The 41,703-nt window shown below is 40.7% G+C and carries 35 protein-coding genes and 1 riboswitch; of the genes, 20 read left to right on the top strand and 15 right to left on the bottom strand.

Annotated features, from left to right (window positions below; genetic code table 11):
• On the bottom strand, positions 1-474 hold a 474-nt coding region (locus RI557_RS06125; protein ID WP_409079682.1), incomplete at its 3' end, for an integrase core domain-containing protein.
• Positions 475-593: 119 nt separating this feature from the next.
• Between RI557_RS06125 and RI557_RS06130 the strand changes: the two genes are divergently transcribed.
• From RI557_RS06130 to RI557_RS06175, 10 genes are all read left to right on the top strand, one after another.
• On the top strand, positions 594-899 hold the full coding sequence (locus tag RI557_RS06130; protein WP_310668792.1) for a phosphoribosylpyrophosphate synthetase: 306 nt from the start codon (positions 594-596) through the stop codon (positions 897-899).
• Between the two features lie 263 nt (positions 900-1,162).
• On the top strand, positions 1,163-3,103 hold the full coding sequence (locus RI557_RS06135) for a peptide-N-glycosidase F-related protein (protein ID WP_310682737.1): 1,941 nt from the start codon (positions 1,163-1,165) through the stop codon (positions 3,101-3,103).
• Between the two features lie 103 nt (positions 3,104-3,206).
• Positions 3,207-3,400, top strand: a riboswitch (cobalamin riboswitch).
• Between the two features lie 120 nt (positions 3,401-3,520).
• A complete protein-coding gene (locus RI557_RS06140; protein WP_310682739.1) occupies positions 3,521-4,999 on the top strand; it encodes a T9SS type A sorting domain-containing protein in 1,479 nt (492 codons plus the stop codon).
• A complete protein-coding gene (locus tag RI557_RS06145) occupies positions 4,984-5,967 on the top strand; it encodes a T9SS type A sorting domain-containing protein (protein ID WP_310682741.1) in 984 nt (327 codons plus the stop codon). Before RI557_RS06140 ends, RI557_RS06145 begins: the two co-directional genes overlap by 16 nt.
• 43 nt (positions 5,968-6,010) lie before the next feature.
• On the top strand, positions 6,011-6,232 hold the full coding sequence (locus RI557_RS06150) for a hypothetical protein (protein WP_310667926.1): 222 nt from the start codon (positions 6,011-6,013) through the stop codon (positions 6,230-6,232).
• Entirely contained in the window at positions 6,213-6,653 is a 441-nt protein-coding gene (locus tag RI557_RS06155) for a PIN domain-containing protein (protein WP_310667927.1), read from the top strand. The genes RI557_RS06150 and RI557_RS06155 overlap by 20 nt, the downstream gene beginning before the upstream one ends.
• A gap of 34 nt (positions 6,654-6,687) precedes the next feature.
• Positions 6,688-8,583 carry a TonB-dependent receptor domain-containing protein gene (locus RI557_RS06160; protein WP_310682744.1) on the top strand — a complete coding sequence of 632 codons (1,896 nt, stop codon included), beginning with the start codon at positions 6,688-6,690 and terminating at the stop codon, positions 8,581-8,583.
• Between the two features lie 25 nt (positions 8,584-8,608).
• The gene (locus tag RI557_RS06165; RefSeq protein WP_310682746.1) at positions 8,609-9,589 is read left to right on the top strand and encodes a hypothetical protein; all 981 of its coding nucleotides are present in this window, start codon (positions 8,609-8,611) and stop codon (positions 9,587-9,589) included.
• Positions 9,582-10,262, top strand: coding sequence for a diphthine--ammonia ligase (locus RI557_RS06170; RefSeq protein WP_310667930.1), 681 nt, complete (start codon positions 9,582-9,584; stop codon positions 10,260-10,262). The genes RI557_RS06165 and RI557_RS06170 overlap by 8 nt, the downstream gene beginning before the upstream one ends.
• Before the next feature lie 75 nt (positions 10,263-10,337).
• On the top strand, positions 10,338-13,412 hold the full coding sequence (locus RI557_RS06175) for a hypothetical protein (RefSeq protein WP_310682748.1): 3,075 nt from the start codon (positions 10,338-10,340) through the stop codon (positions 13,410-13,412).
• 132 nt (positions 13,413-13,544) lie between these two features.
• Here the strand turns inward: RI557_RS06175 and RI557_RS06180 are convergent, their stop codons facing one another.
• The 9 genes from RI557_RS06180 to RI557_RS06220 form a co-directional block, all read right to left on the bottom strand.
• Positions 13,545-15,620, bottom strand: coding sequence for a pitrilysin family protein (locus RI557_RS06180; RefSeq protein ID WP_310667932.1), 2,076 nt, complete (start codon positions 15,618-15,620; stop codon positions 13,545-13,547).
• 20 nt (positions 15,621-15,640) lie between these two features.
• Positions 15,641-16,969 (bottom strand): pitrilysin family protein, encoded by a 1,329-nt coding sequence (locus RI557_RS06185; protein WP_310667933.1) that lies wholly within the window; start codon positions 16,967-16,969, stop codon positions 15,641-15,643.
• Between the two features lie 95 nt (positions 16,970-17,064).
• Positions 17,065-17,388, bottom strand: coding sequence for a hypothetical protein (locus tag RI557_RS06190; RefSeq protein WP_310667934.1), 324 nt, complete (start codon positions 17,386-17,388; stop codon positions 17,065-17,067).
• A gap of 250 nt (positions 17,389-17,638) precedes the next feature.
• On the bottom strand, positions 17,639-18,229 hold the full coding sequence (locus tag RI557_RS06195; protein ID WP_310667935.1) for a hypothetical protein: 591 nt from the start codon (positions 18,227-18,229) through the stop codon (positions 17,639-17,641).
• Between the two features lie 67 nt (positions 18,230-18,296).
• Positions 18,297-19,979, bottom strand: a complete 1,683-nt coding sequence (gene lepB / locus RI557_RS06200) for a signal peptidase I (RefSeq protein WP_310682750.1) — start codon at positions 19,977-19,979, stop codon at positions 18,297-18,299.
• Positions 19,980-20,037: 58 nt separating this feature from the next.
• Positions 20,038-20,763 (bottom strand): 4-hydroxy-tetrahydrodipicolinate reductase, encoded by a 726-nt coding sequence (gene dapB, locus RI557_RS06205; protein ID WP_310682752.1) that lies wholly within the window; start codon positions 20,761-20,763, stop codon positions 20,038-20,040.
• Between the two features lie 4 nt (positions 20,764-20,767).
• Entirely contained in the window at positions 20,768-21,331 is a 564-nt protein-coding gene (locus RI557_RS06210; RefSeq protein WP_310667938.1) for a DUF5683 domain-containing protein, read from the bottom strand.
• A 5-nt stretch (positions 21,332-21,336) separates the two neighbouring features.
• A complete protein-coding gene (locus RI557_RS06215) occupies positions 21,337-22,236 on the bottom strand; it encodes a ParB/RepB/Spo0J family partition protein (protein ID WP_310682754.1) in 900 nt (299 codons plus the stop codon).
• Positions 22,226-23,041: an AAA family ATPase gene (locus RI557_RS06220; RefSeq protein ID WP_310667940.1), complete on the bottom strand. Its 816-nt coding sequence runs from the start codon at positions 23,039-23,041 to the stop codon at positions 22,226-22,228. Before RI557_RS06220 ends, RI557_RS06215 begins: the two co-directional genes overlap by 11 nt.
• A 213-nt stretch (positions 23,042-23,254) precedes the next feature.
• Between RI557_RS06220 and RI557_RS06225 the strand changes: the two genes are divergently transcribed.
• Entirely contained in the window at positions 23,255-23,776 is a 522-nt protein-coding gene (locus RI557_RS06225) for an NAD(P)H-dependent oxidoreductase (protein WP_310682756.1), read from the top strand.
• On the opposite strand, the gene RI557_RS06230 is transcribed toward RI557_RS06225, so the two are convergent.
• The gene (locus RI557_RS06230; RefSeq protein ID WP_310667942.1) at positions 23,765-24,244 is read right to left on the bottom strand and encodes a helix-turn-helix transcriptional regulator; all 480 of its coding nucleotides are present in this window, start codon (positions 24,242-24,244) and stop codon (positions 23,765-23,767) included. The genes RI557_RS06225 and RI557_RS06230 overlap by 12 nt on opposite strands.
• 297 nt (positions 24,245-24,541) lie before the next feature.
• Between RI557_RS06230 and RI557_RS06235 the strand changes: the two genes are divergently transcribed.
• The 4 genes from RI557_RS06235 (at position 24,542) to RI557_RS06250 (ending at position 28,466) form a co-directional block, all read left to right on the top strand.
• On the top strand, positions 24,542-25,939 hold the full coding sequence (locus RI557_RS06235) for a hypothetical protein (protein ID WP_310682758.1): 1,398 nt from the start codon (positions 24,542-24,544) through the stop codon (positions 25,937-25,939).
• Positions 25,936-27,342 carry an LPP20 family lipoprotein gene (locus RI557_RS06240; protein WP_310682760.1) on the top strand — a complete coding sequence of 469 codons (1,407 nt, stop codon included), beginning with the start codon at positions 25,936-25,938 and terminating at the stop codon, positions 27,340-27,342. Before RI557_RS06235 ends, RI557_RS06240 begins: the two co-directional genes overlap by 4 nt.
• 84 nt (positions 27,343-27,426) lie before the next feature.
• Positions 27,427-28,104 (top strand): DUF547 domain-containing protein, encoded by a 678-nt coding sequence (locus RI557_RS06245; RefSeq protein ID WP_310667945.1) that lies wholly within the window; start codon positions 27,427-27,429, stop codon positions 28,102-28,104.
• The gene (locus tag RI557_RS06250) at positions 28,101-28,466 is read left to right on the top strand and encodes a CoA-binding protein (RefSeq protein ID WP_310667946.1); all 366 of its coding nucleotides are present in this window, start codon (positions 28,101-28,103) and stop codon (positions 28,464-28,466) included. The genes RI557_RS06245 and RI557_RS06250 overlap by 4 nt, the downstream gene beginning before the upstream one ends.
• Here the strand turns inward: RI557_RS06250 and RI557_RS06255 are convergent, their stop codons facing one another.
• Together RI557_RS06255 and RI557_RS06260 are read right to left on the bottom strand one after the other, a co-directional pair.
• The gene (locus RI557_RS06255) at positions 28,467-29,648 is read right to left on the bottom strand and encodes an aspartate aminotransferase family protein (protein ID WP_310667947.1); all 1,182 of its coding nucleotides are present in this window, start codon (positions 29,646-29,648) and stop codon (positions 28,467-28,469) included.
• Positions 29,649-29,684: 36 nt separating this feature from the next.
• Positions 29,685-30,245 (bottom strand): DUF6580 family putative transport protein, encoded by a 561-nt coding sequence (locus RI557_RS06260; protein ID WP_310667948.1) that lies wholly within the window; start codon positions 30,243-30,245, stop codon positions 29,685-29,687.
• A gap of 244 nt (positions 30,246-30,489) precedes the next feature.
• Between RI557_RS06260 and RI557_RS06265 the strand changes: the two genes are divergently transcribed.
• Both RI557_RS06265 and RI557_RS06270 read left to right on the top strand, forming a co-directional pair.
• Positions 30,490-32,685: an ATP-dependent DNA helicase RecQ gene (locus RI557_RS06265; RefSeq protein WP_310667949.1), complete on the top strand. Its 2,196-nt coding sequence runs from the start codon at positions 30,490-30,492 to the stop codon at positions 32,683-32,685.
• Positions 32,686-32,774: 89 nt separating this feature from the next.
• Positions 32,775-33,974 (top strand): 1-acyl-sn-glycerol-3-phosphate acyltransferase, encoded by a 1,200-nt coding sequence (locus tag RI557_RS06270; protein ID WP_310667950.1) that lies wholly within the window; start codon positions 32,775-32,777, stop codon positions 33,972-33,974.
• A 166-nt stretch (positions 33,975-34,140) separates the two neighbouring features.
• Here RI557_RS06270 and RI557_RS06275 read toward each other — a convergent pair whose 3' ends face one another.
• A complete protein-coding gene (locus RI557_RS06275; RefSeq protein ID WP_310667951.1) occupies positions 34,141-36,744 on the bottom strand; it encodes an ATP-dependent Clp protease ATP-binding subunit in 2,604 nt (867 codons plus the stop codon).
• A 283-nt stretch (positions 36,745-37,027) separates the two neighbouring features.
• Between RI557_RS06275 and gyrA the strand changes: the two genes are divergently transcribed.
• The 3 genes from gyrA (at position 37,028) to RI557_RS06290 (ending at position 41,440) form a co-directional block, all read left to right on the top strand.
• Complete coding sequence (gene gyrA, locus RI557_RS06280; protein WP_310667952.1) at positions 37,028-39,544, top strand: DNA gyrase subunit A; 2,517 nt, start codon at positions 37,028-37,030, stop codon at positions 39,542-39,544.
• Between the two features lie 33 nt (positions 39,545-39,577).
• Positions 39,578-40,732, top strand: a complete 1,155-nt coding sequence (locus RI557_RS06285; protein ID WP_310667953.1) for a tetratricopeptide repeat protein — start codon at positions 39,578-39,580, stop codon at positions 40,730-40,732.
• A 201-nt stretch (positions 40,733-40,933) separates the two neighbouring features.
• The gene (locus tag RI557_RS06290) at positions 40,934-41,440 is read left to right on the top strand and encodes a hypothetical protein (protein ID WP_310682763.1); all 507 of its coding nucleotides are present in this window, start codon (positions 40,934-40,936) and stop codon (positions 41,438-41,440) included.
• An 81-nt stretch (positions 41,441-41,521) separates the two neighbouring features.
• Here the strand turns inward: RI557_RS06290 and RI557_RS06295 are convergent.
• Positions 41,522-41,703 (bottom strand): hypothetical protein (locus RI557_RS06295; RefSeq protein WP_310682765.1); only part of this gene is annotated, 182 nt, incomplete at its 5' end.

Genomic DNA, 41,703 nt, shown 5'->3' on the forward strand with positions numbered 1-41,703 from the left:
GTTTTCTTTAATCCTTTTTGTTCTTGCTGTATTGGTGTTTTGATATTCTTTTGGCCTTTTTTGTATTGGATTTGTGTAGGCTTCATAAGGGGTGAGGCCATCGAGTGAATTATGAGGTCTGTTATAATTGTAATCTTCAATTGCTTTCATGAGATGTTTTTCTAGAGACTCTTTAGTGGTTGAATGAATTGCTGTAATGCGTAAGTATCGTTTCATGATTTTAATAACTGCTTCTACAGGTGAATTAGAAAAGCGAATATGTTTACGGGCTATAAGTTTATGAATTGTTATTGAATTTGTTTCTGTGATTAACGTTTCAATTTCGCTGTTATGGTTTTCCATACCGCCATCTGCTAAAAGTTTTATCAATTCACAGTTTGGGTAATAGTAGTTGATTTTGGTAATAGCTCTTAAAAGTGCATTCTTCACGTTTGATAACCAAATAACTATGTAAGATCTTATTGTTGTTTTCACAAATAGAGCTTGCTATCTCACTATCTCAACAATGCTAGTACATTGGCTTCTCTTCAATGGTTCAAACAGCTTTTTGTATCTTTCGAGAAGAAAAAGACAACCAAAACATTAGATAAATTATGCCAAACAGGAGTTTTGATACACTAAGTGAAGCAGTCGATACATTGACAAAAGAAGGGTTCAACGATGATTTTAAATCTGAAGACGAATCGATCAGAGCCATTTATTCTAAAAAGAGTTTCCGTCCTGATGAATTAAAAATTGTAGAGGTGTGTAGGTTTGAAGGTGAATCAAATCCGGCAGATTCAACAGAAGTATTCGCCATTGAAGCCAATGACGGAACAAAAGGAACACTGGTGATGTCTTACAGTGCAGCCCATTCCCAGGATGTTGATTTGATTACGCAGTTGAAGAAGGTGCAGTAATGAGTCTGTAACTCTTATATTTCCTACACAACGTCAAAATCATTCTAACCATCTACTTTCGGTTATCTGGAAATACGGTGCATTATTTTTCTGACAGATAATGAGCTAGTAAAACTTACTCTAAATTTAAAATTAATTGTATAATCCTTGTTAAATTACTCAGAATCACATCTGTTTTAATTCTTTTAGCATATTTGTAAGGCAAACAATATTTGTTCTCAGCTCTTATACTATTATGAATTTTAATATTTAATCCTCTTTTTATGAAAGTTTTAAAAATAATACTGCTGTTGTTTATAGCAAGCAATACGATAGGTGCACCAGGAGATACTCTCCGCGTTGATTCTCACGATGAAACTCACTGGAGTTGGAATGGTCAGTATCAGGACACTGTTCAGTTCCCTACATCTGGGGAGTATCAAAAAATCAGAATGCATTACGTAATGGGCTGTCCAACCGGAGGCTGTAGCGAGTGGGATTACAAGACGAATATTGAAATTTGGCAACCAGATGGTAACAATAACATGGACAAATACGAAATTGCCCGTGTTATTACACCTTATGCCGGTAACAGAGATAGTAGCTGGAAACATGAATACATTATTGATGTTACTGATTATGCTCCATTGTTAAAAGGTGAGCAAATTGTGAACGCCTACTATGGCGGATACCAGGATGGTTTTACTATTACAGTATGGTTTGAGTTTATTGAAGGAACTCCTCCAAGAGAGGTCTTGAGCGTAGATAAAGTTTACAGATCAGGGGCCGGTGGTTTTGTTTACGGTATCTCTTCAGATCCAATTGAAAATCACCTCAATAAAAAGACAATGAACCTGAACAGCAATACTGAGAGTGCGAAGTTCAGATTAGTTGCCACTGGTCACGGTTTTGGAAATGATGGCGGAAATCCCGAAAACTGTGCAGAGTTTTGTGCAAAAGAATTCACTTTAGAAGTAAACAATCAACCGCAGTTTACCAACCTCGTTTGGAAAGACGACTGCGGATCTGAACCTTATTACGGTCAAACAGGTACCTGGGTTTACAATAGGGCAGGCTGGTGTCCGGGTAGTCAGGCGCAGATTTTCGATCATGAACTCAAACCATTTCTCAGCGGTAATACAGTCGCTCTCGATGTTGACTGGGAAAATTACACTTATACAAGTGGATCGAGTTTTGACCCACATTATTGGATCGAAGCGCAGTTATTTCAATACGGACCTTCAGCTTACGAAGTAGACGCAGATCTCGATATGATCTTAACTCCTTCTACATACGACAGAGCAAGTCGTTACAACCCTTCATGCGGTAATGCGATGATTCGAGTTAAAAATCAGGGAAGTACAGATATTAACTCGATGAAAATCGAGTACAATTATTCTCCCGGTGGAATGAAAGAATACGATTGGACAGGTAACTTAAAGCCATATGAAACGGTTGATATCGAGTTGCCAATTCAGGACGAATATATCTACAGCAAAAGCAATCAAAACATTTTCACAGCTGAGATTACGCAGGTAAATGGTCAGGCTGATGAAAACAGTACGAACAATAGTAACCACTCTTATTTTGAAGATGTAAATGTGATGCCATCAACATTTATCTCAAAGCTAAAAACGAACAACAATGGGCAAGACACGAGAATGTCACTCGTTCGTATCAGTACTGGCGATACAATCCTTGATTACAATAACTTGTCGAGCAACACTGAGTATTTTGACACACTAAATCTGGATGGCGGTTGCTATAAATTGCACGTTTCTGATGCTGCCGGTGACGGACTCCAGTGGTGGGCAAATCAAAATCAGGGTTCAGGTTATCTTCAGTTGACTAATCTAGGGCTTCCTGATCAGGATACCGTTTTCATAGAACCGTTACCAACTGACTTTGGTAATTTCTACACATATTTCTTTTCTGTAGATTACCCGGTAGGTGGAATAGGAAGTGTTCCCGATAATGTTGATGATGTTGTCGTTTATCCAAATCCAACAACAGATAACCTAAGCGTAGAAGTATCAACTGTCAAAAAGGGAGAATACGTTCTGGAAATATTCTCAACTACCGGAGCTAAAGTCTTAGAAGATAAATTTTCAGTGAGTTCCATAACAAAGAAAAATTACTCTTTGAATGGTCTTGACTCTGGAGTATATCTCATGAAAATCAAAGGACCTGAATCAAATCACACGAAGAGAATCATCAAGAATTAATCGTTTTTTCAGAGTTCACATACTCGATTAGTTAAACAGAAAGGGCTTTTTGGCCCTTTTTTTATTCAGGATCACTTCAACAATTCAACTCTCAAATAAATACCTACATTTGCCGCGATTTGGTTTTTCAGTCTGTACAGATTGAAAATTAAAAGGGAATTGGGTGTGAGTCCCAAACTGTTCCCGCAGCTGTAAGCTTCATAAAGCTTTTATCTGTAGCCACTTTCTCCAGTTGGAGATGGGAAGGCGGTAAAAGTGAAGCGAGTCAGAAGACCTGCCAGGTCAACATAGAAATCTGCTTTCGGGATAAAAGCGAGGTTTTCATAACTAGCAAGTTGATGGCGCGCAATCAGTTTGTGTGATGAATCCTTTCTGTATCCCTAAGAGCTAATTAATAACTATTAAAATGCTTTTAGGATGAAAAAAATTACATCTTTAATCAGTTCAATTCTTTTAATATCGAGCATATCGTTTGCTCAGGACTATTGTAACAGGGCCGTATTCACTACAGGTGGAACTTTTCAGGCTCCCGGTAATCACGTTAAACTCTATTCTGTTGGTCAGAACCTACAGGACACAACAGCTATCGATTCGTTTTTAGGCGATTTCGCTAATGATCTCGTTATCGATGGAATGCTTGCTTATGTACACGTGGGCAAAGCATCTGGCAAGGATCTGATCGTGAAATACAACATCGCACAAAAGGCAGTTGTCGATACTGTTTCATACGGAGGTGTTCAAAAGTTTGCCCAAACCGACAACTATCTCTTTATGACGCTCGGCTTTGGTGCATCTTCGAGCAAACGATTAGTTGCCCTCGATAAGTCTAACTTCTCAGAGGTTTACGCTGATACAACTTTATCCAGTCCTTCGGGCATGGCTCTGATCGATGAAACGCTTTACGTAGCCTCAGAAGGCTTAAGTACAGGGCTTTTCTCTGCATACGATGTGAGCGGATCAATTCAAAAGCTCCATAAATTTAATCCGGCTGATACACTCACAATAGGTATGAGTAATGTGGCTCGCTTCGGAGATAAAGTTTTTGCGTTCAATTCTCGCTACGACAATAACTTTAACCTGTTGTACACCGGAACCGTAGTCCTCAATACAACCGATAGTTCAATAACAGCCGACACAACAGTTTCGGGAAGTGGTTTTGCAGGAGTAGTGAATGACTCCCTGTTTTTCTTCAATGATTCTGGAATTCAGGCTTTTTACAACAATTCGTTGAGTCACACTTCAATTGCTCCTGGCTCAGGAATTACAGCAGCAGCTTTTGACACGGTTTCAAACAGCAGTTTCAGTTACTCGACAGATTACTTCTCTTATGGAAGTCTTACTGAGAGAGGTGAAAACTGGAGTGCCGGTGAGTCTGTTCAAACAGATATCTCCGGAGCAGCTCTAAAAATTCTCTACAACAAAGCTCCGTGGAATGTTCAGGTTTCAGATATCAGCAATGGTTATGAGGTATCATTTGACACAGAACAAGGTGATACAGCTCAAATAACATCAGCGAGTTTTGTAAATGGAGTTCATACAGCTTCGGTTAATGGAGACGAAATTACAGTAACCAAAAACTCAACTGAGACTGATACTTTAATAATTGAAGTTTGTGATGCTTTTGGCTGCTGTACAACTTTCAACAAGGAGGTTTTAGGTTTAGTTGGAGTTGAGGAGAAGCGTTCAAATAATGAAATAGCTGTTTATCCAAACCCGGCTGAAAATAGATTGAGAGTTGAAAACCTAACTCAGGGATCAACTTACGAGATCTACGATGCACGTGGGTTACTCGTGAAAGAAGGTCGCTACGAAGGCCGTATCTTTGTAGAATCTCTAAAATCTGGTTTTTACATTCTCAAATCGAATGAAACAACGATCAAATGGTTGAAAAAATAATTACTCTTGGTTTTGTTTTGGCTCTGACTGTTATTCACGGTCAGAGCCAGGACGGACCTTACGAACCGGCTGAAGGTACTGGCTCAATAGGCGTACACCGCGATTCAGTCATTGTTGAACAATGGCTCAGCGATGTTGATGTAGTTCGCGGCTACCTGAATATTGCTGATAAAAGTGCGGGATTTGCGAGTGCCGGATCTGACCAAAACGCTACAGGCAAAGCTGATGCATTTACAGTGAGTTTGGGAGATAGTGGTTACGCGACTTATACTTTGCCACAGCCTCTATCAAACAGAGCCGGATACGACTTTGCCGTGTTTGAAAACGGGTTTTATTCTCCCATGGACGGTGTATACTACCTGGAGCTGGCCTTTGTTGAAGTGAGCAGCGATGGAGAAAATTTCGTTCGCTTTCCGGCTCATTCATTAACCCAGGCCGACTCACAAAAATGGACTTATGGAGTGCTTGATCCAACTCAGTTAAACAACCTGGCTGGTAAAAACACAACCCATAACGGAACTCCATTTGATTTGAGTGATCTACAAAGTGATTCTGCACTGGACATCGACAATATAACACACATAAGAGTTTTGGATGTAGTTGGAAGCATCGATCAGGCATACGGCTCAACTGATACAGCCGGAAATATTATCAATGATCCTTATCCCACCGAGTTTGCTGCAGGAGGATTCGATCTGGATGCGGTTGCCATTTTAAACGAATCGCTTGTTGGGAGGGAGTCTGTTCCGGCAAAACCCAAAACATTTATTTATCCTAATCCGGCTGCTGAGTTTATTTCTGTTAAAGGTTTAACAGGTAAGTTCAAAGTTTTCAATACCCACGGACAAGCTGTTTTAAAGGGCAATTATAACGGAGGAAAAATCAACTTGAACGAACTAGCTCCAGGCGTTTACTTTATTGAGTTTTACCAGGGAAAAAAGCAAACATTCAGGTTTGTGAAGGAATGATTTTGTAAATTTAAAGACTGATAACAATTAATTATTCATTTCTATGATAGTTGAAAGAAAAGATAATGAGGTACTTGTAAGAATATCTGGATCAACTGATCCATCTAAAATTCAATCAATCCTTGATTACATACGCTTTATTGAACTAACATCAGACCCTTCAGCAACTCAGGAAGATGTAGATCAAATGCTTGCTGAATCAAAAAGTAAAAGATGGGGTAAGGTAAAAAAAGAAATAGGTTTTGATGACAAGGATAATAGTTGATTCTAACATAGTTTTTAGTTCTATAATCAATGTTGAAAGTAACATTAGTCAAATTATCCTTACTGGTCAAAAAGACTTTGAGTTTTATGCTCCCCATTACTTGAAAACAGAACTTTTAGATCACAAGGAGAAAATAAAGCAGCTTAAAGGATTCAATGATCAAAACTTTCTCGAGTTTTACACTAAAATCCTTAAACATATTACATTAATTGATCATTCTATAATACCTATTAGTGATTATAAAGAAGCCATCGAGTTGTGTGAAAGTATAGACATAAATGATACGCCATTTGTAGCGTTATCTATCTTTTTAAATGGAACAATTTGGACTGGTGACAAAAAACTAAAAACAGGATTAAGTAGAAAAGGCTTTTCTGAGTTTATTACTACACAAGAGTTATTAATTTCTCTTTACAAATAATAACCTTCTAACAGAATCACATCATCCCCAATTAATGATTGAGATTTTTAAACTAACTGTTTTGAGCTTGATAATTCAGGCTATATCTGTATCAAGTTATTTCGCTCAAGACTCTACAACACATCAACTAAAAGAATTCCAGTTTGTCGATTCGGTAACGGTTTTTGATGGCGGATACATTCACGACCTCCCTCAAACAAGTCTCAAAAAAGAACAGAACAGCAGCTTGAGTGATCTGCTTAAAACGAGCGGACCCGCATTCATCAAGGATTACGGTCCATCGGGGATTTCGAGTTTGAGTATTCGCGGATCCAGTGCCTCTCAAACACGTGTTTACTTTGATGATGTGGAACTCAACAATCCGTCCCTCGGTCAGTTCGACTTAAAAAACATTCCCGTTTGGTTTTTAGACAATGCCCGTATAGAGCAGGGTGTAGCTTCACAAAACTCGCCTTTTGGCGGAATTGGCGGAAATATTCAGCTCAATAGTAAAAGTCTGCCCACAGAGAAGCTGGGGATTTCAGTCATGGGAAATGCAGGTTCATTTGATCGCTACACGGGCGCTGCTGATGTCAGCTTTCGCAAAGGAAAGTACTACCAGTCGTCACGATACATTTACAGAGAACAACAAAACGATTTTGAATTTTTGAATATCGGTCAGAGCCCCCCAAAAAAGCGAGATCTGTACCACGCAGCTTTCTTTCAGCAAGGATTCATGCACGAGAGTGGAATTGTCTCAAACAACTTTCGCGGAGCTGTAAAAGTGGTTCACACAAATACAAACCGCGAAATACCACCGATAATGCCTTCATTTGGATCTGAAGTGAAACAAAATCAAAAAGACGATTTGACAATTGTTCAGCTTCCTCTCGCTTACCAACTCGAAAAGTGGAAGTTAGAGCTAAAGCCGGCTTACACGCAGCAGTCGATCATTTATCAGGATCCACTGGCAAACATCGATTCCAGGGCGGTCAGTAAAAGTGCTCAAAACGTAGCAAGGGCAGAGGGCAATCTTGCTAAAAACCTATCATTGACTATTCAGTATGCGCAACAGCTAAATTGGGTTGAAAACAACCAATTAGAGTCTGATAAACAGCAAAATAAGTTTTCATTTTTACATGAATTAAAATATCACCCAGGCGATTGGAACTTCACATTTCGTTACAAACCTGTAATGATGGATGATAATGTTGATTTAGGTGTTTTTACAGCAGGTGTATCGCGCAAAGTGAATCGGGTAAAGATCTTTGGAGTAGCTGCCCGAAACGTGCGTTTTCCAACTCTCAACGATCTGTACTGGGCGGTTGCAGGTAATCCAGATCTCGAAACCGAAGAGGCACTTAACTACGAACTCGGCTCTGACTGGAATATCTACCAAAATAAAACTGTATCGATCAATTTAGTCAACACCGTTTTTTACAATGATGTCGATAATTGGATTCAATGGATACCACAAGAGAACGGGCAATGGTCTCCTGAAAATTACAGACAAGTTGAGCAGTACGGACTGGAAACTAAAGTTGAGTTTGGTGCTCAATTCTCAAAAGAGTTCCAGTATTCTCTCACAGCAGATTACGCTTATACAGTTGCTCGAAATAACTCAGGTGAGTTATCTGGAAACCAATTGATTTACGTTCCGCAACATCAGTTTAAAACCGTGCAGGATTTAAACTACAAAAAGTGGCAACTATCTGCCTTTACTCAATTTACAGGCGAACGATATACACAGGCAGACAACGGAGTTTATTTACCATCGTACTGGTTAACGGATATGCAACTATCAAAACAGTTTGACTTTGAAAAGCACGCAATTTCTGCTTCATTCTCAATCAATAATGTTTTGGATGAAAACTATATGAATGTAATTTGGCGCCCCATGCCTGGTCGCTGGTATGAATTTACTTTGCGTTATGATTTTAAGCAGAAATAACTGGCTCTTAATAACTTTTATTCTGTTGCTTGTTGCTTGCGACAAGGACGAAGACTTTGGTCCGCGGGGGAATGACAATGATCAGAACCAAAACCAGGCCGAGAACCGTGCGGTTTTCGTGCTAAACGAGGGAAACTTCCAGGCAGCCAATACATCTATTGACGAGTATGATCCGGAGAAACAAGTAATCGATAACGAAATATTTAAGGATGTAAACGAAGAGAATTTAGGTGATGTTGGTCAGAGCCTTTTCATCACGCACGATACGCTGGGCATCATCATGAATAACAGTTCTAAAATTGTTTTGATGAACATCAACTCGCGTGAAAAACTCAGCGAGATCAAAATCGACCAGAGCTATCCGCGTTATGCCGAGCACTTGTCTGGATCTGAATGGCTTGTAAGCGATATTTATCGCGATAAACTTTATGTAGTCAATATTAAAACCGGAGATTATAGTTCTGTAGATTGCAGCGGTTGGACTGAAACACTCTTAAAATCATCTAATGATCAGTACATCTTCATCCACAACAAAACAAGCAATAATGTAGATCGCTATGAAATAGAAACAAAAACAGTTTCGCAATCTGTAACGCCAGCAAAAAATGTATCATCCATTGTAAAAGCTGATAATCGAATTTGTGCTATTACTAAAAATGGAATAGAGGAGATCTATCCGCAACAACAAACCATCACTACATTCCCCGATACTTTTACAACGCTCAGATCACGATACAGCCCATCTACCAACCAAATCATCATGTTGTCAAACCATGTGTTCAGTTACAATATAGCCAGCAATCAATTTGATACGCTCATAACATCGAGCAGGAATTTTTACGGGCTCCAAACCGATTCGGTAAACGGAGACATCTACCTCACTGATGCAAAAGATTACAGCCAGCGTGGCGAACTTCTCCGCTATTCAAAAAACGGTGATTTGCTCGATATTACCATAACAGGCGTTATACCGCAACACATTGAAATTGCCGATCTAAATGACTAAACCCAAAGCTGCTATATTTTGGAGTGGAGGTAAAGATGCGGCTTATGCACTTCAGCTCGCTTTAGAGGAATTTGATGTTGTAGAATTGATCACAACCGTTGATTCCAACAACAGCGTAACAATGCACGAAGTTCCGTTTGAGCTGATTGAAGAACAGAGTAAGTCTTTGCACCCCCCCCTTTGCAAGCTCGATGTTACAGAATACAAAAATGCGATGCGCAATCTGGCTAAAAACCTTATCGATAGAGGAGTGGAACACCTCATATTTGGTGATATCAACCTGGAAGACGTACGCCAGTTTCGCGATGATATTTTTAGCGAATACTCGATAACAACACATTATCCACTCTGGAAAAAAGACACAAAAGAACTTTTCATTTCAATGGTCAGATCCGGTTGGCGTTCCATCCCAATCTGCGTGGAAACCCAAAAAGTTGGCGAGGACCTGCTCGGTTCGGTTCTGACCGAAAAGACTTTAACCAAACTACCAAAAGACGTTGATCCGTGCGGAGAAAATGGAGAGTTTCACACATTTGTCATCGATGGCCCGCTTTTTGAAAGTACTGTGGAAATCACAACTGGAGAAAAGTATCGCAAAACGTTTGAATACAAGACTGATAAAGGTCAACAGATGAAAACCGGGTTCACATTTCTCAATATTTCAAAGAGATAGTCGTTACGGAACTATATCGTGCCGAAATTCATTTAAATTTGCGCGCTCATGCACCAGTTTTATTTGAAACACACTATGCTGACTAAAGTCGTAAAAAATCTATCCTTCAACCTCTTGATCGTTCTTATTTCAATTCCTGCTTTGAACTTTGCACAGGAGGAATACCCCAAATTAGAAATTAACGGTAAGGTAATCGATGGCGGTGATCGCCTCGATCAGGCTTATATTCGAGTTGAAAAGGACGGTGAAATTGATCGTGAAGTAAGAACAGATAACCGCGGTAGGTTTGACCTGGAGCTGGAACTCTATCACGAGTTCATGCTATATTTTGGAAAAGAGGGCTACATCACAAAGAAAATTTACGTTGATACACGCACCATTCCAGAGGATGCTATTCAAAGTACATACTTACGTTACGGAGGTTGGGAAGTAGAGATTTTTGAAAATGATTTGAATGTCAATACCCTCATTCTCGACAAACCGATTGGGAAGGTTAAGTACGACCCCAATTACGGTCAGTTTGCTAATGACAAAAGTTACACAAAATCGATTCAGCGCGAACTCGATCAACTTGTAAAAGATCTCGAGAAAGCTCGTGAAGAAGAATTGATGCGTAAAGAACAACTGGAAGAGGACTACGAAATTGCCATTGAAGACGGAGACCGTTTCATGGAAGAAGGCGATTATGAAAACGCTATGTTCCAGTATGAAGGTGCTCTCCAGATAAAACCTGACGAACGCTATCCTCAAAAACAAATTGAAAAAGCAAAGGAAAAACTCAGCGAGCTCAAAGATGAACAACAGCGATACAGTTCCATGCTCACGCAGGGTGATGACGCTTTTTACGAAGAGAAATGGGAAGAGGCAATCGGTTATTACAAACAGGCTCTCTCGATTAAGCCCGAAGAGGAGTATCCTCAAAGTCAGATCGAAAAGGCACAGAAAAAAATCCAGGAAGCTAAAAACCGCGAGGAACTAAAAGAAGAATTCGATAAAGTAGTAGCTCAGGCTGATGAAGCGTTTGGCAATCAGCAACTCAAAGAATCTAAAAGCTTGTATCAAAAAGCACTGGATATTTTAGATGACGAGCAATATCCAAAAGATCAGATCGCAAAGATCGATGAACAATTAGAAGCTCAAAAGCTGAAAGAACAGGCTTACACCAACGCAATGGAGGAAGGCGACCGACAAATGAGTCAGCGCAATTACCGCGAGGCTATTTCATTTTATCAATCTGCATTGAGTGAAAAACCGAATGAAACTGAACCGAAAAAGAAAATAGAAGAAGCTCAAAAGATCTTAGCCAATATTGCCGAAAAGGAACAAGCCGAAAAAGACAGATTGGCAAAGCTCGAAGAAGAGTACAACAAGTTAATCGCTCAGGCTGATGAAGCTTTCAATAATGAAAATTGGAGCAGTGCTAAAGACTTCTACCAACAGGCTCTGACCAAAAAGAAAGGAGACCAGTATCCAACTTCTCAATTGAAAATTGTGAATCAAAAACTGGGCGCTATAGCTGAGCGGGATGAAGAGTACAGAACTGCTATGAAACGTGCTAAAACTGCTTTCAAAAAGCTGGAGTACACAGAAGCTCAATCTATTTATCAGGAAGCACTTTCTATCAAACCTGAAGCTGAGAAGCCAAAAGAAATGATCGCTAAAATTGATGAGCTTTTGGCTGAAATGGCAGCTCGCAAAAAACGCGAAAAAGAAGCTGCTGAAAAAGCTGAAAGGATGAAGCAGGCGAAGTACGACAGCCTTGTGAACCTGGCAGATGCTGCATTTGATAACGAAGAGTACAAAGAGGCTCGGCCTATTTACAGCCTTGCAAATCAAGTAAAGCCTGATGAGCAGTATCCTACGATCAGACTGAAAGAAATCAGTGAAATCATTGACGATAGAGAAGCGCTTGAAGCAGAGTATAAGCGCTACGTGACTCAAGGAGATCAATTATTCGGAACCGGAAAACTGGAAGCTGCTCGTGGAAAATATGAAGCTGCACTGGAATTGATTGATCAGCAGTATCCTAAAGATCAGATCGCGAAGATCGAGGAGAGGTTTGCTGAGAAAAAAGAGAAAAGACTTGCAGCAGAGAGAAGGGAAGAAGCACGCAATCAAAAATACGACTCGCTGATTGCTGTAGCGGATAATCAGTTTACTGATAGCCTCTACAACGATGCCATTTCGAATTACGAAAAGGCTCTGACCGTGAAGGCAAATGAAGAATATCCTGTCAGCCAGATTGAAGCTGCAAAAGGAATTCAGGAAGAGCTGCTCGCTAAGAAGAGAGCTAAGAAAGAGTTGGAACGCAAGAAAGAGGAGTACATCGCACTCATCGATCAGGGTGATGCTCAAATAGAGGAAGAAGCTTACGAAGCGGCTATTGAGCGCTACGAAAGTGCAATCGCCCTGTTCCCCGATCGCGAAAAAGCAAAAGAGAAGAAACGTAAAGCTGAAGAATTACTCGCCCAAAAGCAGGCTGAGGAAGAAGCAGCTCGCCAGGCTAAACTCGAAAAAGAGCGCAAAGAGAAAGAATACTCTGATGCTGTAGCAGCTGGTGACAAGGCTTTTGAAAGCGAAAACTACGAAGAAGCTATTGCTAGTTATGAAAAGGCTAAAAGTATATTCCCAGATCGAAATTATCCTCAGAACCAAATAGAAGAAAGCAACGACAAAATTGCAGAACTCGAGCGTTTAGCAGAACAAAAAAGACAAGAGGAGGAGCGCCAACGCAGACTCAATGCTGAGTACGATTCACTGATAGTTGTAGCCGATAACTTGTTTAAAGAGGAGCAATTCAGCGAAGCCAGATCGAATTACGAAAAGGCTCAAAAGATCAAACCAAACGAGTCTTATCCAAAATCTCAAATCAATACGATCGTTCAGATCATGGAAGAAAAACGCAAAGAAGCGACTCGCTTTGCTGAAGGAGCAACAGACTTCAACTACGAGTTAGCCGAAGACTACCCCGAAGGCAGAACAGAGGAGGAGTTTGAAGAAGGAAACAAGAAAGTGACCCGTATCGTGATTGTGAAAGGTGATGTTGGCCACGAATACCTCAAGGAAGAATACAGCTGGGGACAAACGTTCTACCTCAAAGACAAAAAACGCTACAGTAAAAGCAACTGGTTAAAGGAGACGAAAAAATGATGACATTGTAAGGCCGTAAGATCTTACGGCCATCTATCTTGATCAGAAAAATCATTATTAACATGATATAGCCATAAAAAAAGGCCGTTTCGCACTGAAACGGCCTTTCTCTTTTCGAATCGTTAACTCAGCTTAGTTTACTTCAAACATCGACTTATCCATCTCGATGTTTGCTTCGATAACTTTCGTTTTAGCCTCTGCTGATGCAGGACCCAAAGGAATTGTAACTGTTACCGGGAATTTCACGCCTTTAACCTCTTTATATTCGAGGTATTCTGTTGATTGCGCTACAGATTCGCCATCCTGTCCTTTCTGGTAGCCTGTCTCTTTAACTTTTAAGCCAGTTTCACTGTCGAAAAAGTAGAAACGTTCTTTGCCACTCGGCATAATTACTTTCACCTGGTAAGCCATTTTACCATCGATATCCTGTGGCTTTAACAGCTCGAGTTTTACTTCATTGTTTTTGATGTAAGCAATTTCAGGAACGAGGTTGTTATTGATTTCAGCATCCTGTAAATCGTCTTCGCTAACCGGTTGCTTTTGCCCTTGTAGCTTACGGCTCATGTTTTCACCGTCAAATGTTTCATCCATGAGGTTCATGCCCATCATTGAAACAGTTGTCTTGCTCTTGTTAGGAGCAGCGTAGTAATTCGCGATTTCAATCGTTCTGCCATTCATCGAAGCCGTTTGAACCCACTTGAGATTGTCGATTTGCTTGATGTTTTCCTTTCCACCAATCGACTTGATGTAATCGGTCAGAACCTTCTTAGCTGTCAGACCCTCAGGGTTTTCGTAAAGCGTTGGCGCCTCAACTTCGTTACCGTCAGTATCGAAGTATTTGATTTCACCAAATTTTTCGAGTTTGCCCGCTACATCAGCAGCTTTACCAACAACCAAAATAGTTGGTTGATCTTTGTTGATGTACGTTTTAGCCACGCGCTGAATATCATCAGGAGTTGAAGCATTCAAACGCTTGAGGTAAGTTGAATAGTAATCATCAGATAAGTTGTAACGAGCAGTGTTGATCGCAAAGCGAGCTACAGTTTGCGGGCGTTCTAGTGAACGCGCAAAAGAACCACTGATGTATTTCTTGGCATTGCCTAACTCTTCACTGTTAACAGGCTTTTCAATGATGCGATCAAATTCTTTCATGAATTCTGTGATAGCACTGTCAGTAACTTCGTTACGCACGTTTGCTGATGCGTTGAAATAGCCGATCAACTCGTCCTGGCTGAAGTTTGAGTAAGCTCCGTAAGTGTAAGCTTTGTCTTCACGCAGGTTTTTGAAAAGACGGCCGGTTGAACCACCACCTAAAATCTTGTTCATGAGTTTGAGCGGAAGCACATCTTCATTACCGGGCTCCAATTCAATCACATTTCCAATGTTCAATTGAGATTGAACTGCAGATTCTCTGTTTACAATAGCAACTACCGGCTTTTCCGGTGGAGTAGGCGTTTCATACTCGTGAGTAGGAACTTCACCTTTTGACCAGTCTTTCAGGTGCTTCTTAACGAGTCTTTTTGCTTTCCACTTCCCGATGTCTCCAACTATCGCTAAATAAGAAACATTCGGCTTGAAGTACGTATTGTAGTAGTTTTTACAATCGTCAAGCGTAATATTTTCGAGAGATTCTTCCGTTTCAACTTCACCGTAAGGATGATCTTTTCCGTAGAGTAGTGCTTTTCTCACTCTGCGCGAAATAGCACCCGGATCATTCTTGTTCGCTTTGAGTCCGGAGATGCTCTGCTTTTTCAACTTGTTGAATGCATCCTCAGGAAACGATGGGTTTTTCACAACATCAGCCATCAACTCCATGAGTTTGTCGCTGTGATCTGACAGTCCAGATACATAAACCGAGTTAGATGAAGTATTCAATCTACCACCGATGAACTCGATTTCAGAATAAAGGCTGTCTTTGTCGCGGTTTGTCGTTCCTTCACCGATCAATTCACCGGCAATAGAGACATAACCAGCTTTATCGCCTTCCAGAACCGGGTCGTTTTCAACGATTAAGTTGAAAGATACGCGCGGAACTTTATCATTTTGAATAATAAAAACTTTGAGTCCGTTTTTGAGCTCAAAAGATTTGTAGTCGGCAATTTCTACGTCAGGAGCCGGACCCGGCTCAGGCATTTTTGATCTGTCTACCTGGGCAAACAGGGCACTACTCAACATGAGTAGAGATGCCAGTATATTTAATTTTTTCATCACTTAACTTCTTTTATAGATTATTGGTTTTGTTGATCAGCTGGTAGGTAATACAGCTTAATTTCGTTCTCTTTTGTCAGGTACTCTTTTGCAACACGCTGAATATCTTCACGTGTAACTTCCATGTACTTGTCAATCTCGTTATTGATCAGGTTTACATCATCGTAAAGTACATCGTAACGAGCGAGCGAATTAGCAACGCCTGATGTTGTACTGTTACTTGAAACGAAATCTGCTTTCTCCTGATTTTTAATCTTTTGGTATTCCTTTTCAGAAACCAGATTCTTTTTCACTTTCTCGATTTCTGCATAAATTCCATCTTCAAGATCGGTCAGATCCACACCCGTGTTCGGTAGCGAGATAAAGATGAATAAGCCGGCATCTTCGAGTCCGTAAGGGAAACTTCCTACCTGTAGAGCGAGTTGTTTCTCATCTACGAGTGTGCGTTGAAGGCGAGCACTTTCACCACCAGCCAAAACAGAATTGAGCATGCTCAACGCGTAAAAGTCAGGGTGAGTAGCTTTAGGAATTCTATATCCTGTAAACACAGCAGGCAGTTGGATTTCATCGTAAACTGTATCCACGATTGGACCTTTAACTTTAGCTGGTTCAACTTTAGGGAATGGAATTTCCTTTTCACCCTTTGGAATGTCTTTGAAATAATCTGCGATAAGCTCTTTAGCTTCATCAGATTCAAAATCACCAGAGATTACCATTGTGGCATTGTTAGGAACGTAAAACGTTTTGTAGAAATCTCTGAACTCATCAATTGAAGCTGCATTCAGGTGGTCCATCGACCCGATTGGTGTCCATTTGTACGGATGCTGAGTAAAAGCTCTGCTGAACATCTGCTCGATGAAATCACCATAAGGCTGATTGTCATAACGTTGTCTTCTCTCTTCTTTGACAACTTCTCTCTGTGTTTCAACACCTTCCTGATCAACTTTGGCGTGTAGCATTCTTTCAGATTCCAGCCACAAACCAAGCTTGAGTTGATTTGACGGAAGTGTTTGGTAATAGTAAGTGCGGTCCTGGGTAGTATTTGCGTTGAGTGTACCACCTGAGTTTTGTACAATATTCATGTACTCTCCGCGCTCAATATTTTCAGATCCTTCAAACATCAGGTGCTCAAAAAAGTGAGCGAATCCTGTTCTTGTTGGATTCTCGTTTTTCGAGCCAACATGGTACATGACTGAAACAGTGACAATTGGAGTGGAGTGATCTTCGTGCAGAATCACTTCCAGGCCGTTGTCCAGTTCGTATTTTTCAAAGTCAATTTTCCTTGACTGTGCTCCGGCCATGAGCGATAATCCCACGGCAATGGATGTTAGTTTGTGATGTAACTTCATTTTTCTCAAATTTTATGAACTTCGAAATTACAAATACTAGCTGAAATCAATAAGAGGAATTCGATTAGTGATATTTAAAGGGGATGAGTGGTCGATTAATTTGATGGACTGGTTTCTTCAATACAAATAATCTCAACCGTACTGCCAACCATGCAGATTGATCCGGTGAGAACTTTCCTGTATTTCACTCTCACTTTTGATTTGTCTTTTGGATCCAACAAGAACTTTTTCAAATTTACCGGCTCGTACTTATTGCCTTCACCGTCAACAAGAAGGAATTTGCAACCATCTAACCCTGTAAAATCTTTTAGGGTATAAATGTCGCCATTGCAGGAAGGCTCTTTTTGAATTGTTTCTTTTGTATTGCTACAACCGGCAAAGAGGAGTAAACTCAGAATTACGATATATAACTGATTCAAATTCATTTTCTTATACTCATCGGTTTCTTTGACTTATTCTTGCTAATCAAAAATAACTATACGAGTTGAATTGTTTTTGAAACAGTAATAATAATCAACTCCAGTAAATACTTTTCACTACTTTTACGTCCATGACAAGCGGAAAGGTTGGCCAACGCATATTAAGAACGATTTTTGTTATTTTGATTCTCTTCGGTATCCTGGCACTTTGGGATAAAATCATGCATTGGGGAATGTTTGATATTTGGTATTAGTGAGTAAGTATTTTACCAAACTTTCTCGTAAACTTGAATGCACCTGTATAAGTGTATTGAAGATCAGTAATATCCATTGTTAGTTCAGGAGATACGTACCAGTCATTGGCAATATGAAAATGGTACTCAATTCCAAATCTCGCCACTGCAAGATTTTGAGAACTTTCAAATTCTACTCCGGCACCGGCAAAAATTTCCAAATGTTGAGTGGGCTCATAAGATCCTGCTAATACAACCAACAATACATTTTCTCTAAAGTACAGTTCTTCATTACTTCTCAGCATGTAGCTTTCCATTTCAAGGTCAGTTATGACCATTGCAGCAAATTTTGGATCAAACTGGTACTGGTAACTGACTCCAATCGTGTTGATAAAGTTCAACTGTTTTCCTTCGTGTGATTCTGTAATGGCATCGGGAAGTAGTGTTAAGCCGTTTAAGTAATGTATGGCATGTTTCCTTTGAGTGATGTGATTTTCGGTACCAAAATCGTGCGCATGATCACTCGTTTTATCATAGTTGTGGCTCTGACCTAATACTGCTACAATTGAAAAATAGAAGAGGAAGAAAAAAGTAAGCCTGACTTTCATTGCGAATAATTTGAGTGCAATGTTAGCCAGGCTCAGTTTAGTTATCAGTTACTTTTGTTACATAAGGCTATTCTACGCCATTAAAGATCCTGTTCCATCTGATTTTATCCTCTGAAAGTGATAACTCCGGATCTGCTGAGAACCAGATGAATGCTGCTTTTCCCACAACGTGATCTTCAGGCACAAATCCCCAGTAACGAGAATCGGCAGAGTTGTGGCGATTATCGCCCATCAGCCAATAGTAATCCATTTTAAAAGTGTAAGAATCTGATTGCTCGCCATTGATAAAGATTTCACCTTCTTTTACTGCAAGTTCGTTTCCTTCATAAATAGTTATAACTCGCTTGTAAAGAGGCAGGTTACTTACGGTCAGATCTACAGACGTTCCTTTTGCCGGAATCGTAACCGGACCAAAGTTATCTACCGTCCAGTTATAGTCTGGATGGTTTGGAAATATTTTTTGCTCGGGGAAATATCGACCTTCATTGTTGAGTTTTTTAACGAATTTGGGTCCGTATTTTGATTTCAAGATCATTTTGGTGAGGTAAGGCATTTCATCCTTTTTCTCCTCAACACGTTGAATCTTTTCTACATTTCCCCACGATTTCATTCTTTCGTAAGCGGCATTTGTCAATGGGAACATAAAAAAGCGATTTGTTGCACTTAGTGAAATCATGTCCTGGTAATTGATACCGTAATCTTTCTTTAGTTTCCTTCGGTTGTGCGGAGTGAGAGGGAAGGAGCCTTTCATTTGTACAAAATAATTGTACTGCATATCCTCAGGCACTTCGGCTTGTTCATCATTGATATAAAGTGTACCTGATTTAATTTCGAGTTTATCCCCCGGTACAGCCACACAGCGTTTGATATAATTTTCGCGCTTGTCAACGGGTCTGACCACAAAATCGCGTTCGTTTTTCAAAATCCTGCGAGCTCTTCTCAGGTAATAATCTCTCGACTTCGTTTCTCTGTCAGATGCAAAATCACTGTATTCAAGAGCTAAAGCACGCTCGCGGATCATTGCATTGTAAGATTTTTGCGATTGATTGATGATATCAACAGTGTCTCCTTCAGGATAATTGAAAACCATGACATCATTCCGCTCAACTTTATTGATTGCCGGCAACCTCATGTAATCTAGTTTCAACCATTCGAGGTATGAAGGGATTTTATTTCCGGTGAGGGGCAAACTGTGGTGAACGAGCGGAAAGGAGAGAGGTGTTTCAGGTAACCGCGGACCATAACTCACCTTGTCAACAAAGAGGTAATCTCCAATCAACATGGTTTTCTCCATGGAGGAAGTTGGGATTGTGAATGCTTCAAGGGTGTAAGTACGAATGATCATTGCAGCGATAACCGCAAACAAAATTGCATCGCGCCATTCCTGAGTAGATGATTTTGGTTTTAGCTCTCTATCAATTGGCCCCTCGTAGCGAACATCAGAACTGAATGCCAGGTAGGGTAGATAGATGAAAGGAACTATTGCTGAAAGGAATACATCTTTAGCCGTTCTGTGACCTAAAACGGTTGACGTGTTCACACACATAATGAGGAGTAGGAGAACATTTGGTCCAGGAAATATTAAAATAAAAAGCCACCACCAGGGCTTTTCAATAACTCTCAGCCAAACGTAAAAGTTGTATCCTGGAATAAGCGCTTTCCAGCTAGCGTAACCTGCTTTTTCAAAAACCTTGTACAGGCTAACGAATATGATGATCAGGAAAAGTATCCAGAGAATTGCGGTTATCATAGTTCTATTTTATTGTCGAAATTATTAGAAAACAGCTTAACGGGCGTGTTTAATTTTGTTAATCAAATTTGAGTAAGTCTTTCATGGTTAAAATCCCGGTGTGATTTGCAGCATATTCTGCTGCCAGAACGGCTCCAAGCGCAAACCCAGATCTGCTCTTTGCTTCGTGTTTGAGCGATATTTTGTCGATTTCACTATCGTATTCTATAATGTGTGTTCCGGGAACTTCATCAATCCTAAAAGCTTCAACCGGAATTTCATTATTAGAAAGCTCAACATTTCCTTCTTTTAACTTCCAATTATCGTATCGCTCGCAATTGTTGAGAATACCTTCAGCTAAACTGATTGCCGTTCCGCTGGGAGCATCTTTCTTGTGGATGTGATGCGTTTCCTCAATGCTGGCTGAATACTGGCTCTGACCATTCATCAACTTTGCCAGTATCTCATTCATTTTAAAAGTGAGGTTTACGCCAACGCTGAAGTTAGTGGCGTAGAACAGCGTTCCGTTTTTGTGGTTACAGGCAGTTTCAATTTCGCTGAAATCATCATACCAGCCGGTAGTTCCCACAACTATTGGACAAGAATGATCAAATGCTTTGAGAATGTTTTCTTTTGCTGCCTCAGGAATGCTGAATTCAATAGCTACATCGGCATTAGTCAAAGCACTTTCAATTTCATCTACATTGCTGGATGTAATTTTAGAAGATATCGAGTGGCCGCGTTCAACTGCCTTTTCCTCAATTATCTTTCCCATTCTTCCGTATCCGAGAATTGCTATTTTCATACGATTATCTAATTGTCAATGTCACTTTGAAACCAGTAGCCGTTATGTTGAACCCGGCCGGTTGCATATTAGGTTGTAAATTGAGCGAGAGATCATCACTCACATCAAAGTCGTAAAGGTGAGCATCCACATTAGCATCAACAATTTGGAAAATGTAAATAATTCCAATCGAGATGTAAGAGAGCTCCATCCATTGCCTGTAAGTATTGCGAGTATCTTTAATCGCAGCGGGTGTTACATTTGGAAAAGGGGAGGTGCCATTAGGATCTGAAGCTTCACGATAAGCATCGCGATACAGGTTGTATTGATTCGTGTACCTGTTGGCTAAATAGGCTGCTACTCCAAATCCTCCGTAAATGATGGGAACCTTCCAGTATTTACCGTTGTAAACCTGTCCGGCACCGGGTAAAATGGCCGACATGATAGCCGCTTTTTTGGGTGATTTTGAAGGAACGTATGCATTACTGTCACGATCAGATCCCTGCGAAACGCTGGCCGAATCCTGCCCCGCTGAAAGGAGAGGAACCAGCATAATTATCGCGACAATAGATGCTTTGAAAATCTTCATATCGGTTAGGGGTTCAATATATCCAGAATACGTGAGAGATCCTCATCATCTTTAAAGTCGATCGATAATTTTCCTTTTCCATTCTGATCTTTTTTCACTAATACTTTATGATCTAAAATGCGTTCCAGATCAACAACGTGCTTTTGCTGTTCAAATGACAGTTCAGCTTTTTTGAGCGAACCCTTTTGTTTTTTAGCCGTGTTTTTGGCTCCCTTAGCCAATTGCTCAACTTGCCTAACGCTGATTCCGTCTTTGAGTATTTTCTCCAGGATTTGGTTCTGAAGATCTTTATCATTCACTCCAAGCAGTGCACGAGCGTGGCCCATTGAAATTTGCTTGTTCTTGATAGCGAGCTGTACTTCAGCCGGTAGCTTGAGCAATCTCAGGTAATTAGTAACAGTCGCTCTTCCTTTACTCACACGGTTAGCAACCTCTTCCTGGGTAATATTGCACTCATCGATGAGTCGCTTGTAACTAACAGATACTTCAATGGCATTCAAATCTTCACGCTGAATATTTTCAACGAGTGCCATCTCGAGCATCGTTTGATCATCAGCTACACGAACATAAGCCGGAACTGTTTGCAGTCCGGCAATTTGAGAGGCTCTGAACCTGCGTTCACCTGAGATCAACTGGAATTGATCGTTCTTGACCATGCGAACTGTCACGGGCTGAATGATGCCGTGCGTTTCAATTGAACCGGCCAGTTCTTTTAGTGCATCTTCTTCAAACTCAGAACGCGGCTGAAAAGGGTTAGCCTCAATTTGATCGATCGGGATTTCAGCTACAGTCCCCACAACCGATTCAGGGTTAGAGGAGAGCTCTTTCGCTTCAACTCTGTCGCTGTCATCGTTTTCAAGCAGAGCACTGAGGCCCCTGCCAAGTGCTTTTTTCTTACTCGCCATTGGTTAAGTCAATAATTTTGTCTTCATCACTGATGCGCGTCATGTCATTTTTCTGCAAAATCTCCCGCGCAAGATTCAAATAGTTAACAGCTCCTTTGCTGCTGGCATCATGCATAATGATACTCTCCCCGTGACTGGGAGCTTCGCCTAATTTGGTATTACGGTGAATAATAGTTTCAAACACCATTCCCTGGAAGTGCATTTTCACTTCTTCCACAACCTGATTGGCCAGTCTCAACCGCTGATCGTACATAGTGAGGAGCATGCCTTCAATCTCGAGGTCAGAGTTGAGTCTCGACTGAACTATTTTTATTGTATTGAGTAGTTTACCCAGCCCTTCCAGCGCAAAGTACTCACATTGAACAGGAATAATAACTGAGTCGGCTGCTGTTAAAGCATTAACTGTGATCAGCCCCAAACTCGGGGAACAGTCAATAATTATAAAGTCGTAATCGTCCTTGATTTTATTCAGAGCCAAACGCATCATCTTTTCGCGGTTGGGCAAATTGATCATTTCAATCTCAGCACCAACAAGGTCAATGTGAGCTGGTAGAATATCCAGGTTTGGATTTTCAGTATTGAGAAGGATATCACTCGGCTCTACTTCGTTGATAATCGTTTCGTAAATGCTGGTTTTGATGTTTTTCGGTTCAAAACCAACTCCTGATGTAGCATTTGCCTGGGGATCGGCATCAACTAAAAGCGTTTTGTATTCGAGCACACCTAAGCTTGAAGCCAGGTTGATAGCTGATGTCGTTTTTCCAACACCTCCTTTTTGATTGGCTATAGCAATGATTTTTCCCATGCGTTTCTTCCTTTATTTACAGTTTGAACGCTCCCAATTGAGCAGCTTGCAAAGATACATCTCAATTTTGAGCGGTTAAAATGAACGCGCGGCTCATTCGCAAAATTGTTTTAATCTGCTTTCTTTGCAAAGAAATATAAAAGTACCGTTTTCTTACGAGAGAGAAGGTCTCGTGTGAAATCCTATTTTTAAACAAAAATATGTTTATTGAAGATGATCACAATCATTTGCGGCACCAATCGCCCTCAAAATAATACAAGTATCATTGTGCATGCTTATGCAGACATGTTGAAAAGTAAAGGAAAAGACTACCAAATACTATCAATGGAAGATCTTCCTACAGACTTCATCTTCAAGAATGAGGTATTGGGCGGAGCCAGTGATAAAATAAAAAAGATAGCTGAAGAGTACATCCAAAAGCCCGAAAAGCTGGTTATCATCTCTCCAGAGTACAACGGTGGCTTTCCGGGAGTTTTGAAATCATTTATCGACTCAGTACTTCCTCAGCTTTTTGAAAATAAGAAGATCGCACTCGTGGGAGTGGCATCGGGTAGGGCAGGTAATCTGCGCGGAATGGATCAACTCACGAATATCTTCCACTACTTAAAAGCGCATGTGTTACCGCTTAAAGTACCTGTTAGCAGCATCAACAAGCTAATCGATGAACGCGAGCTTACTGATGACCCCACAAAAGAGGTGTTGACCAAACAAATCGATCAGTTTTTAGCTTTTTAAAGCCGATGGTGTAAACTCTTCAAAAGTGTTATCACTGTAAAATACAACCACTTTTTCAATAGTCCGAACAGATTCCTGTTCGGACTTTTTTATTTGGTTATCAGTTTTTTGAGAGCTTTTTTGATCTTGGCTCCCGTCTTCTTTGTCTTGTGTTACATCTGTATCAGTCCGAGACTGCTGATTGGTTACACTTGTAACTGTGTTGGATGTTACAATTGTATTCTCTTCTTCTTTCTGCCGCTTCTCAGACTCTGAAAGATCACCTTTTCCAGAAATAAGCCAGTCGTAGCTAACATCAGGAAAAGCCTGCACGATCTTCATGACGAAGTCGAGGCTCGGTTTGTTTCTTCCGCTTAATACATGGGAGATTCCAGATCTTTGCACATCCAGTATCTCTGCCAGTTGTGTAGCGGTGAGTTTTTTGAAATGTAACAGTATTCTGATCCTGTCATTGATTGTTGATGCCATGTTACAAATATAACAATCACTTTTACAACTCAAATCCGCAAACGTTACATTTGTAATATTTGGAGTGTTGAACAATTTCCCTTTTACGAACTAAATGAAATAAATCATGCTAAATTTAGCTTCAGATAACATTATTTAAATACCTGGTTATACACAACTTAACACCTGAGCTATTTGTTGTGTTACATCTGTATCACTCCCGGTGTAGTCTTTGTTTTGTTTATTTTCACACTGTTGCGAACAAAGAATGGTATGGGATTTGGTTATTGTATATTTGTTCGCATAACCTAATACAGAATGAATAGGAAATATCTCTTTTTGGCTCTGACCGTGATTAGTGTTTTGACCTGGCAATGTACAGGTTCAAAATCGTTGTCCCGAAAGGCTGATAAGTTACAGGAAGCCGGACTCAACGAGGAAGCGGCTGATTTCTATTACAAATCCCTGCAACGCAATCCGCGAAATGTAGATGCTAAAATAGGCCTCAAACAAACAGGTAAAGAAATATTGGAGTCTTTACTCAATGAGTTCTACAAGTCATACTCGGCTGAGGATTACCGCATGGCGGTGTATAAATACCGCGAGGCTAAAGATTTTCAGGATATGTGTTCGCCTTTTGTAGATCTCGAAATTCCACCGTACTATAACGATTATTACGAAGAATCAGAAACGACCTACAAGAACAACCTCTACGAAAAAGCAAACGAACTTATCTATGAGGAAAAGTACAAGGAGGCTGATGAAAAGCTAAAAGAGATCATTGAGCTCGATCCAACTTTTAAAGATGCAAAGGAACTGGCTTCAATGACTACTGCTGAGCCTATGTACCAAAAGGGAGTTAAGCTCTACGAAGCGAAAAAATACCGCGAATCTTATGCGATGATGAAGCGCGTGATTGATCAAAAAGGATCTTACAAGGATGCTATCGATTACCGCGATAATGCTCTTGAAGAAGCTACTATCACGATTGCTGTGAGTCCGTTTGATGTTTCGAGTAGCAGTCAGAGCCAAATTGCAGAAAAAATCAACGGTAGCATTACGCAATCGCTCGTGAACTCTGAAAACCCGTTTATCAAAGTAGTTGATCGCAGTAACACTGAAAAGCTTCTCGAAGAACAGCGATTGAATATGGAGTTGGGTACTGAATCCCGTGTACAGGCCGGTGAAATGCTTGGCGCTAACATGATTATTACCGGTAAAATGATGGATTACTCTGTTCAGAGCCAACCGATTCAAACATCCAGACAACCTGCATTTGAGCAAATAAAAGTACAAAAAGTCAATCCGCGAACTAAGGAAAAATACGTTGCAACTGAATACCGTAAGACTTACTACAAGGAGTATTCAGGCAGCCGCAATATCACGGCTGCTCTTCAGTACCAGGTGATCAATGCTGAAACAGGAGAGGTTGTATCTGGAGGCGTGATCAATGAAACCGAACGCGACAATGTAAATTATGCTTCGCGTAAAGGCGGATTTAAAAACCTGTATCCGGGTGAATTTAGTAGTTCGCTTGGAGGATTGATGAAAGAAGGTAAAGTGATTACATCTTACAAGGCAAAAAGCCAGTTACAAAGCAAATTTACTTCATCAAAACGCGAGTTGCGATCTGAAAATCAAATACGTGCAGATCTCGCACAAAAAATTGCTCAAAATATTGTGAGCAAAGTTCATGAATACAATCCTGAATTATGAGATATAACTCAGTACTAATTTTATTCTTATTATCATTATTGAGCTTTGGCGGATGCTCATCATCAGAAAAAGCCGCAAAAAAAGAAGAACCACAAAACCCACCACCAGCCTGGGTTACGAACAGACCAACGAGTAGTGCTCATTACATCGGTATCGGTATCAGTGATAAAAAGGCCCACCCGCTGGATTATGCCAGAGATGCCAAAAGAAATGCGCTCAACGAATTAGCATCTGAAATTGAAGTGAATATCACCTCAAAGTCGATGTTGTACTCTACTGAAAACAGCAAAGGCGAATTCAAAGATGAGTACAAATCATTCATAAAAGTTTCGACTGATCGCACAATTGAAGACTACGAACAGGTTGATTCATACGAAACTGAAGATAAGTACTTCGTCTATTACCGGCTTTCAAAAGCAAAATACCAGTCTAACCGAAAGGCTGCAATAGAAAAAGCGATTGATGCTTCAAAAGGCTATTACAGCACAGCCGTTCAGGAAAGAGAAGCCAACAACTATTCGGCTTCTTTGGAAAATGCTTTGAGAGCTGTTCATTCTATAGAGCCGTTCATCGGTGAAGATTTGATCACAAATTTCGAGGGAGAGCAGGTTTACTGGGGTAATCACCTCAAAACTTTCCTTAGTAACACATTAAGGGAGATAAAAATTAAAGCGAATACCGAAACCACAAATGCGAGATGGAGCATCCCGCTCAGCGAGGAGGACGTCTCATTTACGGTTCTGACCGATAAAGGGGAAAAACTTCAAAACATACCGCTGGAGATCAAGTATTCTGAAGGGTTTATTCGCCCAAAACTCACGCCAACAAACAGCAATGGAGTGGCAAAGGCGAATTTACTCAGAATTGTTGATCAGGAGCCAAATCAATGGCTCAGTGCTAAGTTAGCTATTGATCAGATCCATCGAAATGCAATCGGTAGCAAGCCTGATGTGGTGTTTGAACAACTCATTAAATCGCTGAATATCCCGTCAGTAAAGAAAAGAATTGAAGTGAATAGTCCACAAGTTTTCCTCGATGTCAAAATCCAAAATGATCAGCAAAGAGAGCTTGATGAAACGATAAAAAAAGCAATTCGCAACCGGTTGTCTTATCGCGACATGCGTGAAGTATCATCAAAACAAAATGCCGATTACATCATCCGCGTAACGGCAGATTACCGCATGCTGGAGAAAAAAATGGATATGTACAGGGCGCAAATATCTGGCAGCTTTGAAGTTGAGCGAATAGGTGACAATTCAATCGTTTTTTCAGAAAACATAACTGGTATTTTGGGCGTACAATTGTCAGAAAAGAATGCGGTTTTTAACGGTTTTGAAAAGCTGAGTTCTGAAGTTGAAGAAAAAGTATTTCCAAAATTTTATCGTCAAATCTCTAAAGATTAATACCAAATGAGAGTGTTCAAAATATTCACTATACTACTGTTTTTAAACCCATTAACAGTATTCAGTAAAACTGACGCTTTAAGTTTGTCGCAGGACTTATTTTTGGCGTATTTCAACGGTGATGAGTACGCTGATTTTAAATCTCAAATAGAATCATACGATTACGAGAAACTCAAAAATGAACTGGATAATCCACAAAAGAAAAAGGCTTTTTGGATCAATATTTACAATGCTTACACGCAAATTGGACTAAACGAATACGAATCACTCTATTTAGAAAGAAAGAATAAGTTTTTCAGAAAAGATTTCATCACAGTTGCCGGTAAAGAATTCGACTTAGACGACATAGAGCACGGTATCTTGCGTTATTCAAGAGCAAAATGGGCGATGGGTTACATCAAAAATCCATTTGCGAGAAAAACAATCAAAGAGTTGCGTGTAGATTCTGTTGATAAACGTATTCATTTCGCTCTCAATTGCGGTGCAGCTTCTTGTCCGCCAGTAACGTATTTTGAAGCTGACAAACTAAACCAGGAGCTCGATGAAGCGATGAACGATTTTTTGACCAAAACCAGTGAGTACGACAAGAACAATGGAGTTCTCAAGGTGAACCGGATTTTCAAATGGTACCGTGGAGACTTTGGATCAAAAGACGGCATCGTGAAATTACACAGAAAACTGGAAATTATTCCAAACGATGCATCGCCTAAGATCGAGTTTAAAGAGTACAACTGGAACCTGCAAAAACAAGCCAACCAATGAGTAAAAAGACTGCTGTTATTGGAGCATCGCCAAATGACGCGCGTTATTCGTTTCGTGCCACAAAAATGCTTTCAGATTACAATCACGAAGTAGTTCCGCTCGGAATCAGGAAAGGCGTCATCGGTAAACACGAAATTATTGTCGATTGGCCAAAAGTGATTGACGACTTGAACACAGTTACGCTCTACATCGGTCCGCAACGTCAACCGCAATACTACGATTACATCATTAACCTCAAACCAAAAAGAGTGATTTTCAATCCCGGAACAGAAAACCCGGAATTTGAATCAAAATTACATGATGCAGGAATAGAAACAGAGAATGCCTGTACGCTCGTAATGCTTTCAACGAGTCAGTATTGATCAGAGCCTTTCCAAAGCTTCCTGTATCACAGCAGCGGCCCTGTCGAGTTGTTCGTAGCTTATCGTTAGAGGAGGAGAGAGCCTGAAAGCATAACTGGTCGATAAGAACCAGAAAGTGAGCAATCCATTTTCAAGGCAGTAATCAAAAACACTTTTCACTTCGTCAAAGTCTGCCAAATCAACAGCAAACATCAATCCTTTACGCCTGATCTCCTTTACTTTATCGTGGTTCAGTTTACTTTCCAAATAAGCACCCTTTTTCTCGACTTCAACTAAATTAATTTCATCTCTAAAAACTTTCAGGTTGGCCAATCCGGCAGCGCAACTAACAGGATGACCGCCAAAAGTCGTGATATGGCCCAGAATTGGGTTATCCGCGAGTTCACTCATCAATTCGCGGTTTGCAACCAATCCGCCCATCGGCATTCCGCCAGCCATCGCTTTACCGATTGTCAAAACATCGGGCACAACACCAAAGTGCTCAAAACCAAACATTTTACCTGTTCGTCCAAATCCCGTTTGAATCTCATCAAAGATCAACAGTGCACCAACTTCAGAACAGCGATTTCGCAGTTTGACTAAGAAATCAACATCCGAAATTCGAACTCCGGCATCACCCTGAATCACTTCAATGATTACTCCGGCAGTTTTATTCGTTATTTCGGTCAGATCCGAAACAGCATTGTGTCGCAAAAAACGCACATCGGGAAGTAGCGGGCGAAAAGGCTGTTTCTTTGTCTCGTTCCCCGAAACGCTCAGCGACCCGTGGGTACTACCGTGATAACTACCACGAAAGCTAATGAGTTCTGACCGACCAGTAGCTCTTTTAACTAATTTGAGAGCGGCTTCATTTGCTTCAGTACCGGAATTAACGAAATAGACATTATCCAAAGTAGGAGGTAAGAGATCTAATAACGTTTTGGCAAACTTGCTTTGCGGAGATTGAATGTACTCACCGTACACCATCACATGCATGTAGTCGCTTGCCTGTTTAGAAATAGCTTCTGTAATCTTAGGGTGAGAATGTCCTATATTATTGACAGCAACACCGGCAATTAAGTCTATGAATTCTCTACCATCAGTCGTGTAAACAACACAATCTTTAGCGCGCTCAATTTCCAAACCGATAGGATACGGAGTAGTTTGCGCTACATGTTTGTCAAAAGATTGCCGATCATTCATAAACCGACATTATTCGTGTGAGAAGAATTCACTCAATTAAGCTTCAGCAAGTTCGGGAGCGCGTTTTGAAGCGTATGCCTTAGCACCGAACAATGCAGCCGAGTAAAAAAGTGTACCTGCGAAAGTATTCACTAAGAAAGGCAGTCCAGCAGCATAACTCGTCATGAGTCCGGCCATGTCATTTGTGTAAATAGGGCTTCCCAGCCATGCACCAAAATTGGTAAGAGCGAAAAACACCAGCGATCCGATTACTGAAGAACCGAGAACACCTGATATTTTACTGTTTTTAGCCATTGTACTCCCCAAAAGAACCATCACAGTAAAACCGCCATAAATGAACGAAGCACCTTCAGTAAACCATACAAAAGAATCGTAAAAGCTCCCGTAAAGAATATTGTTGACCAATAAATCGCTCACGAAAAGTGCAGCCATTGGGATCAACAATGCAAGCCACTTGTCTTTATTCAATACAGCACCACCAAAGATGGCCATAGCTCCAATCGCTGTGAAATTAGGAGGATGCGGTATAAAACGGGTTAACGAAATAAGGACAATTGAAATAATAGCAAACTTGAGTTTCGTGTTATTCGTTTTCATATTGGTCTTTCTAATTTGCCGACAAATTTAGAAATATTTTATCCTTTTATTGTAGGCTGTCAAAAAGGATTTCAGTACTTTTGATTTGAAGCCTTTGACAAATTTGTGTTCAAGGGCTTTTCTACTTTATTTAGCCTACTATAACCAAATCATTACACCTCACACTTGAAAATATTTATTGTTTGAATAAAAATTGATAATTTTCATAATTATAAAATTTCTTAGGTAAAGACTGAAAGTGAAAATGACGCAGGATTTTAATTTGAAAAGCGCGCTTAAGCAGTACTTTGGTTTTGATTCATTCAAAGGTGATCAGGAAGAGATCATAAACAGTGTCCTCAACAATAACGACACCTTTGTGATAATGCCAACAGGTGGAGGGAAGTCTCTAACTTACCAGTTGCCCGCACTCATTACAGAGGGTACGGCAATCGTTATCTCCCCATTGATTGCTTTGATGAAAAACCAGGTAGATTCAATTAGAGGATTTGTTGACGATGACAGCGTAGCTCATTTCATGAACTCTTCGCTCAATAAAGGCGAGCTCAATCGTGTAAGGCAAGATTTACGTGACGAAAAAACAAAAATACTCTACGTAGCTCCTGAATCACTCACCAAGCAGGAGAATATCGAGTTTTTTAAATCGATCAAAATTTCGTTTGTTGCTGTTGATGAAGCACACTGTATCTCAGAGTGGGGTCACGATTTTAGACCTGAATACAGGCGGATCAAAGAAATGATTTCCGGAATTGACGACCGCATTCCGGTTATGGCTCTAACCGCAACAGCTACACCTAAAGTACAGCTCGACATCCAGAAAAACCTGGGAATGTCTGATGCAAATGTCTTTAAAGCATCGTTTAACCGTCCTAATCTTTTCTACGAGGTACGCCCTAAAATTCAGGCCGAAAAACAGATTATCAAATTCATCAAGGAAAATGAAGGGAAATCTGGTATTATTTATTGCCTGAGCCGTAAAAAGGTTGAGGAGATTGCTGAACTACTTCAGGTAAATGGAGTTAAAGCGCTCGCTTACCACGCAGGAATGGAAGCTGCTAAACGCGCCAATTACCAGGATATGTTCCTCATGGAGGAGGTGGATGTAATTGTGGCTACAATCGCATTCGGGATGGGAATCGATAAACCCGATGTTCGCTTTGTGATGCACTACGACATGCCAAAATCTCTGGAAGGATATTACCAGGAAACTGGTCGTGCCGGTAGAGATGGAGGTGAAGGTAGATGTCTTGCCTTTTACGATTACAAAGACATTGAAAAACTCGAAAAATTCACCACTAATAAGCCCGTTGCTGAACAAGAGATAGCTCGCGCGCTTCTCAATGAGGTAGTGGCGTATGCTGAAACAGCTATGTCGAGAAGGAAGTTTCTGCTTCACTATTTTGGTGAAGAATGGGACGAGGAGAACGGAGAAGGGAAGAACATGGATGACAACATGGTGAACCCGAAAGAGAAAGTAGAAGCAAAAGACGAGATAAAACTGTTCCTGGAAACAGTTATCAATGTCAAAGAGCAATTCAAGCCCAAGCACGTTGTGGATGTTTTGGTTGGAAAGCAGTCTGCTGAAGTGAAGAGCAACAAGCACCACACAGCAAAATTCTTTGGTTGCGGTAAGCACCACGATCGAAAATACTGGATGGCTGCCGTGAGGCAATCACTCGTAGCTGGACTAATCGGTAAAAACATAGAGCAGTACGGGACTATTTTTGTAACGGATGAAGGTAAAGAGTTCATCAAGAATCCTGAATCATTCATGCTCATCAAGGATCACGATTACGATCAAATGGCCGAAGATGCAAATGCCATCTCAATGAATAGAGCCGGTCAGGGTGGTGATCCTGAATTGATGAAACTACTCAAAGATCTCCGCAAGAAGATCGGGAAGCAAAAGAATTTGCCTCCATTCGTGATTTTTCAGGATCCAAGTCTTGAAGACATGGCAACGCAATATCCCATAACGATGGATGAAATGCAGAACATCGTTGGCGTTGGAAAAGGAAAAGCCATGAAATTTGGTCGTCAGTTTCTGGATCTGATCAAAACTTACGTTGAGGAAAATGATATCGACCGTCCACAGGACATGGTGGTTAAAGGGCTTGCTAATAAAGGAAGCAATAAGATTAAGATCATTCAGGGTATCGACAGGAAAATTCCTCTTGCTGATTTGGCTAAAGCTCGTGGTATTACAGACTCTGAGTTTGTTACGGAACTCGAAAACATCGTGTATTCTGGAACCAAACTAAATATCGATTACTACATCAATGATGTATTGGATGAAGAGCATCAGGAAGATATTTTTGAGTACTTTAGGGAAGCTGAATCAGATAGCATAGATGAGGCACTCGAAGAATTTGAGGATGAATATTCTGAAGAGGAAATACGATTGATGCGCATCAAATTTATGTCTGAATTAGGAAATTAATTCAATTGAAAAAGTTTTCCTTCTTTTATGCCTCTTTGCAAGTCCTTTGCGAAATTGACTTTTGGTTTTATTTCAAAAACCGGGTCATTTTGCACAGTGACAAATTAGTGAAGAAATATCCGGTGATCTACTGTGCCAATCATCAAAATGCATTTGTAGATGCGCTGTTGATGGCGCTTGCCTCAAACAGGCAACCGGCCAGTTTGGTCAGAGCCGATGTCTTCAAAAACAAGTTGTCAGCAGCATTCTTGCGTAAAGTGAAAATGCGCCCGGTTTACCGCATGCGCGATGGCTTTGGTTCGCTGGGAAGGAATGAACACACCTTCAATGAATGCTATAACTACTTATCTAAAGGTGGAACGCTCATCGTTTTCCCTGAGGGAAATCACGGTGAGCTCAAGAGGCTTCGTCCGCTCAAGAAAGGAACAGCCAGAATTGCATTAGACACATTAGATAAGCTGGAGCGTTTTGATAAACTGTACATTCAACCGATCGGGCTCGATTACAGTGACCACCCAAAGTTCAGGTCTAACATGTTGATGAACATCGGTGATCCTTTTGAGGTTTCTAAAGATCGGTTTTCGCTGAAAGAGGAAGAGCGCACAAAAGAAATCCAGCAGGTGACGAAAGAGATCAAAGAGTCGCTTCAACCGCTGATGTACCACCAAAAAGCCAAAGACCACAACAGCACGATCTACGATTTCATTCACCTCGTGTATCCAACACGCGTAAATCGCAAAAGTCTATTTCTCCAAAACTTCTTTGATGGAAAGGAATTTGCCAATCAGTTTAACGATGACTTATTGAGTGATGATCAGCTTTCCAGGATGCAAAACCTCCTGAAAGTAGGGAAGGAGTTGCGATACCCCGGATTCTTTTACAAGAAAGGATCTGAATTTTGGCGACCTCTCATGATTTCGATTATCACATTGCCTTTTTACATGGTGGGAGCGGTGATTTTTGCGTTGCCTTTTCACATCATCAAAAAATTGCAATTCGCGATTAAAGATCCGCAGTTCAGAACGAGTGTGAAATTTTTGACCGGTTTAATTCTCTATCCGCTTTGGTTACTTGTTTTAGCAAGCACAGCAACAGCTTTTTTCAGCGGTAAAGATGTTTTGATCGGAACCGGGCTCACAATTATTTGTGGGATTGGAGCTCTGAATTTCCGCGATAATATTCGGTTGGTGATGCGCTTTGGAAGGTGGGTTCTGACCGATAAAAGTCAACGTCACACATACGAGGATGAGCTCAATGAATTTGTGCGCTCACTCAAAAATGAAGCATAAAAAAGGGGGTGTATCAAAACCGAAAATCACATTTTTCGGTTTTAAAAAGCTACTGATGAAGTTGAAATAGTCTTAAAAGACTGTATTAATATCTTACAAACACCGACTTTTTTATCACACAATCGCTTTTTGATACACCCCCCCAGTTGTATTTCAAACAGAGTGATTACTCTTTTTCATTCTTCGTTTCGCCTTCTTTTTCAGAACTCGAATCATCAGACTTTTTCTTCGGTTTGGCTTCGCCTTTTTTCACATTGATCTTGATCTCTTTATCTTTTTTATCAAAATCAACTTTTACCGTATCTCCATCTTTGATCTTGTTGCCGATGATCTCCTCAGCGATAGGATCTTCGAGATATTTCTGGATTGCTCTGTTCAGCGGACGTGCACCGTACTGGTGGTCGTAACCTTTTTCAGCGATGTGTTTTTTCGCTTCGTTTGTGAGCTCAATTGAATATCCAAGATCTTCAATACGCTTGTAGAGATGTTCCAATTCAATATCAATGATCTTGAACAAGTCTTCCTGTTTAAGACTGTTGAAGAGTATTACATCGTCAACCCTGTTTAAGAACTCGGGAGCAAACGCCTTCTTTAGCGCTTTTTGTAAAATACTCTTGGCTTCCTGTTCCTCATTTTGAAGCTTGGCGGTTGGTGCAAAACCAACACCTTGTCCAAAATCTTTGAGATGACGCGTACCGATGTTACTCGTCATGATGATGATCGTATTCTTGAAATCAACTTTACGACCCAGACTATCTGTTACTGTTCCGTCATCCAGGATTTGAAGGAGTAAGTTGTACACATCGGGGTGTGCTTTCTCAATCTCATCGAGCAGAATAACAGAGTAGGGGTGTCTGCGAACTTTTTCAGTAAGCTGACCACCTTCTTCGTAACCGACATAACCCGGAGGCGCTCCGATCAATCTCGACACAGCAAATTTTTCCATGTATTCACTCATATCGATACGGATCATATTATCTTCCTTATCGAAAAGGTAACGGGTCAGAACCTTGGCCAACTGCGTTTTACCAACACCCGTAGGACCTAAGAAAATAAACGAACCGATCGGTTTATTGGGATCTTTCAATCCGGCACGGTTACGCTGAATCGCTTTAACCACTTTTTCAACCGCTTCGTCCTGTCCGATTACGCTACCTCTCAACTTCTCACGCATATTCGTGAGTCGCTCAGCTTCTTTTTGCGCAATTCGCTGTACAGGAACGCCAGTCATCATGGCAACAACTTCAGCAACGTTTTCCTCGTCAACCGTTTCGCGGTGTTCTTTAGTTCGTTCTTCCCACTTTTTCTTTTCCTCTTCCAGTTGTTCGCTCAATTTGCGTTCTGAATCGCGCAATCTTGCTGCTTCTTCATATTTCTGCTTGCGAACAACCTGGTTTTTATCTTCTTTGACTATCTCTATTTGCTTTTCGATCTCGAGAATTTCATCCGGAACTTCAATATTTGTGATGTGAACGCGTGATCCTGCCTCATCTAAAGCATCGATAGCCTTATCGGGAAGGTGTTTATCCGTCATGTAACGATCTGTCAACTTCACACAAGCCTGAATTGCTTCAGGAGTGTAATTCACATTGTGGTGTTCTTCATATCGAGCCTTGATATTGTTCAGGATCGTCACTGTTTCATCAGGCGTGGTAGGTTCTACCATCACTTTTTGGAAACGTCTTTCGAGCGCACCGTCTTTTTCAATGTACTGGCGGTATTCATCGAGTGTGGTAGCACCGATGCATTGAATTTCACCGCGAGCGAGAGCAGGCTTGAACATATTCGATGCATCCAGTGATCCCGAAGCACCACCGGCTCCGATTATTGTGTGTATCTCATCAATGAAGAGAATCACATCAGGAGATTTCTCCAGTTCGTTCATCACAGCTTTCATTCGCTCTTCGAACTGACCACGGTATTTTGTACCGGCAACCAGCGAAGCGAGATCCAGCGTAACAACACGCTTGTTGTAGAGAACACGTGAAACTTTGCGTTGCACGATACGCAGTGCGAGTCCTTCAGCAATTGCCGATTTACCAACACCCGGCTCACCGATCAGGATAGGATTGTTCTTTTTACGCCTGCTCAGTATTTGTGAGACGCGTTCAATTTCTTTTTCACGGCCCACGATAGGGTCGAGCTTATCATCTTCAGCCATTTTGGTGAGATCCCGACCAAAGTTATCGAGTACCGGTGTTTTTGATTTTGAGTCGCTCTTGCGTTGTGCGCCACCGCGACCTCCGCCTGAGAATGAGCCTGAAGAAGTGTCATCATCTTCAGCGCTTCCCGGTATCTCAGCTCTCGGATCTTCACTCATGTCAGATCCGGAATGCATATTGTCTAATTCGTTTTTTACCATTTCGTAATCAACATTAAAGTTAAATAGCGCTCTGCTCGCAACATTGTTGTCGTCTTTTAAGATACTCAGCAACAAATGCTCTGTGCCAATCACATTACTTTTGAAGAGTTTAGCTTCGAGATAAGTGATCTTGAGCGTTTTTTCTGCTTGTTTAACCAGTGGAATATTTCCGAGGTTAGAGGTTACCTTCGATGTATTTTCAACCTTTATAGACTGCTCAATAAGTTTGCGCAACTCCATGAGATCTACATTGAGGTTTTTCAAAATTTCAACAGCAACTCCCTGACCTTCGCGAATAATTCCGAGGAGGAAGTGCTCAGTGCCGATGTAGTCATGACCCAGCCTGAGTGCTTCTTCGCGACTAAAGGATATCACATCCTTAACTCTTGGGGAAAAATTTGCTTCCATATATTTTGTTCTCCTTCGTGTTCTTTTGTTGTTAAACGGTTTTGGAACCCATTTCGTTCATTCCACACTGTGAAAATAACAACTCTTTCTACAATCTCAAAAGTACTGAGCTAATAACGCGGCTAACCTGAAAAGCGGGTTCTTTTTACCAACATAAATTTGTTGAAAATTACAGAGGTTTTCAACATGGTTTTAGATACATTAATAAGTACTTTCGAAATTCATTTTAAACTGTGTAGCAAATACTATACGAAACGCAATTTCTCTTTGAATTTAAGACAATATGGCAGAAGGAGATAATGAAAGAATACTGCGCGTAAACATAGACGAGGAAATGAAGTCGGCATACATCGACTATTCCATGTCAGTGATTGTAGCGCGCGCATTACCCGATGTTCGAGACGGTTTAAAGCCCGTTCACCGAAGAGTTTTATACGGAATGCAGGATTTGGGATTGACATCCAACAAGTCCTTTAAAAAATCAGCACGTATCGTAGGAGAGGTGCTCGGTAAGTATCACCCACACGGTGATTCATCTGTTTACGACACAATGGTGCGCATGGCACAACACTGGTCACTTCGCTATCCAATGGTCAACGGCCAGGGGAACTTCGGTTCTGTAGATGGTGATAGTCCGGCCGCCATGCGTTATACCGAGGCTAAACTCCGCAAAATAGCAGAGGAGATGCTGTCTGATATCGACAAAGAAACAGTCGATTTCTCCCTCAACTTCGATGATACGATCGAAGAACCAACCGTGCTACCGGCTAAAATTCCTAACCTACTGGTAAACGGAGCCAGTGGTATTGCTGTTGGTATGGCGACAAACATGCCGCCTCACAATCTCACTGAAATTGTGAATGCGACTATCGCTTATATCGATGATAATGATATATCCATCGAAGGATTGATGGAACACGTGAAAGCACCTGATTTCCCAACTGGTGGAATCATTTACGGTGTTGACGGTGTTCGCCAGGCTTTTGAAACAGGTCGCGGTAAGGTCGTGATCAGAGCCAAAGCCGATATCGAAGAAACTGAATCGGGCAGACCGAGAATTATTGTGACAGAAATACCATACCAGGTCAATAAGGCTGAAATGATCAGCAAGACGGCCGATATGGTGAACGATAAAAAGATCGAGGGTATCTCTGATATCCGCGATGAGAGTGACAGAAGCGGCATGCGCGTTGTGTACGAACTCAAGCGCGATGCTATCCCGAATGTGGTTCTGAACAATTTGTACAAGCACACTGCTTTACAAACTTCATTCTCAGTGAATAACGTTGCGCTCGTTAAAGGTCGCCCGCAAACGTTAAATCTCAAAGATCTCATTCATCATTACGTTGATCACCGCCACGAAGTAGTTGTTCGCAGGACAGAATACGAACTGCGCAAAGCGAAAGAGCGAGCTCACGTATTAGAAGGGTATCTCATCGCACTCGACAATCTCGATGAAGTGATCGCACTCATCAGGGGATCGCGCACTGCTGATATCGCGAAAGAAGGCTTGATGAAAGACTTCGAGCTTACCGAAATTCAGGCGAAAGCTATACTGGAGATGCGTCTTCAACGCCTCACAGGCATGGAGCGCGAAAAAATCCAGAGCGAGTACGATGAATTGATGAAAAAAATCGAGTACTACGAAAGCATTTTGGCTGACGAAGGCTTGAGAATGCAGATCATCAAGGACGAGCTCAATGAGATGAAAGAGAAATACGGTGATGAGCGCAAAACTGACATCATTTTTGCCAGTGCCGATTTCCGCATCGAAGATATGATCCCGAACGAAGAAGTTGTTGTGACAATTTCTCACATGGGGTATATGAAGCGAACTTCACTTTCTGAATACCGCACACAAAAACGCGGAGGTCGCGGATCGCGGGGTAGCACAACCCGTGATGAGGACTTCCTGGAAGATCTGTTCTACGCCAATACGCACAACTATCTCCTCATCTTTACGGAGAAAGGGAAATGTTTCTGGATGCGTGTGTTCGAGATTCCGGAAGGAACGAAAGCATCAAAAGGTAGGGCTGTTCAGAACCTGATCAACATCGAACCCGATGACAGAGTTCTTGCCTATATCAATGTTCCGGATCTGACCGACCAGGAATTTATCGAGAACAACTTCATTATGATGTGTACCAAAAAAGGTACTGTTAAGAAGACGAATCTCGAAGCATATTCTCGTCCGCGTTCAAACGGAATCATCGCGATCAACATTAAAGATGGTGATGAACTTCTCGAAGCTAAGCTCACAAATGGTGAAAGTGAAGTGTTGATGGCACTGAAAAGTGGTCGCGCAATTCGCTTTAATGAAAACACGGTCAGATCCATGGGCCGTGGAGCCAGCGGAGTAAGAGGAGTGAGGCTGGCCAACGACAAAGACGAAGTTGTGGGCATGGTTTGCATTCAGGACTCTGAAACCACTATTTTGGTTGTATCAGAAAAAGGTTACGGAAAACGCACAGCACTTGAAGATTACCGCGTGACAAACCGCGGTGGTAAAGGTGTGAAGACGATGAATATTTCTGATAAAACCGGAGAACTCACAACTATCAAGGCAGTTACTGATGATAACGACCTGATGATTATTAATAAAAACGGAATCGCAATCCGACTCGAAGTTGCCCAAATCAGAGTGATGGGTCGTGCCACACAGGGTGTTAGGCTGATCAATCTCAAGAAAGGTGACCAAATTGCAGCTGTTGCTAAAGTGCCGCATACGGATGCAGAAGAGGAGGAAAATGGTTCTGAAGAAGAGAATGGCACAGAAAATGCTACTGATAGCGAAGAATAATTGATAATTTCGCACCAAAAGGAATAAAAAATTATGAAACGTATATTTTTCACATTGACGATGATAGCGACTGTAGCAACGGGTTTTGCGCAGTCGAACAAAGTGATTAGCGCCAATAACTATTTGAAAAATGGCGATTTGGCCAAGGCTAAAGAGAACATCGATGCAGCGACTGTTCACGAAAAAACAATGAACGAGCGCAAGACGTGGTTCTACCGCGGTAAGGTTTATTTGGCCTTAGCTGCAACGGAAGACGAAAAATTCCAAAAACTCGATTCTAACGCGATTTATAAAGCTGCTGAAGCTTTTGAGAAAGCGCTTGAATTAGAAGGTAGAAGAATTGGTGACAAAGATATTCAACCGCAGTACAAAATTACTGGTCGTCAAATGTTTGCTGTAGCAATTGATAATTATAAAACGAAGAATTACAAGGAGGCGAGTAAAGCATTTGAGAACTCCGCTGCAATTTCGTCAAAATTTGGGAAAACTGATACATCTGCTATATTCAATGCCGGACTCACTGCAGAATTAGCTAAGGATACTGCAAAAGCAATTGAGCAATACCGTGAGAGTGCAAAACTCGGTTACAAAAACGGTGCACTTTTCGTGAATGTTGCTAAGCTCGAAAAAGGACAGGGTAATACTGAAGCAGCACTCAAAACGTTGAAAGAAGGTAGAAGCTTGTATCCTGAAAACGGTGCAATATTGACTGAGCTCATCAACATTTATCTGACTACAGGTAAAACTGATGATGCATTAGCTATGTTGAATGAAGCCATTAAAAAAGATTCTTCAAATGCGCAGTTATACTTTGCAAGAGGGACACTTTACGACAAAAAGGGTATGAGCGACAAAGCAACGGCAGATTACGAGAGTGCTATTGCTGTAGATCCTGATAATTACGAATCGTACTACAATCTTGGAGCTGTTTATGTGAACCGCAGTGCTGAGATCCAGGAAGAGATGAATAAACTGGATATCAACAATAAAGAGGAATACGAAAAACTAAAAGCTGAGCGAGATACATTGTATGAAAAAGCGATTAAGCCATTGGAGAAAGCTCATGAGCTAAATCCGGAAGACCGTGTAACAATGCAAACGCTCATGGGACTTTACGGAAAAACAAATCAAATGGAAAATTACAAAGAGATGAAAGCGAAGTTCCAGGAAGCGAACTCTGCAGAGTAATCATCCATTTGCTTACAGCACATATTTTTAATAGAGAGAAGGAGATCGATTGGTCTCCTTTCTTATTTACAGCTTTATTTTACATAATATAAATTATAAGTAAACAATGATTGCATTCATTGGATTAGTGAATTCGACAGAGTAAATAAAATTGTAAGTTTGTTTTACAACTTCAATTATAATATTGCGTTTCAATAAATAATGCTGAGCCAATCATTAAATAACAGATTTGAATCTCCTCTAAAAACGATCAGTAAACTTCTGGGAAGTTCCATCCAAAAGTTTCTAACACGAAAGCTCAATGGTCTGCAAAAGGATTTAGCAGAAATCGAATTATCCATTACTGAACAATTGGAAATTGTAAACAAATATGATGAGTACGATACAAATGATCTTTCTGAGTTTGAAAGATTAACTAATACCTACAGTGAAGTTTATCAATTATTCCAATTACTCATATCTTTTATCGATGAATCTAAATCAAATTTAACTGATAAGGATGATATTTATAAAGACATTGTCCTATTAGGAAATCAATTACACGATCTCAATATTATTACTGAAAAGCTTTTAGATAAGCTTTCTTCTCTTCACGACAAAATTCTGGTAAAACAATCAGAATTATCATCATCTGAAGTTTTACATGATTTATGGAAAGATGAAGGTGATCTTTGGGATAACTTTTATGAAGAAAGCAAAAAACAGTAATCTTTATGTTCAATCAGGGCGATACTTCTAAAGCATGATTGAGAAATTGGGACTTGCAAATTTATTCTAAAACAAGACTTTTTAAAAAGAATTTTTAGCCTCTAACTGATTATCATACATGTGCTTTACCATTTCCCAATCACAATGCAATTGAATTAATTGTTCCATTCCAAAAGTAGTGAACTGATTTAACTTCTCAATATTAGTTGACTTGTAACCATCATAACTCCATTTCTTTATCGCTTTAAAAGCAATATTAGTAT

Origin of the sequence: Salibacter sp. (assembly GCF_031581065.1) — a bacterium.
In the GTDB taxonomy this organism is placed as follows: domain Bacteria; phylum Bacteroidota; class Bacteroidia; order Flavobacteriales_G; family Salibacteraceae; genus Salibacter.

Coding starts and splice junctions, on each gene's coding strand:
- RI557_RS06130 (WP_310668792.1), top strand. CDS start 594: ATGCCAAACAGGAGTTTTGATACACTAAGTGAAGCAGTCGATACATTG.
- RI557_RS06135 (WP_310682737.1), top strand. CDS start 1,163: ATGAAAGTTTTAAAAATAATACTGCTGTTGTTTATAGCAAGCAATACG.
- RI557_RS06140 (WP_310682739.1), top strand. CDS start 3,521: ATGAAAAAAATTACATCTTTAATCAGTTCAATTCTTTTAATATCGAGC.
- RI557_RS06145 (WP_310682741.1), top strand. CDS start 4,984: ATGGTTGAAAAAATAATTACTCTTGGTTTTGTTTTGGCTCTGACTGTT.
- RI557_RS06150 (WP_310667926.1), top strand. CDS start 6,011: ATGATAGTTGAAAGAAAAGATAATGAGGTACTTGTAAGAATATCTGGA.
- RI557_RS06155 (WP_310667927.1), top strand. CDS start 6,213: ATGACAAGGATAATAGTTGATTCTAACATAGTTTTTAGTTCTATAATC.
- RI557_RS06160 (WP_310682744.1), top strand. CDS start 6,688: ATGATTGAGATTTTTAAACTAACTGTTTTGAGCTTGATAATTCAGGCT.
- RI557_RS06170 (WP_310667930.1), top strand. CDS start 9,582: ATGACTAAACCCAAAGCTGCTATATTTTGGAGTGGAGGTAAAGATGCG.
- RI557_RS06175 (WP_310682748.1), top strand. CDS start 10,338: ATGCTGACTAAAGTCGTAAAAAATCTATCCTTCAACCTCTTGATCGTT.
- RI557_RS06180 (WP_310667932.1), bottom strand. CDS start 15,620: ATGAAAAAATTAAATATACTGGCATCTCTACTCATGTTGAGTAGTGCC.
- RI557_RS06185 (WP_310667933.1), bottom strand. CDS start 16,969: ATGAAGTTACATCACAAACTAACATCCATTGCCGTGGGATTATCGCTC.
- RI557_RS06195 (WP_310667935.1), bottom strand. CDS start 18,229: ATGAAAGTCAGGCTTACTTTTTTCTTCCTCTTCTATTTTTCAATTGTA.
- lepB (WP_310682750.1), bottom strand. CDS start 19,979: ATGATAACCGCAATTCTCTGGATACTTTTCCTGATCATCATATTCGTT.
- dapB (WP_310682752.1), bottom strand. CDS start 20,763: ATGAAAATAGCAATTCTCGGATACGGAAGAATGGGAAAGATAATTGAG.
- RI557_RS06210 (WP_310667938.1), bottom strand. CDS start 21,331: ATGAAGATTTTCAAAGCATCTATTGTCGCGATAATTATGCTGGTTCCT.
- RI557_RS06215 (WP_310682754.1), bottom strand. CDS start 22,236: ATGGCGAGTAAGAAAAAAGCACTTGGCAGGGGCCTCAGTGCTCTGCTT.
- RI557_RS06220 (WP_310667940.1), bottom strand. CDS start 23,041: ATGGGAAAAATCATTGCTATAGCCAATCAAAAAGGAGGTGTTGGAAAA.
- RI557_RS06225 (WP_310682756.1), top strand. CDS start 23,255: ATGATCACAATCATTTGCGGCACCAATCGCCCTCAAAATAATACAAGT.
- RI557_RS06230 (WP_310667942.1), bottom strand. CDS start 24,244: ATGGCATCAACAATCAATGACAGGATCAGAATACTGTTACATTTCAAA.
- RI557_RS06235 (WP_310682758.1), top strand. CDS start 24,542: ATGAATAGGAAATATCTCTTTTTGGCTCTGACCGTGATTAGTGTTTTG.
- RI557_RS06240 (WP_310682760.1), top strand. CDS start 25,936: ATGAGATATAACTCAGTACTAATTTTATTCTTATTATCATTATTGAGC.
- RI557_RS06250 (WP_310667946.1), top strand. CDS start 28,101: ATGAGTAAAAAGACTGCTGTTATTGGAGCATCGCCAAATGACGCGCGT.
- RI557_RS06255 (WP_310667947.1), bottom strand. CDS start 29,648: ATGAATGATCGGCAATCTTTTGACAAACATGTAGCGCAAACTACTCCG.
- RI557_RS06260 (WP_310667948.1), bottom strand. CDS start 30,245: ATGAAAACGAATAACACGAAACTCAAGTTTGCTATTATTTCAATTGTC.
- RI557_RS06265 (WP_310667949.1), top strand. CDS start 30,490: ATGACGCAGGATTTTAATTTGAAAAGCGCGCTTAAGCAGTACTTTGGT.
- RI557_RS06275 (WP_310667951.1), bottom strand. CDS start 36,744: ATGGAAGCAAATTTTTCCCCAAGAGTTAAGGATGTGATATCCTTTAGT.
- gyrA (WP_310667952.1), top strand. CDS start 37,028: ATGGCAGAAGGAGATAATGAAAGAATACTGCGCGTAAACATAGACGAG.
- RI557_RS06285 (WP_310667953.1), top strand. CDS start 39,578: ATGAAACGTATATTTTTCACATTGACGATGATAGCGACTGTAGCAACG.
- RI557_RS06290 (WP_310682763.1), top strand. CDS start 40,934: ATGCTGAGCCAATCATTAAATAACAGATTTGAATCTCCTCTAAAAACG.